General features: G+C 71.6%; 52 protein-coding genes and 1 tRNA gene (1 of these 53 cut by a window edge). 18 read left to right on the plus strand and 35 right to left on the minus strand.

Features of this window, described 5'->3' with window-relative positions; genetic code table 11:
- Window positions 1-177: 177 nt before the first annotated feature.
- Both VQ03_RS31120 and VQ03_RS21655 read right to left on the minus strand, forming a co-directional pair.
- The gene (locus tag VQ03_RS31120) at window positions 178-2913 is read right to left on the minus strand and encodes a S8 family serine peptidase (protein WP_053078690.1); all 2736 of its coding nucleotides are present in this window, start codon (window positions 2911-2913) and stop codon (window positions 178-180) included.
- Window positions 2914-3227: 314 nt separating this feature from the next.
- Entirely contained in the window at window positions 3228-4919 is a 1692-nt protein-coding gene (locus VQ03_RS21655; RefSeq protein ID WP_048452983.1) for a methyl-accepting chemotaxis protein, read from the minus strand.
- A 512-nt stretch (window positions 4920-5431) separates the two neighbouring features.
- Between VQ03_RS21655 and VQ03_RS21660 the strand changes: the two genes are divergently transcribed.
- On the plus strand, window positions 5432-6364 hold the full coding sequence (locus tag VQ03_RS21660; RefSeq protein WP_048452984.1) for an AEC family transporter: 933 nt from the start codon (window positions 5432-5434) through the stop codon (window positions 6362-6364).
- 49 nt (window positions 6365-6413) lie between these two features.
- Here the strand turns inward: VQ03_RS21660 and rpoH are convergent, their stop codons facing one another.
- Both rpoH and VQ03_RS21670 read right to left on the minus strand, forming a co-directional pair.
- Window positions 6414-7304: an RNA polymerase sigma factor RpoH gene (rpoH, locus tag VQ03_RS21665; RefSeq protein ID WP_048447606.1), complete on the minus strand. Its 891-nt coding sequence runs from the start codon at window positions 7302-7304 to the stop codon at window positions 6414-6416.
- Window positions 7305-7564: 260 nt separating this feature from the next.
- Window positions 7565-8554: an RluA family pseudouridine synthase gene (locus VQ03_RS21670; protein ID WP_048452985.1), complete on the minus strand. Its 990-nt coding sequence runs from the start codon at window positions 8552-8554 to the stop codon at window positions 7565-7567.
- 102 nt (window positions 8555-8656) lie between these two features.
- Here VQ03_RS21670 and VQ03_RS21675 point away from each other — a divergent pair.
- A tRNA-Glu gene (locus VQ03_RS21675) sits at window positions 8657-8732 on the plus strand.
- A gap of 187 nt (window positions 8733-8919) precedes the next feature.
- On the opposite strand, the gene VQ03_RS33885 is transcribed toward VQ03_RS21675, so the two are convergent.
- The 3 genes from VQ03_RS33885 to VQ03_RS21685 all read right to left on the minus strand — a co-directional run bounded on the left by VQ03_RS33885 (window position 8920) and on the right by VQ03_RS21685 (window position 10961).
- A complete protein-coding gene (locus VQ03_RS33885; protein ID WP_167376117.1) occupies window positions 8920-9036 on the minus strand; it encodes a DUF418 domain-containing protein in 117 nt (38 codons plus the stop codon).
- A gap of 207 nt (window positions 9037-9243) precedes the next feature.
- Entirely contained in the window at window positions 9244-9918 is a 675-nt protein-coding gene (otnC, locus tag VQ03_RS21680; protein ID WP_048452986.1) for a 3-oxo-tetronate 4-phosphate decarboxylase, read from the minus strand.
- A complete protein-coding gene (locus tag VQ03_RS21685; protein ID WP_048452987.1) occupies window positions 9915-10961 on the minus strand; it encodes a LacI family DNA-binding transcriptional regulator in 1047 nt (348 codons plus the stop codon). Before VQ03_RS21685 ends, otnC begins: the two co-directional genes overlap by 4 nt.
- Window positions 10962-11094: 133 nt before the next feature.
- On the opposite strand from VQ03_RS21685, the gene ltnD reads away from it, so the two are divergent.
- The 3 genes from ltnD (at window position 11095) to otnK (ending at window position 14270) form a co-directional block, all read left to right on the plus strand.
- Entirely contained in the window at window positions 11095-12066 is a 972-nt protein-coding gene (ltnD, locus tag VQ03_RS21690; RefSeq protein WP_157064197.1) for an L-threonate dehydrogenase, read from the plus strand.
- Window positions 12067-12222: 156 nt separating this feature from the next.
- On the plus strand, window positions 12223-13005 hold the full coding sequence (gene otnI, locus VQ03_RS21695) for a 2-oxo-tetronate isomerase (protein ID WP_048452989.1): 783 nt from the start codon (window positions 12223-12225) through the stop codon (window positions 13003-13005).
- Window positions 13002-14270 (plus strand): 3-oxo-tetronate kinase, encoded by a 1269-nt coding sequence (gene otnK / locus VQ03_RS21700; protein ID WP_048452990.1) that lies wholly within the window; start codon window positions 13002-13004, stop codon window positions 14268-14270. Before otnI ends, otnK begins: the two co-directional genes overlap by 4 nt.
- A 33-nt stretch (window positions 14271-14303) precedes the next feature.
- On the opposite strand, the gene VQ03_RS21705 is transcribed toward otnK, so the two are convergent.
- Window positions 14304-14504, minus strand: a complete 201-nt coding sequence (locus VQ03_RS21705; RefSeq protein ID WP_157064198.1) for a hypothetical protein — start codon at window positions 14502-14504, stop codon at window positions 14304-14306.
- Window positions 14501-16768 carry a ComEC/Rec2 family competence protein gene (locus tag VQ03_RS21710; protein WP_048453032.1) on the minus strand — a complete coding sequence of 756 codons (2268 nt, stop codon included), beginning with the start codon at window positions 16766-16768 and terminating at the stop codon, window positions 14501-14503. The genes VQ03_RS21705 and VQ03_RS21710 overlap by 4 nt, the downstream gene beginning before the upstream one ends.
- Window positions 16769-16964: 196 nt before the next feature.
- Here VQ03_RS21710 and gltX point away from each other — a divergent pair, with 196 nt between their 5' ends.
- Both gltX and gltA read left to right on the plus strand, forming a co-directional pair.
- A complete protein-coding gene (gltX, locus tag VQ03_RS21715; protein ID WP_048452992.1) occupies window positions 16965-18386 on the plus strand; it encodes a glutamate--tRNA ligase in 1422 nt (473 codons plus the stop codon).
- Between the two features lie 237 nt (window positions 18387-18623).
- Window positions 18624-19916, plus strand: coding sequence for a citrate synthase (gene gltA, locus VQ03_RS21720; RefSeq protein WP_048452993.1), 1293 nt, complete (start codon window positions 18624-18626; stop codon window positions 19914-19916).
- A 151-nt stretch (window positions 19917-20067) separates the two neighbouring features.
- On the opposite strand, the gene denD is transcribed toward gltA, so the two are convergent.
- From denD to VQ03_RS21745, 5 genes are all read right to left on the minus strand, one after another.
- Window positions 20068-21051 (minus strand): D-erythronate dehydrogenase, encoded by a 984-nt coding sequence (gene denD, locus VQ03_RS21725; RefSeq protein WP_048452994.1) that lies wholly within the window; start codon window positions 21049-21051, stop codon window positions 20068-20070.
- Window positions 21052-21064: 13 nt separating this feature from the next.
- Window positions 21065-21811 carry an SDR family oxidoreductase gene (locus VQ03_RS21730; RefSeq protein ID WP_048453033.1) on the minus strand — a complete coding sequence of 249 codons (747 nt, stop codon included), beginning with the start codon at window positions 21809-21811 and terminating at the stop codon, window positions 21065-21067.
- A 92-nt stretch (window positions 21812-21903) separates the two neighbouring features.
- Window positions 21904-23067 (minus strand): GNAT family N-acetyltransferase, encoded by a 1164-nt coding sequence (locus VQ03_RS21735; protein WP_048452995.1) that lies wholly within the window; start codon window positions 23065-23067, stop codon window positions 21904-21906.
- Window positions 23064-23915, minus strand: coding sequence for an isocitrate lyase/PEP mutase family protein (locus tag VQ03_RS21740; RefSeq protein ID WP_048452996.1), 852 nt, complete (start codon window positions 23913-23915; stop codon window positions 23064-23066). Before VQ03_RS21740 ends, VQ03_RS21735 begins: the two co-directional genes overlap by 4 nt.
- 257 nt (window positions 23916-24172) lie before the next feature.
- Window positions 24173-25984 carry an IlvD/Edd family dehydratase gene (locus tag VQ03_RS21745; RefSeq protein ID WP_048452997.1) on the minus strand — a complete coding sequence of 604 codons (1812 nt, stop codon included), beginning with the start codon at window positions 25982-25984 and terminating at the stop codon, window positions 24173-24175.
- A gap of 223 nt (window positions 25985-26207) precedes the next feature.
- On the opposite strand from VQ03_RS21745, the gene VQ03_RS21750 reads away from it, so the two are divergent.
- Complete coding sequence (locus VQ03_RS21750) at window positions 26208-26420, plus strand: hypothetical protein (protein ID WP_048452998.1); 213 nt, start codon at window positions 26208-26210, stop codon at window positions 26418-26420.
- A 105-nt stretch (window positions 26421-26525) separates the two neighbouring features.
- Window positions 26526-27704, plus strand: a complete 1179-nt coding sequence (locus VQ03_RS21755; RefSeq protein ID WP_048452999.1) for a pyridoxal phosphate-dependent aminotransferase — start codon at window positions 26526-26528, stop codon at window positions 27702-27704.
- Between the two features lie 89 nt (window positions 27705-27793).
- On the opposite strand, the gene VQ03_RS21760 is transcribed toward VQ03_RS21755, so the two are convergent.
- Together VQ03_RS21760 and VQ03_RS21765 are read right to left on the minus strand one after the other, a co-directional pair.
- Window positions 27794-29134, minus strand: a complete 1341-nt coding sequence (locus tag VQ03_RS21760; RefSeq protein ID WP_342586474.1) for a sensor histidine kinase — start codon at window positions 29132-29134, stop codon at window positions 27794-27796.
- Complete coding sequence (locus VQ03_RS21765; protein WP_048453001.1) at window positions 29131-29799, minus strand: response regulator; 669 nt, start codon at window positions 29797-29799, stop codon at window positions 29131-29133. The genes VQ03_RS21760 and VQ03_RS21765 overlap by 4 nt, the downstream gene beginning before the upstream one ends.
- Window positions 29800-29946: 147 nt before the next feature.
- Between VQ03_RS21765 and VQ03_RS21770 the strand changes: the two genes are divergently transcribed.
- Window positions 29947-30690 (plus strand): DNA-binding protein, encoded by a 744-nt coding sequence (locus tag VQ03_RS21770; protein WP_245292162.1) that lies wholly within the window; start codon window positions 29947-29949, stop codon window positions 30688-30690.
- A 58-nt stretch (window positions 30691-30748) separates the two neighbouring features.
- Here VQ03_RS21770 and VQ03_RS21775 read toward each other — a convergent pair whose 3' ends face one another.
- Complete coding sequence (locus VQ03_RS21775; protein WP_048453002.1) at window positions 30749-31546, minus strand: DUF3750 domain-containing protein; 798 nt, start codon at window positions 31544-31546, stop codon at window positions 30749-30751.
- A gap of 131 nt (window positions 31547-31677) precedes the next feature.
- Between VQ03_RS21775 and VQ03_RS21780 the strand changes: the two genes are divergently transcribed.
- Genes VQ03_RS21780 through VQ03_RS21790 form a run of 3 tightly spaced genes read left to right on the plus strand, consistent with a single transcriptional unit; the run spans window position 31678 to window position 33572 of the window.
- Entirely contained in the window at window positions 31678-32214 is a 537-nt protein-coding gene (locus tag VQ03_RS21780) for a tellurite resistance TerB family protein (RefSeq protein WP_048453003.1), read from the plus strand.
- A gap of 12 nt (window positions 32215-32226) precedes the next feature.
- Window positions 32227-33084, plus strand: a complete 858-nt coding sequence (locus tag VQ03_RS21785; protein ID WP_048453004.1) for a DUF1206 domain-containing protein — start codon at window positions 32227-32229, stop codon at window positions 33082-33084.
- 17 nt (window positions 33085-33101) lie between these two features.
- Window positions 33102-33572 (plus strand): DUF3237 domain-containing protein, encoded by a 471-nt coding sequence (locus tag VQ03_RS21790; RefSeq protein ID WP_048453005.1) that lies wholly within the window; start codon window positions 33102-33104, stop codon window positions 33570-33572.
- A 66-nt stretch (window positions 33573-33638) separates the two neighbouring features.
- On the opposite strand, the gene VQ03_RS21795 is transcribed toward VQ03_RS21790, so the two are convergent.
- The 14 genes from VQ03_RS21795 to VQ03_RS34725 form a co-directional block, all read right to left on the minus strand.
- A complete protein-coding gene (locus VQ03_RS21795) occupies window positions 33639-34385 on the minus strand; it encodes a YebC/PmpR family DNA-binding transcriptional regulator (protein WP_048453006.1) in 747 nt (248 codons plus the stop codon).
- Between the two features lie 204 nt (window positions 34386-34589).
- Window positions 34590-35459, minus strand: coding sequence for a phosphonate ABC transporter, permease protein PhnE (phnE, locus tag VQ03_RS21800; protein WP_048453007.1), 870 nt, complete (start codon window positions 35457-35459; stop codon window positions 34590-34592).
- Entirely contained in the window at window positions 35456-36340 is an 885-nt protein-coding gene (gene phnE, locus VQ03_RS21805; RefSeq protein WP_048453008.1) for a phosphonate ABC transporter, permease protein PhnE, read from the minus strand. The genes phnE (VQ03_RS21800) and phnE (VQ03_RS21805) overlap by 4 nt, the downstream gene beginning before the upstream one ends.
- Window positions 36341-36459: 119 nt before the next feature.
- Entirely contained in the window at window positions 36460-37386 is a 927-nt protein-coding gene (phnD, locus tag VQ03_RS21810) for a phosphonate ABC transporter substrate-binding protein (protein ID WP_048453009.1), read from the minus strand.
- Between the two features lie 29 nt (window positions 37387-37415).
- Entirely contained in the window at window positions 37416-38237 is an 822-nt protein-coding gene (gene phnC, locus VQ03_RS21815; RefSeq protein WP_048453010.1) for a phosphonate ABC transporter ATP-binding protein, read from the minus strand.
- Window positions 38238-38312: 75 nt separating this feature from the next.
- Window positions 38313-38930 (minus strand): LbetaH domain-containing protein, encoded by a 618-nt coding sequence (locus VQ03_RS21820; protein ID WP_048453011.1) that lies wholly within the window; start codon window positions 38928-38930, stop codon window positions 38313-38315.
- A gap of 4 nt (window positions 38931-38934) precedes the next feature.
- Window positions 38935-39612, minus strand: coding sequence for a DUF1045 domain-containing protein (locus VQ03_RS21825; RefSeq protein WP_048453012.1), 678 nt, complete (start codon window positions 39610-39612; stop codon window positions 38935-38937).
- Between the two features lie 305 nt (window positions 39613-39917).
- A complete protein-coding gene (locus tag VQ03_RS21830; protein ID WP_048453013.1) occupies window positions 39918-41429 on the minus strand; it encodes a fumarate hydratase in 1512 nt (503 codons plus the stop codon).
- A gap of 230 nt (window positions 41430-41659) precedes the next feature.
- Window positions 41660-42799 carry a CaiB/BaiF CoA transferase family protein gene (locus VQ03_RS21835; RefSeq protein ID WP_245292163.1) on the minus strand — a complete coding sequence of 380 codons (1140 nt, stop codon included), beginning with the start codon at window positions 42797-42799 and terminating at the stop codon, window positions 41660-41662.
- Between the two features lie 20 nt (window positions 42800-42819).
- Complete coding sequence (locus tag VQ03_RS21840) at window positions 42820-44256, minus strand: aldehyde dehydrogenase family protein (RefSeq protein WP_048453015.1); 1437 nt, start codon at window positions 44254-44256, stop codon at window positions 42820-42822.
- Between the two features lie 138 nt (window positions 44257-44394).
- Window positions 44395-44706 (minus strand): hypothetical protein, encoded by a 312-nt coding sequence (locus VQ03_RS21845; RefSeq protein ID WP_048453016.1) that lies wholly within the window; start codon window positions 44704-44706, stop codon window positions 44395-44397.
- Window positions 44707-44846: 140 nt separating this feature from the next.
- The gene (locus VQ03_RS21850; RefSeq protein ID WP_048453017.1) at window positions 44847-45131 is read right to left on the minus strand and encodes a hypothetical protein; all 285 of its coding nucleotides are present in this window, start codon (window positions 45129-45131) and stop codon (window positions 44847-44849) included.
- A 78-nt stretch (window positions 45132-45209) separates the two neighbouring features.
- On the minus strand, window positions 45210-46349 hold the full coding sequence (argE, locus tag VQ03_RS21855; protein ID WP_048453035.1) for an acetylornithine deacetylase: 1140 nt from the start codon (window positions 46347-46349) through the stop codon (window positions 45210-45212).
- A 198-nt stretch (window positions 46350-46547) separates the two neighbouring features.
- Window positions 46548-46991 (minus strand): hypothetical protein, encoded by a 444-nt coding sequence (locus VQ03_RS34725; protein ID WP_245292164.1) that lies wholly within the window; start codon window positions 46989-46991, stop codon window positions 46548-46550.
- Here VQ03_RS34725 and VQ03_RS21865 point away from each other — a divergent pair.
- Window positions 46990-48369 (plus strand): aminotransferase class III-fold pyridoxal phosphate-dependent enzyme, encoded by a 1380-nt coding sequence (locus tag VQ03_RS21865; protein WP_048453018.1) that lies wholly within the window; start codon window positions 46990-46992, stop codon window positions 48367-48369. The two genes, VQ03_RS34725 and VQ03_RS21865, sit on opposite strands and share 2 nt — an antisense overlap.
- A gap of 14 nt (window positions 48370-48383) precedes the next feature.
- Window positions 48384-49469 carry a tartrate dehydrogenase gene (locus VQ03_RS21870; RefSeq protein ID WP_048453019.1) on the plus strand — a complete coding sequence of 362 codons (1086 nt, stop codon included), beginning with the start codon at window positions 48384-48386 and terminating at the stop codon, window positions 49467-49469.
- Window positions 49470-49608: 139 nt separating this feature from the next.
- Here VQ03_RS21870 and VQ03_RS21875 read toward each other — a convergent pair whose 3' ends face one another.
- Window positions 49609-49824 carry a hypothetical protein gene (locus VQ03_RS21875; RefSeq protein ID WP_048453020.1) on the minus strand — a complete coding sequence of 72 codons (216 nt, stop codon included), beginning with the start codon at window positions 49822-49824 and terminating at the stop codon, window positions 49609-49611.
- Window positions 49825-50020: 196 nt separating this feature from the next.
- Between VQ03_RS21875 and VQ03_RS21880 the strand changes: the two genes are divergently transcribed.
- Complete coding sequence (locus tag VQ03_RS21880; RefSeq protein ID WP_053078692.1) at window positions 50021-51175, plus strand: DUF305 domain-containing protein; 1155 nt, start codon at window positions 50021-50023, stop codon at window positions 51173-51175.
- A gap of 21 nt (window positions 51176-51196) precedes the next feature.
- Here VQ03_RS21880 and VQ03_RS21885 read toward each other — a convergent pair whose 3' ends face one another.
- On the minus strand, window positions 51197-51964 hold the full coding sequence (locus VQ03_RS21885; protein ID WP_048453022.1) for an SDR family oxidoreductase: 768 nt from the start codon (window positions 51962-51964) through the stop codon (window positions 51197-51199).
- Between the two features lie 162 nt (window positions 51965-52126).
- On the opposite strand from VQ03_RS21885, the gene VQ03_RS21890 reads away from it, so the two are divergent.
- Window positions 52127-53167 carry an L-idonate 5-dehydrogenase gene (locus VQ03_RS21890; protein WP_048453023.1) on the plus strand — a complete coding sequence of 347 codons (1041 nt, stop codon included), beginning with the start codon at window positions 52127-52129 and terminating at the stop codon, window positions 53165-53167.
- 142 nt (window positions 53168-53309) lie between these two features.
- On the opposite strand, the gene VQ03_RS21895 is transcribed toward VQ03_RS21890, so the two are convergent.
- Window positions 53310-53705, minus strand: a complete 396-nt coding sequence (locus tag VQ03_RS21895; protein ID WP_048453024.1) for a rhodanese-like domain-containing protein — start codon at window positions 53703-53705, stop codon at window positions 53310-53312.
- Between the two features lie 73 nt (window positions 53706-53778).
- On the opposite strand from VQ03_RS21895, the gene ftrA reads away from it, so the two are divergent.
- On the plus strand, window positions 53779-54810 hold the full coding sequence (gene ftrA, locus VQ03_RS21905; RefSeq protein WP_048453037.1) for a transcriptional regulator FtrA: 1032 nt from the start codon (window positions 53779-53781) through the stop codon (window positions 54808-54810).
- A 4-nt stretch (window positions 54811-54814) separates the two neighbouring features.
- On the opposite strand, the gene VQ03_RS21910 is transcribed toward ftrA, so the two are convergent.
- A protein-coding gene (locus VQ03_RS21910; RefSeq protein WP_048453026.1) for a hybrid sensor histidine kinase/response regulator crosses the window boundary here: on the minus strand, window positions 54815-55915 show its end. The gene runs 1389 nt beyond the window's last position; the window shows 1101 of its 2490 coding nt (coding positions 1390-2490); its start codon lies beyond the right edge, outside the window — the gene reads right to left on this strand; its stop codon occupies window positions 54815-54817.

The raw sequence follows: 55915 nt of genomic DNA on the forward strand, positions 1-55915 counted from the left end.
TGCTCGGGCCTGCCCGAGATCGAGGTTGATGCTCGGGCCTGCCCGAAATCGAATCGATGCGTCGGCATCCCGGGCCGGTGGTCTCGTCCGGAGACCGCGCCGTGAGCGGCTCCGCGCGGCCATCCGGTGCTTGCCCGCGGCCCCGCCGGACATGGGCGGGGCCGCGGGGTCGCCGCGTCACGCGAAGGTGAAGTTCGCCGCCGAGAGGCTGCCGGCCTGCACGTTCTGCAGCGTGATGAGGTCACCCGCGCCGTAGGCGATCGTCAGGTTCGTGCCGTCCTGCCGGCTCGCCGCGAGCACCCCGCCGAAATCCACGAAGGCGCCGCCGTTGAACGCGATCACGTCCGCCTCGGTGCCGCCGGCCACGAAGTCGGTGATCTGGTCGAGCCCGTCGCCGGCGCCGAAGGCGAAGACGTCGCTGCCCGCCCCGCCGGTGAGAACGTCGTCGCCGGCATTGCCGAACAGAAGGTCGGCGCCCGTATCGCCCGTCAGCGTGTCGCGTCCCGCGCCGCCCGACAGGTCATCGGCATCGGCCCCGCCCGACAGGGTGTCGTCGCCCTCGCCGCCGAAGATCTGGTCGTTGCCGGCATCGCCCGTCACGTAGTCGTTGCCGTCGCCTCCCCAGATGGTGTCGTTGCCGTCCTCGCCATAGACGCCGTCGTTGCCGGCCTCGCCGAACAGCAGGTCGTCACCCACCTCGCCGTGCACCTCGTCGTTGCCCGCCCCGCCCCGGGCCGTATCGTTGCCCGAGCCTGTACCGATGAAGTCGTTGCCCTGTTGGCCGGAGACCGAGTCGGCGCCCTCGCTGCCGAACAGCGTGTCGTCGCCGGTGCCGCCATAGACGAGGTCGTCGCCGCTGCTGCCGTCGACCAGGTCGTCGCCGTCGTCGCCGAACAGCAGGTCGTTGCCCGCCCCGCCCCGCACGGTGTCGCGGCCCCAGCCGCCCGAGCCGAAGTCGTTGCCGTCGCCGCCGGTCACGAGGTCGTCGCCATCCTGCCCGAGGACGAGGTCGTCGCCCCGTCCGCCCGACAGGCTGTCGGCGCCGCCGCCGCCCGCGAGCGTGTCGTTGCCGCGCCCGGCCGTCATCGTCTCGGCGTCGACGGTGCCGGTCAGGCTGTCATTGCCGTCGCCGGTGGCGAGCCTGGCGAGCCGGGTGGTCTCATCGATGCGCGTGGCGATGCCCGCGATGGTGGCCTCGTGCCGGGCAAGGTCGATGACCGTGTCGCCGGTGACGGCGGCAGCGTTCAGACCGTGCGGGCCGGGCGCGGCGGCGATCACGGCGCGCGCGGCGTCGCTCCCGGCGAGGTGGCCGTAATCATCCGTGTAGATGAAGGTCTGGCCGGCATCCGCGGTGTCGCCCATCAGGGTGAGCGACGCTTTCAGGAGCAAGGCGCTCGTCTCGCTCCCGTTGGTGACATCGAGCCTCCAGGTGCCGGCATCCGCCATGACGCCCCAGTTCTGCACCGTATCGAAGGAGTAGGACAGCTTGGACGGCAGGCGGGCCTGGGTGGCATACGAGGCCGGATCCAGCAGCTTCGTCACCGTCCGTCCGTCCGGACCCGTGAGGGTCAATCCGACGCCCGCGATGTCGGAGGCGGGAACGGTACCGTCAGCGGAGGGGAGCATCTGCATCTCGACCGTGACGACCGTGTGCTGGACGCGCATGGGATTCAGGAAGGACGCGGTCAGGCTGAGGCTGCCCTGGGATCCGACGGCGGTGCCGTTGTCCGAGGGGCCCTTCCACAGGATGGTCGTCTGCTTGAGATTGTCGTACGTGCTCTGCTTGGTCCAGCTCTCGGCGAGCCGCACCGCTGCCCTCGCGTCGATGAGGCCGAAGCCGAGATCGTCGTTGAACCGGTGGCCGCCGCCGTTCCAGTCGGTTGCGCCGTTGGTGTTCCAGGTCGCCACCCCGTCGGGAGTGCGGGCGCTGTAGGCCAGGATCTCCTGGACGTCCCGGTAGCCGAGGAGGGGATTGGCCTCCAGCATCAGCGCGACGACGCCGGTGGCGATCGGTGTCGCCGCCGAGGTGCCGTTGAAGCCGGAGCCGACCGCGTCGGTGTAGTCGCCGTCTGGGGCCGTGTTGTAGCCGGCGGTCCCGAGCAGGTCAGTGGTGACGATGCTGTTGATGTTGTTGGCGGTGGGCGGCACGCCGTCGGAGCTGACGCCGCTCCCGGGCGAGGCGACCAGCACGTTGGGACCCGGCGTCGAGTACGAGGTGACGGTCCCATCCGCGTTCGCCGCCGCCACGGTGATGACGTAGGGCGAATTGGTCTGTGGGGCAAACACCGTGTTGTCGCCCTCCTCCCGCGCGTTCCCGGCGGCGAACAGGTTGACGATGCCCAGCCCGGCGCGCCCCTGCTGCGCGAGCTTCAAATGCGCCGGTGAATGATAGATCTGGGCGGAGGTATACGCCATCGGGTCGTTACGAGAACTGCCGTCTCCCCAGCTGTTATTGACGACGGAAACGCCGTCCATCAGCATATACTGCACCGCTTCCATATACGGATCTGGAGAGAACGGGCGTAGGCTTCCCTCATCGATGCCTGAGTAGCCGATCCCCTTGCTGCCGAAGGCGACTCCGACGACGCCCTGCCCGTTTTGCGCCGCCAGGATGAGGCCCATGCTCGCAGTGCCGTGGACCTCCTTGATGGTCCCGCGCTCGCTCTCGAGCGTGTTGTAGAACTTGTCCGCCAGCGCGTTGGGTGCGAGATCAGGATGGTCGAGTTCGAAACCACCGTCGAGGACGCCGACCACGACGCCCTTGCCGGTATAGTCCTTCCAGACCTCGGTGACGTTGATATCGTTGCGGTACGCACCGTTCGCCTGGGGCAGGCCCATGATGTCCTGCCCGGTATTGAGCAGATGCCATTGCGAGCCGAACAACGGATCGTTGGGAACGTAGCCAGCGGTCATGGATCCTGCACTCGTCAAGGCGGACGGCCTCTTCGGAGCGAAGCGTAGCCGTAGTCTTGCCGTAGCAGGCCTATTCAGAAGATACAAGAGATCCTATACAACAGGGAACAAATGCGAATATATTCGCAACTTGAACAATATTAGCACTGGCGGCGATCGATCAGCATCGGCCATATTCATTAAATAATGATTAACCATGTATCACGATGCAATCCGGGACAAGGCTCGCGGCCGGGCGCCCACCGCCAGCGAACCGGGGCTCCACCATGCGGGCCGGCGGGACGAGCCCCGGACACCATCGTCCGGACCTCGTCTCACGCTGCCCGGACGGTCGCCAGAAAGCGGGCGACCTCGGCCGAGAGATGCTCGGATTGTCGCGACAATTCGGAGGCCGAGGCCAGCACCTGGTGCGCGGCCGCGCCCGTATCCTCGGAGGCGCGCGCCACGCCCGCGATGTTGCCGGTCACCTCGGAGGTGCCGCCCGCCGCCTGCGCCACGTTGCGGACGATCTCCTGGGTCGCCGCGCCCTGCTGATCCACCGCCGAGGCGATGGCGGCCGCGACGCCGTTGATCTCCTGAATCCGCCCGGTGATGCCCCCGATGGCGCCGACGGCCTGGCTGGTCACGGCCTGGACCTGGCCGATGCGCTGGCCGATCTCCTCGGTGGCCTTCGCCGTCTGGGATGCCAGTTCCTTCACCTCTGCCGCCACCACGGCAAAGCCGCGCCCCGCCGCACCGGCCCGGGCCGCCTCGATCGTGGCGTTCAGCGCCAGCAGATTGGTTTGGCCGGCGATGGTCGAGATCATCCCGACCATGGCGCCGATCTGCTCGGCGGCCTGGGCGAGCTCCTGCACCAGCTGCGAGGTCTGGCCGGCCTCGGCCGTGGCAGCCTGGGCGAGGCCCGCCGAGCCGGCGACCTGCCGGCCGATTTCCTGCACGGCGGATCCCAGCTCCTCGGTCGCCGCCGCCACCGTGCCGACATTGGCGGCGGCTTCCTCGGCCGCCGCCGCGACCGCCGTCGATTGCGCCGCGGTCTCGGCCGCCGTCGCGGTCAGCTGCTGGGCCGTCGCCTGAAGCTCGGTGGCCGAGGATGACACGATGCCGACGATGCCGCCCACCGCACGCTCGAACCCGTCGGCCAGCTCCATCATCGTGCGCTTGCGCTCGCTCGCGGCGGCCTCGGCGGCGATGCGCCGGACCTCCTCCTCCTCGGCGGCCTTCTGCGCCACCATGGTCCGGATACCCTCGACGGCGCGGCCGACCGTGCCGATCTCGTCGCCGCGCCGGGCCTCCTCGATCTCCGCCACGGTCTCGCCGTGCGCCATGCGCCGCAGGACCGCGACCAGGCTGCCGAGTGGGCGCGTGATGCCCAGGACCGCGATCACGACCGCCGCGAAAAGGCCGGCCAGCATGCCCGCGGCGCTGAAGGCGATCAGGCCGTGGCGGGTGGCATTGGTCTGGTCGGTCAGGGCGTCCGAGTTCGCCTCCATGTAGCCGCGGATGTCGTCGGCGAGCCGGGCGCCCTCGGCGACCATGGCCTGGAAGGTCGGGTCGATGTCCCGATGCACGAGATCGATGGCTTCGGCGTTGCGGTTGGCGGCACCGAGGCGGCGCACCTCGGAGACGTTCCGGACGAAGCGGTCGAGGCGGCCGGCCTGCTCGTCGATCCGGCTCGCGAAGGAAGGGGCCTCGGCGCGCAGGTCGGAGAGCATCTTGGCAACGTGCGGCAGGGCCGTCTCGAAGCCCGCATTGGCGGCCTGCATCTGATCGCGCTCGGTCTCGGCGATGATCCGGTAGACCCAGTAATTGAGTTCGAAGACCAGGCGGTTCGCGCGCCGGGCGGTCGCGACGGCGCGAGCCTCACGATTGATGAAGAGGCTGTATGCATCGTCGATCACGGTCATCCGCCCCTGGGCGTACCAGACGCATCCCCCGACGATCACGCCGATCAAGGCGATGATGGCCGAGATCTTGGGCAAGATCTTGATGTTGGACAAGCGCAGCATGTGACACCCCCCGATCACTCATGATTTGAATTAGCGTGGTAAATATTCGCTGAATCCGCAGGGGAAGGGTGATGCTCGCGGGCCTTGCATCGTCACGCAGCAGGGCTTCGATCGCGCGTCCAGTGCGCATCCGGGCACTCACAGTGCAGCGCTTCGGCACGCCATGTCCCATGACGGCAAGCGGTTCTCGACCATCCCGTGGATCGCCCGGTTCGGACTGTTCCTGCGGCTTGGGGTCCTGCGTGCGGCACGAAGATCGACTATAGGACTAAAATCTTATCTTGCGGACGTTCGTTCGCGGACCGGGCAACGGACCTTCGCCGCCTTTCGCCATATCCGGAAACGCCGGCCGTGGCGGACGGGGGGCGATGCACGCGTGGCCGTCCGCGCCCAGGTCGGCTGGGATGGCGCCGTCCGGCGCGATAAGCTGAGCCGTCATCCGAAGACCCCGATCCGGGTCTCACCGATCGGCCCTCTCGCCTCGAAGGCAGCCTCGTGTTGATCGCCTCCCCATGACCGGCGCCGTCCTGCTGGCGCTCCTGCCGGTCGTCCTCCTCACCGCCCTCGGCCTCACCCTGCGCCGCCGCCGCTTCCTCGCCGAGAGCTTCTGGCCGCAGGCCGAGCGGCTCGGATACTTCGTGCTGCTGCCGAGCCTGTTCTTCCACAGCCTCGCCACCGCGCGGGTCGAGGGGGTGCCGGTGGGGGCGCTCGCCCTGACGCTGATCCTCTCGACCGTGATCGTGGCCGGCCTCGTCGTCGGCTTACGGCCGCTGATCCGGGTCGACGGCCCGGCCTTCACCTCGGTGTTCCAGGGCAGCGTGCGGTTCAACAACTATGTCGGGGTCACGCTCGCGGCCGGCCTGTTCGGCACGCAAGGCATCGCGCTGGCGGCGATCTGCAACGCGGCGATCGTGCCGACGGTCAACATCCTGTGCGTGCTGGTCTTCGCCCGCCACGGCGCGGCGCGGCTGTCGCCGCGGGGCGTCGCCAGGCAACTCGTCACCAACCCGCTGATCGTGTCGTCACTCGGTGGGATGGCGTTCCAGCTCCTCGGCTGGGGCATTCCCGTGGGGCTGGAGCCGGCGATGCGCACGCTCGGCGCCGCCTCGCTGCCGATCGGCCTGCTCTGCGTCGGGGCCGCGCTCGACTTCACGGGGGCGCGGGCCTGGGTGGGGCCGGTCATGTCGGCCTCACTGATGAAGTTCCTGGCGATGCCGGCGGCCACCCTGGCCGTTGCCCTGAGCCTCGGGCTGCACGGGCCGGCCCTGACCACGGCCCTGCTGTTCCAGGTGCTGCCCACCGCCTCCTCGGCCTACATCCTGGCGCGCCAGCTCGGCGGCGATGCGCCGCTGATGGCCGGGATCACGGCGGTGCAGACCGTGCTCGCGCTCGTGGCGATGCCGCTGGTGCTGATCGGCCTGTCGGTCTTCGTACTGATGGGGTGAGACCGGTCCTTCCGGACCGGTGCCGATCCTCCGGATCGGGGGCCGGCCGTCAGGCCGGCACCCCCGCCCGCGGCGCCTCGCGGGTGGCGAGGTTGCGCTTGACCGCGTCCTGGACCTTCTCGAAGGCCCGCACCTCGATCTGCCGCACCCGCTCGCGGGAGACGCCGAACTCGCTGGAGAGGTCCTCCAGGGTGATCGGGTCGTCGGCGAGGCGGCGGGCCTCGAAGATCCGGCGCTCCCGCGGGTTGAGCACGCCGAGCGCGTCCTTGAGGGCGGCGAGGCGGTTCTGCCCCTCCTCCTCGCGGGCGAGCACGGTCTCCTGGGTCGGGCTGTCGTCGACGAGCCAGTCCTGCCACTCGCCCTCGCCCTCCTCGCGCAACGGCGCGTTGAGCGACGCGTCGCCGCCGAGGCGGCGGTTCATGTCGATCACGTCCTGCTCGGGCACGCCGAGGCGGGTGGCGATCTGCTTGACCTGGTCGGGGCGCAGGTCGCCCTCGTCGAGGGCGGAGATGCGGCCCTTGGCCTTGCGCAGGTTGAAGAACAGCTTCTTCTGGTTCGCGGTGGTGCCCATCTTCACGAGCGACCACGAGCGCAGGATGTATTCTTGAATCGCCGCCTTGATCCACCACATCGCATAGGTGGCGAGGCGGAAGCCCTTGTCGGGATCGAAGCGCTTGACGGCCTGCATCAGGCCGACATTGCCCTCGGAGACCACCTCGCCGATCGGCAGGCCGTAGCCGCGATAGCCCATGGCGATCTTGGCCACGAGCCGCAGGTGGGAGGTCACGAGCTTGTGGGCGGCGTCACGATCGCCATGTTCGCGCCAGCTCTTGGCGAGCATGTATTCCTCCGTCGGCTCCAGCATCGGAAACCGGCGGATCTCGTCGAGGTAGCGCGACAGGCCCCCTTCGTTGGCGAGCACGGGAAGTGCAGCAGCCATTCCAACCTCCTGAAAGCTCCCCGCGAAGACATGGGCGAGCGCGAACGACCTCCCGTTGGCCGGTCGTTCGATCTGCCACACTAGCAGAGAGCGGCCCGGCCCGGTAGCGACGGGTGTCGCCACCAACGCGTGAGGCGCCGTTTTGTGCTGCCGTGGCGGTTCGCCGCGTGCGGTGCCGCACTGCCCTAGAGTGAGCGCAAGCCCGCTCCCTCGTCAATGAGACGTGCGACACGGGCGTTCTCATCCCGAACCGTGTCCGTTCAGGGCGTCAGCGCCGCGATCAGCCGGGCCATGTCGGGCGGCGGCGGGCTCTCGAAGCGCATCGATTCGCCGGTGCGGGGATGGCGGAAGCCGAGCAGGGCCGCGTGCAGGGCCTGGCGGCCGAGATCGGCAAGGGCTTGGCGCGCGTCGGGTTCGAGGCGGTTGGCCTTGGTGCGGAACGCCGCGCCGTAGACCGCGTCCCCGAGCAACGGGTGTCCCTTGTGGGCGAGGTGGACGCGAATCTGATGGGTGCGCCCGGTCTCCAGCCGGCAGCGCACCAGCCCCACCGGCTCCTGCGTCCCGAGCATGGCTTCGATGCGGTAATGGGTGATCGCGTGGCGGCCGCGGCCCTCCCGCACCACCGCGATCTTCTCCCGGTTGCGCTCCGAGCGGGCCAGCGCCGCGTCGATCGTGCCGGTGGCGGGTTCGGGGAAGCCCCAGACCAGAGCCAGATAGGCCCGCTCCAGGGGCCCGGTGCGGCCGTGATCGGCGAATTGCGCCGAGAGGTCCTGGTGGGCGAGGTCGGTCTTGGCCACCACCATCAGGCCGGTCGTGTCCTTGTCGAGGCGGTGGACGATGCCGGGCCGCGCGACGCCGCCGATGCCCGACAGGCTCGCGCCGCAATGGGCGAGCAGCGCGTTGACGAGCGTGCCGCTGTCGTTGCCCGCGCCCGGATGGACGACGAGCCCGGCCGGCTTGTCGATCACGATCAGGTCGTCGTCCTCGTAGACCACCGCGAGGTCGCGGGCCTCCGGCTCCGGCTCGGCCGGGCGCGGCGGCGGCACCGTCACGGCGACGCGCCGGCCGGGCGCGACCTTGGCGGAGGGATCGCCGATGGCGGCATCCTCCAGGGTCACCTGCCCCTCGCGGATCAGCGCCTGAAGGCGGCTGCGCGACAGGTCCGGCCACAGCCGCGCCAGGGCCCGGTCCAGGCGCTCGCTCCCCTCCCCCGGCGGGATCACTCCCTCCCGCAGCTCGGCCTCGCTCAATCCGTCTCTCCCGCGGCATCATCCGAAAACGCAGCCGGGATACGATTTCGGGCTTGTGCCCGTCCAGGCCCCTGGCTATACAGCCGCCATCCCGCCGGGCCAGCTCCCATCGTCTAGCGGTCTAGGACGTCGCCCTCTCACGGCGAAAACAGGGGTTCGAGTCCCCTTGGGAGCGCCACCGGCCGGAGATCTTTTCGGATTTCGTTTTGTGTCCATGGTGTGCTTCGGGCACGCGGCGCATCGCTCCGTTTAACCTTCTCCCTTTCTGACGACCGGCATCGCATCAGGCGCCCGGCCCCGGCTTGCGCCCGCAGGTGAGCGCACCGCCACAGCCCTTCGAGCCGACGGAAACGGTGCCGCAGCCGTCACCAGCGCGCGACGACCTGCGCGCCGCAGATCGCCAGGACGAGGCCCAAGCCCCTCGCGAGGTCGAGCCGGCCGAACAGCCCGAACCCGTAACCGTAGAAGACCAGGCCGAGCACGAGAGACTCGCACGATCCGGCAAGCGGGCGGTCCTCGACCAGGCGGCCCAGCGACGACGATGGACTATCCAACCCGCGACCTCATCCCGAGGTCGTGGTGTGGACGGATAGTTCGCCACAATTCTTCATCGTGAGATCACGCGCAAGCACGATCTCGACATGAGACGGGACATCGAAGCGATCAACTTCTTCGATGCATCCACTGCATCAATGCCCGTGCTCCGGCAGCGTCAACCCGAAATGGCTCACCAGATCCTGCACCTGCGCCGGGGTCAGGTGGCGCGGGTTGAGGTTGCGCAGCAGCAGGTAGAGCTTGGCGGTCTCCTCCAGCTCCTCGGTGGCGAAGACCGCCGCTTCCAGAGTGTCGCCGGCCACCACCGGGCCGTGATTGGCGAGCAGCACCGAGGAATAGTGCCCGGCGAGCCCCCGGATCGCGTCCGCCACCGCCGGGTCGCCGGGGCGGAAATACGGCACCAGGGCCACCGCGCCGGCCCGCATCAGGCTGTAGGGGGTGAGCGGCGGCAGCACCGCGCGGGGGTCGATCTCCGGCAGCATCGAGACCGCGACGGCGTGGGTGGAGTGGAGATGCACGATCGCCCGGGCCGAGGCCCGGCTGTCGTAGAGGGCGCCGTGGAGCGGGATCTCCTTGGTCGGCTTGTCGCCCGACAGGAGCCGCCCGTCGCGGTCGAGGCGGGAGATCCGGGCCGGGTCGAGGAAGCCGAGGGACGCGTTGGTCGGCGTCACCAGCCAGCCGCCGTCGTCGAGACGCAGCGAGATGTTGCCGGACGAGCCGGGGGTCAGGCCGCGCTCGAACAGCGAGCGCCCGAAGCGGCAGATCGCCTCGCGCAAGGCGGATTCGCTTGATCCCGATACATCCGTCACGCCGTCGCTCCCTCGATCAACTCGAAGCCGAGATCCACCACCGCCGCCGGCCCTCCGGCGCAGAGGAGCCGGGCCGCCGTGGCGCCGGCCTCGACCCGCGGGGTGCGGATGGTGGCGAGCGGCTGCGGCATCAGCCGGCCGACATCGAGGCCGTTATAGCCGAACAGGGCCAGCCGCTCCGGCACCGCGAGGCCGTGGGCGAGGCAATGGAAGTAGCCGCCGAGCGCCATGTCGTCGTTCGAGAAATAGGCCGCGTCGAGGTCCGGCACGCGGGCGAGGAGAGATTCCAGCCCGTGCCGTCCGGCCTCGACCGAGGAGGGGCTCGCGACCCGTTCCTCGCCGACGAGCGCCAGCCCGGCCTCGCCCAAGGCATCGCGAAAACCCGCATAGCGCTTGGCGGCGCGCCTGTCCTTGGTCAGGTCGTGGCCGATATAGCCGATGCGGCGGTAGCCGCGGCCGGCGAGGTGGCGGGCGCTCGCCTCGCCGGCGGCGCGGTTGGAATAGCCGACCACGATGTCGAGCCCCGGCCCGTCGGTGTCGAGAAGCTCGGCCACCCGCACGCCGCTGGCGAGGAGCCGGCGCCGCGTGCCCGGATTGTGCTCGAGCCCGGTGACGATCAGCCCGGCCGGACGCCAGCTCAACAGCGAGCCGACCACCGCCTCCTCGCGGTCCTGGTCGTAATCGGTGACGGCGATGACCGACTGGAAGCCCTCCTGCTCCAGGGCCGCGGTCGCCCCGCGCAACAGGTCCGGGAAGACGATGTTGGTGAGCGAGGGGATGACGATGCCGATCAGCCGCGAGCCGGTGGAGGCCAGCGTTCCGGCGATGCGGTTCGGCACGTAGCCGAGGCGCGCCACCGCCGCCTCGACCCGGGCCCGGGTCTTCTCCGAGAACGAGCCGTGGCTGCGCAGGACCCGCGACACCGTGCTCTCGCCGACCCGCGCCTCGCGGGCGACGTCCGCCAGGGTGATCGGGCGCCGCCCGGCGCCGTCCCGCACGCCCTCCTCGTCGGCCGCGAAGACCTCGTTGATCCCCTCGTCCATCGGCCCTCCCCCTCTTCCCGGCACCTTGTCACGGACGCTCGGGAGCGCCACGATGTCATGGTTCCCCGGCCGGCTCAACGGATCCATGATCCGGATTGGCAGCGCTGCCAAATCGATGCTAAGGCTTGGGACGATGGCGCGGCGCCAGATCGCGCAAGGTTCGGGTCGTTCGCGGCCCGCAGGGAGGAAGCGCATGAGCGACACACCCGCCCGCGTCGCGGTGATCGGCCTCGGTTCGATGGGCTACGGCATGGCGCAGGCCCTGCGCCGGGCCGGCCTCGACGTCGCCGGCAGCGACGTCGCCCCCGACAACGTGGCGCGCTTCGCCGCCGAGGGCGGACGCGGCGCCCGTCACCCGGCGGAGGCCGCGGCGGACGCGGGCATCGTGGTCTGCGTGGTCGTCAACGCGGCCCAGACCGAGGCGGTCCTGTTCGGGCCCGACGGCGTCGCCGCGGCGATGCCGGAAGGCGCGGTGTTCGTCTCCTGCGCCACCATGGACCCGGAGATCGCCCGCCGCCTCGCCGCGAAGCTCGAGGCCACGGGCCGCCACTACCTCGATGCGCCGATCAGCGGCGGCGCCCAGCGGGCCGCGCAAGGCGAGCTGACGATCCTGGCCTCGGGCAGCCGCGAAGCCTTCGCGCGGGCCAAGCCCGCCCTCGATGCCATGGCGGCCAAGCTCTACGAGCTCGGCGACGCCGCCGGCCAGGGCGCGGCCTTCAAGATGATCAACCAGTTGCTCGCCGGCGTGCATATCGCGGCGGCGAGCGAGGCGATGGCCTTCGCCGCCCGCCAGGGCCTCGACCTGCGGCGCGTCTACGAGGTCATCACCGCCTCGGCCGGCAATTCCTGGATGTTCGAGAACCGGATGCCGCACGTGCTGGACGGCGATTACGCGCCGCGCAGCGCCGTCGACATCTTCGTCAAGGATCTCGGCATCGTGCAGGACATGGCGCGGACCCAGAAATTCCCGGTGCCGGTGGCGGCCGCCGCGCTCCAGATGTTCCTGATGGCATCGGGTGCCGGCATGGGCCGGGACGACGACGCCTCGGTGGCGCGGATCTACGCGCAGGTGACGGGGACGGCGTTGCCGGGCGGGGCGGGCTGAAACTTCGTTCAATCCACCGAACCGATACCCTCCTGGTCGTTCCGGGCTCCGCTTCGCGGCCCCGGAACGACGCGGAGGATACGCAACGTGGGCGCCTGGCCGACATGCCGCCGACAGGCCAGGGCACCGGCGCCCCGCGCCGATGGGAGGATCTTCATGCCGCGCTTCGCCGCGAACCTGACCCTGATGTTCACCGAGGTCCCGTTCCTCGATCGCTTCGCCGAGGCCGCTGCGGCCGGGTTCGAGGCGGTGGAGTTCCTGTTCCCCTACGACCACCCGCCCGAGGCGGTGGCTGAGCGCTTGAGGGCGCACGGCCTGACCCAGGCCTTGTTCAACCTGCCCCCGGGCGACTGGGCGTCGGGCGAGCGCGGCCTCGCGGCGCTCCCTGAGCGGTTCGAGGAGCTGAAGGCCGGCGTCGAGACGGCGCTGGCTTACGCCCGCGCCACCGGCGTGAAGCGCCTGCACCTGATGGCCGGCATGGCCGACCGGAACGATGCCAAGGCGCAGGATTCCTACCGCCGCGCCGTCGCCTGGACGGCGGAGCGCTTGGAGAAAGAGGGCCTCGACCTCGTCCTCGAGCCGATCAACGCCCGCAACATGCCGGGCTACTTCCTCAACGATTTCGGTTACGCCGCTGACCTGATCCGCGATCTGGCCCTGCCGAACCTGAAGCTCCAGTTCGACCTCTATCACTGCCAGATCCTGCACGGCGACGTGACCATGCGGCTGCGCGCCCTGATGCCGATCATCGGCCACGTCCAGACGGCGAGCGTGCCGGAGCGGCACGAGCCCGGCAGCGGCGAGATGAACGACGCCTTCCTGTTCGCCGAGCTCGACCGGCTCGGCTATGACGGCTTCATCGGCTGCGAGTACAACCCGCGGGCCGGCACGCGCGACGGGCTCGGCTGGTTCGCCCCCTACAAGGGAGCACGGACATGACCCTGGCGCTGGGCTGCATCGCCGACGACTACACCGGCGCCTCCGACCTCGCCAACACCCTGACCAAGGCGGGCCTGCGCACCGTCCAGACCATCGGGGTGCCGGCGGGCGATCTCGCGCTCCCCGAGGTCGACGCCGTGGTGGTCTCGCTCAAGAGCCGCTCGATCCCGGCCGGGGAGGCGGTGGCGCGCTCGCGCGAGGCCGCCTCCTGGCTCGACGCCCGCGGCGCCGGCCACCTGCTGTTCAAGGTCTGCTCGACCTTCGATTCGACGGATGCCGGCAATATCGGCCCGGTCACCGATGCGCTGCGGGAGGATGCGGGCGAGGCGATCGCGCTGGTCACCCCGGCCTTCCCGGAGACGGCGCGCACCGTCTATCTCGGCCACCTCTTCGTCGGCGCGATGCCGCTCGCCGAGAGCCCGCTGAAGGACCATCCCCTCAACCCGATGCGGGATTCGAACCTCGTGCGGGTGCTGGCGCGCCAGAGCCGAGCGGAGGTCGGACTGATAGACCTCGCCACGGTGGCGCAAGGGGCGGAAGCGGTGAGCGCGCGTCTCGACGCGCTGGTCCGCGAGGGCAAGGGCGCCGCCATCGCCGATGCGGTGCTCGACCGCGACCTCGCGGTCCTGGGCGCGGCGGCCCTCACCCGAAAGGTCTCGACCGGCGCCTCGGGCCTCGGCCTCGGCCTCGCCCGCGCCCTGGTGGCGTCCGGCCGGGTCGCCCCCGCCGCCGCGGACACCGATCTCGGAGGCCCGATCGGCGGCCCGGCGGCCTGCCTCGCCGGGAGCTGCTCGCAGGCGACGCTCGGGCAGATCGCCCGGGCCGAGGCGGCGATGCCGGTGCGCCGCCTCGACCCCGCGCGGCTGCTCGCCGGCGAGGACGAGGCCGGCGCGGCCCTCGCCTGGGCGGCGGAGCGGATCGGCGACGGCCCGGTTCTGATCGCCAGCAGCGCCGGGCCGGAGGACGTGGCCGCGGTCCAGGCCCGCTACGGCCGCGACGCCGCCGGCCACGCCATCGAGGACGCGATGGCGCGGATCGCCGAGGGGCTGGTCGCCCGCGGGGTGCGCCGGCTGGTGGTGGCCGGCGGCGAGACCTCCGGCGCCGTGGTCGACCGCCTCGGGCTGCCGGCCTTCCGCGTCGGCCCCGAGATCGCCGCCGGCGTGCCGGTCCTGCGCACCACCGACCGGGACATGTGGCTGGCGCTCAAGTCCGGCAATTTCGGCGGGCCGGACTTCTTCGCCGACGCGCTGCGGTTGATGCCGTAGCGACGATCGACCTGGCCGGGCGGCGCCGTCCGGTCAGGTCGCGCCCGCCCCGGTCGCCGCCTCGGCGTCACGGGTGGTGAGGCCCTGTGCGTCGAGCGTCCTGACGATCCGCGCGGCCAGGAGGGCACGGGCCTGTTCGAGGTCCGGATGCGGACGCTTCAAGTCGCGATCGACGTTGCCGCTCCCGTGAACGAACTCGCAATCGGCGTCGCTCGACCCAATCATGCTCTTCAAGGCTCGGCCTGCCCCTCCGCCTCCTCCCCTTCCGGCGGCACGGCCGGCGCCGCCGGCCCGGGCGCCACGTTCGGTGCAGGCGCGGCCGGCTTCGGCGTCACGGGCGCCGTCGCGACCGGCGCCGGCCGCCACGGCCGTCCCTCGCCCGGCCGCTTGGCCGTCTCGATCACCGGGCCCTCGGCGGTGAACCGCAGGGTCGTCGAGCCGTGCGCCGCCAGGAATTTCCGGTCGAGGACGTGTCGCGCGGCGCAACCGGGCGGCGCCTCCAGGCGGGAGACCACCACGGTCGCCCGGGCGCAATCCTCGGAGAAGGCGCGCTTGTCGCGCACCAGGGCCACGCTGACGCCCTGCGGACCGTGGCCGACGCAGCCGAGCTTGTCGCAGCGGGCGCCCGCGCCCAGCCCGGAATCGTCGCGGGAGCGGCCGTCGCCGTCGGCCTTCAGCCATTGCTCCAGCACGAAGGCGGGGGGCTTGCCCAGCACCACGAGGCGCCCGTCGGACCCGCGCAGGGCCGCCCCGCCGCCCTCGCGGTCGACGTAGAGGTCGGGGCGTTCCGGGCTCGCCGCGAGGGCGAGGCCGACGAGGCCCGGGGCGAGGCCGAGCCAGCGCAAGCCCGACACCGGCAGCACCAGGAGCAGCAGGGCGACCGTCATCAGGCCGAGGGCGCCGGAGCCGAAGGCCGGCAGGACCATGGTCGCGCGGTCGAAGCCCTCGATCCAGGACGAGATGTCGAGCATGCCGCGCACGGCCAGCCCCATCGTCCACCAGACCGGCCGGTCGAGGGCGAAGGGAGTGGCCAGGATGCCGAGCACCGCCGCCGGCATGACCACGAGCGAGACGAGCGGCAGGGTGAGCGCGTTGCCGACGAGCCCGAAGGGCTGCACCGTCTGGAAATGGTAGGTGGCGAAGGGCGCGGTGGCGATCTGCGCCACGAGGGTGGTGGCGAGCGTGCCGATCACCGAGGCGAGGAGCCAGGCGAGCGCGCGGGTGACCGGCCCGCCACCCTCCGGGTTCCACAGGCGCCCCTCGATCAGCCGGGCGCAGGCGACGAGGCCGGCCACCGCCCCGAACGACATCTGGAAGCTCGGGCCCAAAAGACCTTCCGGCTCGCGGGCGAGCGAGATCAGCGCCGCGAGCGCCAGGTTGCGCAGGCTCAAGGCCGGCCGGTCGACCAGGATCGCCCCGAGCATCACCAGGGTCATCACCAGCGAGCGCTCGGCGGCGAGGTCCCAGCCCGAGAAGGCGCAGTAGCCGGTGACCCCGACCATCGCGAGGGCGGCGGCGATCTTCTTGATCGGCCAAGCCAGCGCCAGTCCGGGCACCAGGGCGAGGAGCGCCCGGGCGAGCCAGAACACCACCCCGGCGGCCAGCACCATGTGCAATCCGGATATGGAGACGACGTGATAAATTCCGGCCGCCCGCAGGGCGTCGTTGGTGTCCTGGTCGATGAGGCCGCGCTTGCCGGTGACGAGGGCCGCCGCCACCGCGCCGGCCTGACCGCCATTCGACGCGGCGATGCGGCGGGTGAGCGCGTTGCGGGCCTCGTCCAGGCCGGCGGCGAGGCGCAAGGCGAGGGGCGCCGGCTCGGGCGGCGGCTTGACCGTGGCCTGGCCGAGGAGCGAGCCGACGGCGCCGATGCCGCGGAAATAGGCGTCTCGGGCGAAATCGTAGCCGCCCGGCCGGGCCGGCTCCGGCGGGGGCAGCAGCCGCGCCTTGGCCTCGATGTAGTCGCCGGGCTTGAGGCCGTCGGCGCGGCGATAGGAGACCCGCACCCGGGACGGGCGCTCGGCCTCCGGCATCTCGCCCAGCCGCGTGACCCGCACCACCAGCCGCGCGCCCTCCTCGCGCTCCTCCAGCGCCTCGACGAAGCCGTGGAGCGGCGCGATCACCGTGCGGGCGAGCACCGGCGCGGCGACGCCGGCCGTGCGGAGGGCGGCGGCGCCGAAGCCGAGGAACACGAAGGCTGCCGCGAGCAGCAGGGCCGGCGCCACCGCCCGGGCCCGGAGGGCGAAGGCCGACCCGGCCAGCGCGAGGCCGGAGCCGAAGGGGGCGGCGAGGACGACCGGGCCGTCAGCGACGGTGAGGAACAGGAGCGCGCCGGACCCGAAGGCCACCGCCAGCCAGGGAAACAGCCGGCGCTGCGCCGCCTCCGCGGCGAGCCCGGCGGAGAACCACCCGCCGAGGGCGGGCAGCAGCAGCACGGGCGCCGGCAGCGCGCCGGCGGCGCGCGCCACGATCCCCGTTCCTGCGCCCGGCCCCGCCATCATCCGCCCTGCGTCGCGCCTGCGCGCAACCGCCGCCGCCCCGGCTCCGGGCGCGAGCGACCGGTCCGGAAGACGGTTTCTTAACGGCTCGTCTTGCGCATGCTACAGGACCCGGCGCCGGCGGGTCGACTCGCACGACCCTGCCCTAACGGCTCCGGCCACACCGTTTTTCGCTCTCACCCGGTTCTCGTCGCGCATGTCCTCCGTCGTCACCCGCTTTGCCCCGTCGCCCACGGGCTTCCTCCACATCGGCGGGGGCCGCACGGCTTTGTTCAACTGGCTCTATGCCCGCCGCCACGGCGGGCGGATGCTCCTGCGCATCGAGGACACCGACCGCGAGCGGTCGACGCAAGCCGCCATCGACGCGATCCTCGACGGGCTGAACTGGCTCGGCCTCGAATGGGACGGCGACGTGGTCTACCAGTTCGCCCGCGCCGCCCGGCACCGGGAGGTGGCGGAGGGGCTGCTCGCCGCCGGCCGGGCCTATCACTGCTACGCCACCCCCGAGGAGCTGACCGAGATGCGCGAGGCCGCCCGGCGCGAGGGCCGGCCGATCCGCTACGACGGCCGCTGGCGCGACCGCGACCCGGCGGAGGCGCCCGCCGGCGTCAAGCCGGTGATCCGCCTGCGGGCCCCCACCGATGGCGAGACCGTGGTCGAGGACGCGGTGCAGGGCCGGGTGGTGTGGCAGAACAAGGATCTCGACGACCTCGTCCTGCTGCGCTCGGACGGCACGCCGACCTACATGCTGGCGGTGGTGGTGGACGACCACGACATGGGCGTGACCCACGTCATCCGCGGCGACGACCACCTGACCAACGCGGCGCGGCAGACCCAGATCTACCAGGCGCTCGGCTGGGACGTGCCGAACATGTCGCACATCCCGCTGATCCACGGGCCGGACGGGGCGAAGCTCTCGAAGCGCCACGGCGCCCTCGGCGTCGATGCCTATCGCGACCTCGGCTACCTGCCGGAGGCCTTGCGCAACTACCTCGTGCGCCTCGGCTGGAGCCACGGCGACCAGGAGATCTTCTCCACGCAGGAGATGATCGCGGCCTTCGACCTCGCCCAGGTCGGGCGCTCGCCGGCCCGGTTCGACTTCGCCAAGCTCGAGAACCTGAACGGGCACTACATCCGCTCCTCCACCGACGAGGCGCTGGTGGAGGCGATCGAGGCGATCCTGCCGACGCAAGGGGCGCGCTGGGGCCTCTCCGCCCCCCTCGCCCCGGAGACCCGCCAGAAATTCATCGCCGCCATGCCGGGGCTGAAGGAGCGGGCCAAGACCCTGATCGAGCTCGTCGACAGCGCCTATTATCTCTACGCCCCGCGCCCCCTCGCCCTCGACGATAAGGCCGTCGGCCTCCTCGGCAATGGCGGGCGCGAGCGGCTGGCCGGCGCCCTCCCCCATCTCGAGGCACTCGACGAGTGGAGTGCCGCCTCGACCGAGGGCGCGGTGCGTCACTTCGCCGAGACCGCCGGGGTCAAGCTCGGGCAGGTCGCCCAGCCCCTGCGGGCCGCGCTCACCGGCCGGACGACGTCGCCGCCGCTCTTCGACGTGATGGCGGTGCTCGGCCGCGACGAGAGCCTGGGGCGCCTGCGCGAGCAGGTTGCGGCCTGAGGCCCCGCCTCCGAACTGCCCCCCGCGCGAATCCGGCCGCGCGGAGGGATCTGATCGGCCATGAACAGAATCTGAATTCTGTCATCCGGGCGGGGAGCCGTGGTTGATGCCGGTGCGTCGATCCGCTAACCCGGTCGGCGAGTGAGCACCCGCAGCAAAGTCGCCGCCCTGCACCGGGGGCCGCGGTCGGACCGGCGCCGACGCTCAGTCACGTTGATGGAAAGGGTCCGCAACCCCATGAGCCTCCCCACCAGCACCCTCACGGTGAACGGCCGCGCGGTCGAGATGCCCACCAAGGCCGGTACGATCGGCCCGAGCGTCATCGATATCAGCAAGCTCTACGCGCAGACCGGCCAGTTCACCTACGACCCGGGCTTCACCTCGACGGCGTCCTGCGAGTCCAAGATCACCTATATCGACGGCGACGAGGGCGTGCTCCTGTACCGGGGCTACCCGATCGAGCAGCTGGCCGAGCACGGCGACTTCCTCGAGACCTGCTACCTGCTGCTGTACGGCGAGCTGCCGACCGCGGCCCAGAAGGCCGACTTCGATTACCGCGTCACGCGCCACACCATGGTGCATGACCAGATGAACCGGTTCTTCCAGGGCTTCCGCCGCGACGCCCACCCGATGGCCGTCATGGTCGCCTCGGTCGGCGCCCTCTCGGCCTTCTACCACGACTCGACCGACATCACGGACGAGAAGCAGCGCATGGTCGCCTCCATGCGCATGATCGCCAAGATGCCGACGCTTGCGGCCATGGCGTACAAGTACACGATCGGCCAGCCGTTCATCTATCCGAAGAACGACCTCGACTACACCTCGAACTTCCTGCGGATGTGTTTCGCGGTGCCGTGCGAGGAGTACCAGCCGAACCCCGTGCTGTCGCGGGCGCTCGACCGGATCTTCATCCTGCACGCCGACCACGAGCAGAACGCCTCGACCTCGACGGTACGGCTCGCCGGCTCCTCGGGCGCCAACCCCTTCGCCTGCATCGCCGCCGGCATCGCCTGCCTGTGGGGCCCCGCCCATGGCGGCGCCAACGAGGCGGCGCTGAAGATGCTGGCCGAGATCGGCACGCCGGAGCGCGTCGGCGAGTACGTCGCCAAGGCCAAGGACAAGAACGACCCCTTCCGCCTGATGGGCTTCGGTCACCGGGTCTACAAGAACTACGACCCGCGCGCCCGCATCATGCAGAAGACCACCCACGAGGTGCTGAGCGAGCTCGGCATCAAGGACGATCCGCTGCTCGACGTCGCGATGGAGCTGGAGCAGATCGCCCTCAAGGACGAGTACTTCATCGAGAAGAAGCTGTACCCGAACATCGATTTCTACTCGGGCATCACGCTGAAGGCGATGGGCTTCCCGACCTCGATGTTCACGGTGCTGTTCGCGCTCGCCCGCACTGTCGGCTGGATCAGCCAGTGGGCCGAGATGATCGAGGACCCGTCGCAGAAGATCGGCCGTCCGCGCCAGCTCTATACCGGCTCGCCGAAGCGGGATTACGTGACGGTGGCTCAGCGCGGCTGAGCTTTCGCCACGGTGAATTGAGAACGGGCGGCACGCGAGTGCCGCCCGCTTCTGTTTGTGCCGCACATGTCGGGAGGTTTAGCGCGGGAATCCTCCTCTCCCCGCGGACGGGGAGAGGAGATGGCCCGCGCTTGACTCGACTTCCCGGCCCTTACGCCGGCACCTTCCCGCCCAGCTCGTCCTCGATATGCGCCCGCACGATCGCGTCGAAGTCGGGCTCGGCCCGGAAGCCCAGCTCCAGCGCCCGCCGCGTGTCGAAGGTGCGGGGCCAGCCGGCGACGATGCGCTCGATGGTGGGATCGGGCTCGCGGCGGATGCGGGCGACGGCGGAATCTCCCGCCGCGCGGCGCAGTGCCTCGATCTGCTCCGCGACCGTGGCGCCGACGCCCGGCATGGTCAGGTTGCGGCGGTCGCCGAGGCGCTTGGTGTCGATCGTCGCGGCGTGGATCAGGAAGCCGACCGCCGAGCGCGGCGAGGCGTGCCAGTGGCGGACCTGGTCGGAGACCGGGAGAATGGCCTCCTGGCCGGCCAGCGGCTCGCGGATGATGCCGGAGAAGAAGCCGGAGGCCGCCTTGTTGGGCTTGCCCGGCCGCACGCAGATGGTCGGCAGGCGGATGCCGACGCCGTCGAAGATGCCGCGACGGCTATAGTCGGAGAGCAGCAGCTCGCCGATCGCCTTCTGGGTGCCGTAGCTGGTGAGCGGCGCCGTGAGGTACTCGTCGGGGATGGGCTCCGGCATCGGCGCGCCGAACACCGCCACCGACGAGGTGAAGACGAAGCGGGGCTTGTAGCCCTCGCCGATCGCCCGCACCGCGTCGTAGAGGCGCCGCGTGCCGTCGAGGTTGATGCGGTAGCCCTTGTCGAAATCGGCCTCGGCCTCGCCCGACACGATGGCGGCGAGGTGGAAGATCACGTCCGGGCGGCCGGCGACCAGGCGCTCGGCCTCGCCGGGATCGGAGAAGTCGGAGGCCGAGAGCGAGACCGGGATCTTGGTGCCGGCCGGCGCCTCGGGCGGCACCACGTCGTGCAGGGTCAGGCGCGAGATGGTCTCGCCGCCCAGGCTGCCGTCCTTGACCAGCCGGTCGAGGAGCTTGCGCCCGACCATGCCGGCGGCACCGAGGATGAGGATATGCATCGAACCGTCTCCCTCAGAGCGTGAAGCCGCCATCGGCGACGTGGGTCTGGCCGGTGGTGAAGCGGGACTCGTCCGAGGCGAGGTAGACGGCGAGAGACGCCATCTCCTCCGGCGTGCCGAGCCGGCCCATCGGCTGGCGATCGATGAAGGCCTGGCGGGCGGCCTCGACCGAGGTCTTGTTCATCGAGGCGAGCGCCGCGATGCGCTCGTCGAGGGAGGGCGACTGGATCGTGCCGGGGCAGATCGCATTCGCCCGTACGCCGCTGCGGATGAAGTCCCGCGCCACCGCCTTGGTGAGGCCGACGACCGCGGCCTTCGAGGCGCCGTAGACGTAGCGGTTGGGCGCCGTGGCATCCGCCCCCACCGCCGAGGCGATGTTGACGATCGAGCCGTTGCCGCGCTCCAGCATGCCGGGCAGGAAGGCCCGGATGGTGCGGTGCATCGAGCGCACGTTGAGGTCGAAGGCCAGCTCCCACTCGGCGTCGGTGCAATCGAGGATGGTGCCGTGATGCACGAAGCCCGCGGCATTCACCAGCACGTCGACCGGCCCGGCGCCCTGGGCGAAGGCCGCCACCGCCGCGTCCGAGCGCACGTCGAGGGAGGCGGCTTGCGCGCCTTCGAGCCCTTCGAGCTTGCCCGCGTCGAGATCGGTCGCCAGCACCTCGGCGCCCTCGGCCAGGAACGCCGCCGCGATGGCGCGTCCGATCCCTTGGCCCGCCGCCGTCACGACCGCACGCTTGCCCGTCAGCCGTCCCGCCATCATGTCCTCCCGTTTCGCCGCGCCCCGCTCACCGGCGGGGCTTGTCCGTGACTTCGTACCGCCTCAGGCGAGGCGCATGGATGCGCTCGCCGTCAGGCCAGGATCTTTCGCATATGGACCAGGCGCCGGTCCGGCAGATCCTCGACCCGCTCGGTGGCGTAGCCCCGCCGCGCGTACCAGTCGATGTTCCGCACGAGCTTGTCCCCGGTGTAGAGCCGGAGATCTGACAGGTCGAGGTCCCTCGCCCGGCGCTCGGCCGCCGCCAGGAGGGCGTTGCCGAGGCCGCCGCCCTGCCGGGCCGGATCGACCGACACGCTCCAGATCATCAGGTGATCGGGAGTCGGGTCGAGCACCAGGGCACCGGCGGGCGCGCCGTCATGGTCGGCCAGCCATACCTCGTAGCGCGCCAGCACCTCGGCGGCGGGGGTGAGGAGCGGGACCGGCTCGACGCCGAGCAGCGGGCGGTTCGGCGCGTAGGCGGCTTCCTGCAAGGTCGCGAGGGCGGCCTCGTCGGCGGTGGTCGCCCGCCGCAGGGTGGTGCCGGGGATCGCCGCGGTCGTCAGCGCGCCGAGGCGCGCGATCTGGCCGCGCTCCGAGGAATTGGCCGGGTCGAGCCAGCGATCGAAGCCCTGCCGGATCTGCGGCCACTCGCCGTCGAGCATCGAGAACCAGGCCGTGTCGCGGTTGCGGCCCTTCACGATCATCGCCTGGCGAAACAGCCCCTCGTAGGAGAAGCCGAGGCGCTGCGCCGCTTTGCGCGAGGGCGCGTTGAGGGCGTTGCACTTCCACTCGTAGCGACGATAGCCGAGATCGAAGACGTAACCGGCGAGCAGCCGCATCGCCTCGGTGGCACCGGGCGTGCGCTGGAGAGCGGGGGTGTAGAGGATGTTGCCGACCTCGATCACCCGGTTCGCCCGGTCGATCCGCATCAGGGAGGCGTGGCCGACCGCCTTGCGGCTCCCGGCATCGAGGATGGCGTAGAACAGCGGATCGGCGGAGGCCGCGCAGGCCGCCAGATAGGCCTGGAAGCTCGCGCGATCGTCGAACGGGCCGGCGGCCATGTACTGCCACAGGGCCTCCCTGCCGGGACCGATCGCGCCGTCGGCGAGGTCCGCCCCGTGGGCCTCGGCCTCGAGGGGCACGATCGAGACGTGGCGCCCGTCGAGGCGCACGCGCTCCGGCCCCGGTGCCGGGCCGGTCACCGCGACGGGACGGCCGATCGGCAGGCCGGTGACGGGATCGCGATCGGGGCTCATGCGGGATTCCGCTCCTTCAGGTCCTTGCGGAAGAAGGTGTTGATCTCGGAGAAACTCACCGAGCCGTCGAAGCCGCCGAAGCTGCCCTCGTCGTGGATGCGCCGCGCCGCCCGGATGAAGCCGGTCCAGGCCGCCCGGGCCAGCGACGAGCCGACGCTGATGCGCCGCACGCCGAGCGCCTCCAGGTCGGCGACCTTGAGGCCCGGATTGGTGCTCATCAGGATGTTGACCGGCACCGGCGCCAGGGCGTCCACCAGGGTGCGGATCTCCTCGCGTCGTTTCGGGCCCGGCGCGTAGACCACGTCGGCCCCCGCCTCGGCATAGGCCTGGAGCCGGCGGATCGCCTCGGGCAGGGGCTCGGGATGGCCGGCGAGGTAGCATTCGGCCCGGCCGGTCAGCACCACGCCGCCGCCCGCCGCGTCGATCGCCGCCCGGGCGGCGCGGATGCGCGCGGCGCCCTCCGCGATGTCGTAGAGCGGCCGGCTCGCATCGCCGCTGGCGTCCTCGATCGACAGTCCGGCGACGCCCGTCGCCACGCAGGCCGCGACGTTGCGGGCGACGCCCTCGGGATCGTGGGCGTAGCCGGATTCGAAATCGGCGTTCACCGGCAGGTCGGTGGCGGCCACGATCTCGGCGATGTGGGCGAGCATCGCGTCGAGCGGCACCGCCCAGTCGGTGTCCGGCAGCGCGCGGGTGAAGGCGAAGCCCGAGCTGGTGGTGGCGAGCGCCGGAAAGCCCATCGCCGCGAGGTAGCGCGCGGTGCCGATGTCCCAGGGATTCGGCATCACGAAGCAGCCGCCCTCGTGGAGCTGCCGGAAGGCGGCACGGCGTGCGGCGATGTCGGTCATCGGGGCTCTGCTCCCTTGTGTCCGGATCCTTCCTCACACGCCGCGAGCGCGGCTGTAAATCGGCCGGGCGGACGAAATCAGTCCTGCCGGCCGGACAGCCGTCCACGCCGCTCGGAGGAGGCGAAGGATCCCCTCTCCCACACGGGAGAGGGGATCCTTCGCCTTACCCTGCACCGATGCATCGTCCAACAGACCTCTCCCCACCCGCGGGGAGAGGTAATGTGCATCCTCCGACGCGACCCAGGGGCGAGGCCCTGTCAGTGGTTGTCCCGCGGCACCCCATGCGTCTGGGCGATGCGCTGGAAGCCCTCGGAGCCCTTGAGGATCATGCCCTCGGAGAGCTGGGCGACCATCGCGCGCTGGATCGCCTGCCAGGGGGTCTGGCTCGCCGGGTAGGGGTAGCCGCCCCGGGCGGTCAGGTCCTCGCGGCGCCGCTGGATCTCCTCCTCGGGGAGCAGGATGTCGGCGGTGCGCTTGTTGAGGTCGATGCGGATGCGGTCGCCGTTCTGGAGCAGGGCGAGGCCGCCGCCGGCCGCCGCCTCCGGCGAGGCGTTGAGGATCGAGGGCGTGCCCGAGGTGCCGGACTGGCGCCCGTCGCCGATGCAGGGCAGCGAGAGCACGCCGCGGCGGATCAGCTCGCCCGGGGGCTGCATGTTCACCACCTCGGCCGCGCCCGGATAACCGATCGGCCCGGCGCCGCGCATGATCAGGATCGTGTGCTCGTCGATCTCCAGCGCCGGATCGTCGATGCGGTGGTGGTAATCCTCCGGCCCGTCGAACACCACGACACGGCCCTCGAAGGCATAAGGATCGTTCGGGTTGGCGAGGTAGCGGTCGTAGAACTCGCGGCTGATCACGCTGGTCTTCATGATCGCCGAATCGAACAGCGAACCCTTGAGGTTGAGGAAGCCGGCGCGCTCGCGCATCGGCTCGCCGTAGGGCTTGATGACGTCCCGGTCCCAGGTATGGGCACCGGCGCAATTCTCCGCCACGGTCCTGCCGTTGCAGGTCAGCGCGTCGGCGTGGAGCTTGCCGGCCTCGAGCAGCTCCGACATCACCGCCGGCAGGCCGCCGGCGCGATAGTACTCCTCGCCGAGATACTGGCCGGCGGGCTGCATGTTGACCAGCAGCGGGATGTCGTAGCCGACGCGCTCCCAGTCGTCGCAGGTGAGCGGCACGCCGATCAGCTTGGCGATGGCGTTGATGTGGATCGGCGCATTGGTCGAGCCGCCGATGGCGGTGTTGGCGACGATGGCGTTCTCGAAGGCCTCGCGGGTCAGGATGTCGGAGGGCTTCAGGTCCTCCCACACCATCTCGACGATGCGCTGGCCGGTGGCATAGGCCGCCTGGCCGCGCTCGCGGTAGGGCGCCGGGATCGCCGCCGAACCCGGCAGCGCCATGCCGAGCGCTTCCGCCAGCGCGTTCATGGTCGAGGCGGTGCCCATCGTGTTGCAATGCCCGGTCGAGGGCGCCGAGGAGGCCACGATGTCGAGGAATTGCTGGTAGTCGATGTCGCCGGCGGCGTGGCGCTCGCGGGCCTTCCACACCACGGTGCCCGAGCCGGTGCGCTCGCCGCGGCTCCAGCCGTTCAGCATCGGGCCGACATTGAGCGAGATCGTCGGGATGTTCACGGTCGCGGCCGCCATCAGGCAGGCCGGCATGGTCTTGTCGCAGCCGGTGAGCAGCACGACCCCGTCGAGGGGATAGCCGTACAGCACCTCGACGAGGGACAGGTAGGCGAGGTTGCGGTCGAGGGAGGCGGTCGGCCGCTTGCCGGTCTCCTGGATCGGGTGGCACGGGAACTCGAAGGCCACGCCGCCCGCCGCCGTGATGCCCTCGCGCACCCGCTTGGCGAGTTCGAGGTGGTGGCGGTTGCACGGGGACAGGTCCGAGCCGGTCTGGGCGATGCCGATCAGCGGCTTGCCGCCGCGCAGCTCCTGCACGGTCAGGCCGAAATTGAGGTAGCGCTCGAGATAGAGCGCGGTCATGCCCGGGTTGTCCGGGTTGTCGAACCAGAGGCGCGAACGCAGGCGGCTGGCGTCGATGCGGGGGCGCGGCGTCTGGGCCATGGCGGGGTCGTCCTTCCCGAGGTCGTTCTTGTTGAGAACCGTTCGCGGGAAGCTATGGACCCGGCCGGTGCAGGAAGGCAACACCGCGCGGCGCATGCTGAGGCCCCGGCCGATGCGACCCTGAGGGGCCCAAAGTTTATCGCTGCGGCGCTGTCGCAACGCGGGCCAGCGGTGCTATGAGGCCGGCTGAACCACACCGTTCGACAAATCCGGGGAGCCGCCGATGAGCCAAGAGAAGCCGTCCAATCCGCTCGTGCCGATCGCCATCGTGGTGGCGATTCCGGTCATCGTCTGCCTGATCATCATGCTCACCGACCAGGGCATCGAGCGCTCGCTGCTCTGGGCGGCGGTCAAGACCGGCATCATCCTGATCGTCATCGGCGGCGCGATCTCGTTCGGCGTCAGCCGGCTCGCCGAGCGCAACACGTCGCGCTGAGCGCACGGATACCCGTCCCGGCGGCACCCTGAAGGCCGCGGGATCCGAGCGACGGCGGGGCTGTCCGCGCCCCGCCTCGACTTTCCGAGGAAACGAGAGACCGCCATGCCCGTCGTCGTCCCCGCCTTCTCGCGCATCGGGGAGGAGAACGCCTTCGCGGTGCTCGCCCGCGCCACGGCCCTGGCCCAGGCCGGCCGCGACGTCATCAACCTCGGCATCGGCCAGCCCGACATGCCGACCCCGTCCCACGTGGTCGAGGCGGCGGTGAAGGCCCTGCATGACGGCCACCACGGCTACACCCCGGCGACCGGCATCCTCCCCTTGCGCGAGGCGGTGTCCCGCGACCTCGACCGGCGCCTCGGCGTCCAGGTCTCGCCCGACAGCGTGATGATCGTGCCGGGCGGCAAGGTCACCATGTTCATGGCGATCCTGATGTTCGGCGAGCCGGGCGCCGAGATCCTGTACCCGGATCCGGGCTTCCCGATCTATCGCTCGATGATCGAGTTCACCGGCGCGACGCCGGTGCCGGTGCCGATCCGCGAGGCGAACGGCTTCGCCTTCTCGGCGGAGGAGACGCTGGGGCTCATCACCCCGCGCACCCGCCTGCTGATCCTGAATTCCCCCGCCAACCCGACCGGCGGCGTGACCCCGAAGGCCGAGATCGACAAACTGGTCGCCGGCCTCGCGGCGCATCCCGACGTGACGATCATGTCGGACGAGATCTACGGCACGATGACCTATGACGGCGAGCGCCACCACACGCTGCTCGCCTATCCGGAGATCCGCGACCGGCTGATCTACCTCGACGGCGCCTCCAAGACCTACGCGATGACCGGCTGGCGCCTCGGCTGGTCGGTCTGGCCGGCGCCGCTCTACGACGCCGCCCGCAAGCTCGCGGTGAACTCGTTCTCCTGCGTCAACGCCGCGACGCAATGGGCCGGCATCAGCGCCCTCGACGGGCCGCAGGATTGCGTCGCCGCGATGATGGCCGAGTTCGACCGCCGCCGCCTCCTGGTGGTCGAGGGCCTGAACCGGCTGCCGGGCGTCTCCTGCATCACCCCGAAGGGGGCGTTCTACGCCTTCCCGAACATCGCCGGCACCGGTTGGAAGGCCAAGGCGCTCGCCTCGGCGCTGCTGGAGGAGGCCGGCGTCGCGACGATCGGCGGGCCGGATTTCGGCGTGCACGGCGAGGGCTACCTGCGCCTGTCCTACGCCAACTCGGCGGAGAACATCTCCCGCGCGCTGGAGCGGATCGGGCGTTTCCTGGAAGCGAACCGGCGCTGACGCGCGGGCGACCCGTCGGGTCTCGCCGACGGAGCTTGCATCCCCGCCCAGGGCGGCGAGCCGGATCGCGGCTCCCTCCCGCGTGAGCCTCAAGCCGGCAGCCGCAGCCGCGCCCGCAGGCCGCCCATCGCCGACCGGTCGAGCTCCAGGCCGCCGCCATAGAGCTCGGCCAGTTCCGTCGTGATGGCGAGGCCGAAGCCGTGGCCCGGCACGGTCTCGTCGAGGCGCCGGCCGCGCCGCGCCACCGCCGCGAGCGCCTCCGGCCCGAGGCCCGGCCCGTCATCCTCGATCGCGACCACCACCTCGTTCCCGACGGCGCGGCCTGCGACCCGCACCTCCTGCCTGCACCACGTGCAGGCATTGTCGACCAGGTTGCCCAGCATCTCGTCGAGGTCCTGCGGGTCGCAGGCCGCGGCGAGGCTCGGAGGGATGTCGTGAGTCACCCGCACGCCCTTCTCGGCGTGGAGCCTCTCCAGGGCACCCGCGAGGTCGGCCACCGGCCCGGCGAGGGCGGTGCGGGTCCGGGTCGCGCCGGTCAGGGCGGCGCTGCGGGCCCGGCGCAGATGGTGGCGCAGGCCGCGGTCGAGGCTCGCGACGAGCTGCGACAGGCGCCCGTCCGGGTCGCGGCCCGGCTCCGACAGGGCGAGCGACAGCGTGGCGAGCGGCGTCTTCAGCCCGTGGGCGAGGTTCGCCACATGGGTGCGGGCCTGGGCGAGCTGGGCGGCGTTCTGGTCGAGGAGGGCGTTGATCTCGGCGGCGAGGGGGCGGACCTCGGCGGGCTGGGGATCGGGCACCCGCTCGCGCGCTCCCGCCCGCACGGCCTCCAGTTCCTGCCGCAGCCGGTCGAGGGGGCGCAGGCCCAGGCGCACCTGCGCCACCGCCCCGGCGGCGAGGCAGAGGCCCAGCACCCCGAGGCTCGCGGCGAGCGCCAGCCCGGCCTCGCGCAGGGGGCCGTAGAGGGCGGCCCGCGGCGCGCTCGCGGCGATGACGGTGCCGTCCGGCAGGGGGAGGACGCGCAGGATCAGCGCCTCGCCCCGCGGGCCGGTCCCCTCCGCCGGGCGGGGGCGATCCTCGTCCCCGACCGGCGGCGCCGGTAGCGCGAGGTCGCGCGTCCCGAGCGACGCGGAGCGCAGGACGGCGTCGCCCCGCCGTACCTGCCAGGCCCAGCCCGCGCCGGGCCGGTCGAAGGGCGGGGCGTCGAGGTCGCGGGAGAGCCGCAAGGACGGCCCCGGCTCCAGCCCCGAGACCAGCGCGACGATCTGCGCATCGAGCCGGGAATCGATCTGGCCGCGCACGAAGCGGGCGAGGATCAGCCCGATGGCGAGGCCCGCCACCACCAGGGCGGCCACGATCAGCGCCAGCGCCCCGAGGAGCAGACGCCGGCGCAGGGAGCCGATCCGGCTCGGTCCCATCTGCCTCGGGCCGGTCACGGCGCCTCCCCGGCGGTGAGGCGATAGCCGTGGCCGCGCACGGTCTCGATCCGCGCCGGCGCGATCTTACGGCGCAGCCGCGTGATGATGACCTCGACCGAGTTCGAATCAACCTCCGCGTCGCCCTCGTAGACCCGCTCCAGCAGCTCGCCGCGCGGTACCACCCCGTCGCGGCGCAGGATCAGGCAGGACAGGACCCGCCATTCGAGCCCGGTGAGCTTGAGCGGCAATCCGTCCCGCGAGAAGGCGCCGAGGCCGGGATCGAAGGCGACCGGCCCGCAGGTGAGGATCGTGGCGCCGTGCGCCGCCGCGCGCCGCACCAGGGCGCGCAGGCGGATCACCAGCTCCTCGACCCGGAACGGCTTGACCAGGTAGTCGTCGGCCCCGGCCTTGAAGCCCGCCACCTTGTCGCTCCAGGCGTCACGCGCCGTGAGGATCAGCACCGGCAGGGTCCGGCCGGCGGCGCGCCAGCCCTGCAGCACCGCGATCCCGTCGCGCTTCGGGAGGCCGAGATCGAGCACGGCGGCGTCGTAGGTCTCGGTGTCGCCGAGATGCGCGCCGTCCTCGCCGTTGCGGGCATGGTCCACGGCGCAGTTCTCGGCGCGCAGGACCCGCAGGATCTCGGCCGCGAGGGCCGCGTCGTCCTCGACGAGCAGAAGCTTCATGCGGCGCAGACCACGTGTCGACAATGGACTTTCGCCGTAGGCCCGGCGGTTTAACCGAACCTGAACGGTCGGGTTCAGGCCCGGTTCCCGGCGCCTGCCGTAGAGAAGCGCCGACCCGAGAGGGCTCAACACACAGGGACCACACCGATGACCGACCACACCACCATCGAGGGCCAAGCGACCGAGATGCAAGCGACTGAGATGCAGGCGAACGAGATGCGAGCGAACGAGGCGAAGGCGAACGAGGCGAAGACCGCCGGGACGGATCCGGTCGGGAGCCCGAAGGCCGCCCCGCATCCGCGGCCCCGCCGCGGCCTCCTCGTCGGCGCCGTCGCGGTGCCGCTGGCGCTCGGCGCCGTCGGGCTCTCCCTCGCCCAGCCCGCCCAGACGCCGCTCACCCCCCTGGCCCCGGTCGCGGTGAGCGCGCTCGCGCCCTCCGGCGCCATCGCCGCCAAGGGCGAGGTCGCCGAGATCTTCGGCAACAAGTTCGTCCTCCAGGACGGCACCGGCCGCGCGCTGATCGAGACCGGCCGGGCCGGGGAAGGCGGCACCCTCGTCACCAAGGGCGAGAGCGTGACGGTGCAGGGCCGGTTCGAGAACGGCGTCCTGCATGCCAGCGCCCTGACCCGGGCCGACGGCCGCGTCGAGGCCTTGCGCCCGATCGGCCCGCCCCCCGGCGGCCTCGACTGGGCCAAGGACAAGGTCGGGCTCGGGCCGAGCGTCGACGTGCAGGCCCTCACCGGTGCGGTGACGGCGGCCGGCTACACGGATGTCCGCGTCGCCGGCCGCGGCCCGCGCCACCTCGACGTGGCGGCGAAGGGCCAGGACGGGAAGGAGCGGATGCTGCATGTCGGCTTCGACGGGCAGATCCGCGAGAAGCGGGTGTTCTGAGGCGCCGCGACGGGTCCGGACCATCGGGGCGATCCGGGGGTCCGAGACGCCCCCGTGCTCAGCTCCTCGCCGCCGGGGCGATCAGCGTCTCGGTCGCGCCGGCCGGATCCATGCCGATGCGGCCCCAGCCCGGCAGCTTCAAGGCCGGGCGGCGCAGGTCGAGCCCCGCCACCGCGCCGAGGATGTTCACCTCGAGTCCCTCGACCCAGCCGAGGGTGAGGCCGAGATAGCCCCGGGCCGAGAGCTGCACCCCGGTGCGGCTCGGCGTCCAGGCGAGCAGGCGCTCCGAGAAATCCTTGCCGAGGGCCGTCGGCGGGAGCGCCACGGCGAGCTCCGGCACCGCCCGCAGCACGTGAGCCACGAAGGTGTTGGAGTTCGGCCCCGGCCAGGCGCTGTAGGTGCCGGCCTTCCGGTGCGGATAGAGCGCGACCGCCTCGCGGATGCGCGGCACGGCCCGGGCCGCCGCCTCGCCGTCGAGGGCGAGCACCACCTGAGGCGGGTTGCCGAACCAGCGCGCATCGGCCGCGTAGGCATCGGTGCGCACCGGCAGGCCCCAGCCGACCACGTCGTAACGAGTGTAGCGCGGCGCGCCCGCCTCCTTGACCACGATCCAGGTGTGATGGGCGAAGATGCCCCGCCAGCGCCCGACCCGGGCGGCATAGATCCGCACCTTCGCCTCCGGCGCCGCAGCGGCGGCGGGCAGGAGCCGGGCGCTCGACCAGTCGGCGGTGGACCAGTCGGGGGCGAGGTCGTCGCGGCTCCACCACCACAGGGCATGGGCGGCGAGCGGCAGCAGGAACAGGAGGACGAGGGCGAGCACGAGGGTGCGCGCCAGCCAGGCCAGGGCGAGAAGCATGACCGGAGAGATGGCGCTCCGAGCGTGGCGGCGCAACCGGCGGGTCGATCGTCGCGTCCTTCCGCGAACCGGAGCCGGGCAAGACCGTTGTCGGCAAAGATGTGGACCGATGACGGACGAGGGAGGGCGCGATGGCCGAGGTGAAACGGGTGCTGGATGCCCTGGTGCGCAGCCGCCGCGGCGGGCTCGCGGCTTCCGCCGCCCTGGGCGGGCTGGCGCTGATCGCCGGGCTGGCCCTGCGGGCGACGCAGCAGGAAGCGCCCGCCGCCGGCAAGCCCGCCGTCGCGCCGTCCGCGACGCCCTTCGATGCCGGCGCGCTCAGCGACGACGAGGCGACGCTCTGCCTGCGCATCATGGTGGCGGCCTCCGCCGCCGACGGGGTGATCGATGCCCGCGAGCGCGAGCGGCTGGACGCGGCGGTCGCCGAATCCGGCCTCGACCTCGCGGGCCGGCAATGGCTCGCCCGCGAGCTGGAGGACCCGGCGACGATCGACGAGATCGCCGACCGGGTGCAGCATCCGGAGGCGGGCGCCCGGGTCTACGCCGCGGCCCGCCTCGCCATCGATCCCGACACGATGCAGGAGCGGACCTTCCTGCGCCAGCTGGCGGAAGCCCTCGACCTCGACGCGGACGCGGTCGAACGGGTCGAATCCGGCCTCGCGGCCTGACCGGAGGCACCCATGCGCCGAGGATCAGGGGATTTCCACGGCCGGCAAGCCCTCGAACTGCTCGCCCGCCTCGGCTACGGCGCCCGCGGGGTCACCTACTGCCTCGTCGGCGGCCTCGCGGTGCTGGCGGCGATCGGCGTCGGCGGCCAGACCGGAGGCAGCCGCAGCGCCCTCCTGATCCTGCTGGAGCGGCCCTTCGGCTGGATCCTGCTCGGCCTCGTGGCGTTCGGCCTCGCCGCCTTCGCGCTGTGGCGGGTGGTCGAGGCCGTCACCGATGCCGACCATTACGGCCGCTCGGCCAAGGGGCTGGCGACCCGGGCCGGCCACCTCGTCAGCGGCGTGACCTATGGCGGCCTCGGCGCCTCGATGATGATGGCGGCGCTCGGGCGCGGCACCGCCCGCAAGCCCGAGGACCAGGGGGCGCAGGACTGGACCGCCTGGCTCCTGCAGCAGCCCTTCGGCCAGTGGCTCGTCGGCGCGGTCGGGCTGGTGGTGATCGGCGCCGGCCTCGCCTTCGCGCTGAAGGCCTGGAAAGGCGACGTGTGCAAGCGCCTGTCCGTGCCCCACGATGCCCGCGACTGGGTGCGGCATGTCGGCCGCTTCGGCTACGCCGCGCGGGCCCTCACCTTCGGGCTGATCGGCGGCTTCCTGATCTCCGCGGCGATCGCGAGCCGGTCGAGCGACGTGAAGGGTCTCGGCGGCGCGCTCCAGGCGCTGCGCGCCGAACCCTATGGCTGGGTGCTGCTCGGCCTCACCGCCGCCGGGCTCGCCGCCTTCGGGGTGTTCGGCCTCGTCCAGGCCCGCTACCGCCACATCGACCCGCCGGACCTCGACGCGGCGCGCCGGGCCGTGGAGGATGTCACGCGATAAAACTCGGAGGAGACGCCATGGACGCGCCGCTGCCGCTCGGCACCGAATTCCTGTTCCGCATGAGCCTCACCGTCGGCGCGCCGCAGGGACTCGGCACCTCCCGCGGCACCGACCTGCGGGTCGTGCCGGTCACCGGCGGCACCGTCGCGGGCCCGCGGCTCACCGGCGAGGTGCTGCCCGGCCCGGCCGGCGACTGGCTGCGGATCGAGCCGGACGGTACGACCCATCTCGACGTGCGCCTGACCTTCCGGGCGGGCAGCGGCGGGCTCGTCTACTGCCAGTATACCGGCCTGCGTGCCGGCCCGCCGGAGGTTCTCGCCCGGCTCGGCCGCGGCGAGGCCGTGGCACCGGAAGAGTATTACTTCCGCACCGCCCTGCGCTTCGAGACCGGGGCGCCGGACCTCGCCTGGCTCAACCGGATCATCGCCGTGGGCGTGGGGCAGAGACTGCCGGAGGGGCCGGTCTACGACGTGTACGGCGTGATGTGAGACGGCCGAGACGCCCCCATGCCGCCGCGCCCGCCCGGCCGTCCGCAACGGCCGGGCGTCCGGGTCTCACCCCTGCATCTTCGCCAGCATGGCGTCGGACACCGCGAAGTTGACGAAGACGTTCTGCACGTCGTCCTGGTCCTCGATGGTCTCGACCAAGCGGATCAGCTTCTCGGCCGTCTCGTCGTCGACGTCGACGGTGTTCTGGGCGCGCCAGATCAGGGCGGTGCGGCGCGGCTCGCCGAAGCGGGCCTCCAGGGTCTTGGCGACCTCGCCGAGAGACCCCTGCTCGCAGGTGACCTCGTGGCCGCTCTCGTCGGACTTCACGTCGTCGGCGCCGGCCTCGATGGCGGCTTCCAGCATCGTGTCGGCGTCGGCCACCTTGGCGTCGAAGGCGACGAGGCCGACATGGTCGAACATGAACGAGACGGCGCCGGTCTCGGCGAGGCTGCCGCCGGACTTGGTGAAGGCCGAGCGCACGTCGGAGGCGGTGCGGTTGCGGTTGTCGGTCTGCGCCTCGACGATCAGCGCGGCGCCGCCGGGGCCGTAGCCCTCGTAGCGGACCTCCTCGTAGTTCTCCGCGTCGCCCCCGGCCGCCTTCTTGATGGCGCGCTCGATGTTGTCCTTGGGCATGTTCTCGGCCCGGGCCGCCAGGATGGCGGCGCGCAGGCGCGGGTTCATCGAGGGGTCGGGCGTGCCGAGCTTGGCCGCCACGGTGATCTCCCGGGCGAGCTTGGAAAACACCTTCGAGCGGACCGCGTCGACGCGGCCCTTGCGGTGCATGATGTTCTTGAACTGTGAATGCCCGGCCATGGTGCTCCCCGGCGGATTGGTGAACCTGACGCGCGGAGAGCGCCCGGCGGGGCTCTCGACGCCGCAAGGTCCGCGTGAGACAGCCGGCTTATAGGCGCCCGCCCCCGGGGAAGACAATGAGGAAGACAATCGCGCCGCGCGAGGTTTTCGTCCGCCTTCGCGGCTGCGAAAACCCGGTGGAATCAGTCCCCTAACCGCGCGGGGTCAGTGGGCCGCAGCCCCGATGATCGCCCGGCGCAACCGGCCCGAGACGAGGTCAATCAGCGCCACGGTGACGAGGATCATCAGCACCAGGAAGGCGACCTGCTGCATCTCCAGCACCCGGATCAGCTCGGTGACGTACTGGCCGATGCCGCCGGCCCCGACGATGCCGATGATGGTGGCCGAGCGGGTGTTCGACTCGAAGAAGTAGAGCACCTGGCTCGCCAGGACCGGCAGCACCGCCGGCACCAGGCCGAACCGGACCCGGTGCAGCCGGCTGCCGCCCGACGCGGTCACGCCCTCCTGGGCCTTGCGGTCGGCGGTCTCGATCGCCTCGGAGAACAGCTTGCCGAGCGCGCCGAAATCCGAGCAGGCGATGGCGAGCGCGCCGGCAAACGGCCCGAGGCCCACGACGTTGATCCAGATCAGCGCCCAGATCAGCACGTCGACGGAGCGGATCACGTCGAAGCCGCGGCGCACGCCGAAGCGCAGGAAGGGGTTCGGCACCACGTTGCGGGCGGCCAGGAACGCCACCGGGAAGGCGAGGCAGGCCGCCGTGAGGGTGCCGAGGAACGCGAGCGCCAGGGTCTCGCCCAATGCCGTGAGGAACAGGCCGAAGCGTCCCTCGGCTGAGGGCGGCAGCATCATGCCGGCGAACTCGCCGAGGCGCCCGAGACCGTGGAGGATGCGCAGGAGCGAGAAATCGAGCCGGACCATCGCGAAGACCGCGAGGCCCACCACCCCCACGAGGATGCCGATCACCACGCCGCGGCGCGACCACGAGGGCCGGAAGACTTGGCGGTGGCGCCGGCGCAGTCCGTCGAGGTCGGCGAGCGCCGCCTGGCGCAAGGGAGAGGGCGGGCGGCGGCTCACGCGTGGGCCTCCCGGCCGAGGAGGTGGTGGCGCAGGCGCTCGGTGGCGAGGTCGATCGCCACCACGGTGAGGATGACGAGGAGCAGGATCGCGCTCACGTCCGAATAGTAGAAGTTGCGGATCGCGACCAGGAATTCCTGGCCGATGCCGCCGGCTCCGACGAAGCCCATCACGCCCGCGCCCCGCACGTTGATCTCGAAGCGCAAGAGCGCGTACGAGGCGAAGTTGGAGAGCACCTGCGGCACCACCGCGAAGCGCACGGTCTCGACGAAGCCCGCGCCGGTTCCGGCCAGGCCCTCGACCGGCTTCATGTCGATGTTCTCGACCACCTCGGAGAAGAGCTTGCCGAGCGCGCCCGCGGTGTGGATGGCGAGCGCCAGCACGCCCACCATCGGCCCGAGCCCGAAGGCGATCACGAAGATGAGCGCGAACACCACCTCCGGCACCGTGCGGCACACCTCCAGGAAGCGCCGGGCGCAGAAGCGCAGGGCTTGCGAGCGCACCAGGTTGGCCGAGGCGAGGAAGCAGAGGCCGAAGGCCGCGATGCCGCCGAACAGCGTGCCGAGATAGGCCATCAGCAGCGTCTCGGCGAGGAGCGCGAGCCATTTCGGCAGGCCCCAGTACCAGGCCGCCACGTCTGCCGGCAGGTTGTCCAGGGTGAGCGGCGGCAGGATCTGGGCGATGTAGGCGGTGAAGTTCTGGATGTTGTCGAGGAAGGTGAGCGGCCGCACCTCGGCCATCCAGCCGGCGAGCAGGTACAGCGCCACGATGGCGACGACGACCGCCAGATTGCGCCAGCGCGTCGACGCGACGGCGCCGGAATAGGCGGCGAGCAGCGTCCTCTCGCGCTCGGGCGGCAGTTTCTCGATGCGGACGGTCACGGGGTTTCAGGTCTCCAGTGCCGGACGGACGACCTCCCGTTCGAGAAGTCGCTCCGGCGAGACGGTCGAGCGCGGGTCTCCCCTCTCCCCACGGGCGGGGAGAGGAGATCACCCAAGCCTCACGACCGCTTGCGCTGCTCGTCGTTGTAGCGAAGCATCTCGATGATCGGCTGGTAGTCCTTCAGCGTCACCGGGGTGAGGCCGAGGTCCTTGCCGTCCGAGAGCTTGTCGAAGGCGGCCTTGTCCTTGGTCGGCAGGTCGATGAAGGCCTGGCGGATCGTCCGCTTCAGGTCGTCCGGCAGGCTGGCGAGGACCGCGAACGGGCCCTCGGGCAGGAACTCCGACTTGAAGACGACGCGGAAATCCGATTGCTGCATCTGCGAGCCGTCGGGCTTCTTCAGCATCCCCTTGGCCGCCATGCGGGTGACGGTGGTGTCGGTGTCGGAGTTGTAGAGGTTGGCGGCGGCGTCGGCGGTGCCCTGCACCAGCGCCAGCACGGCGTTCTCGTGGCTTCCGGCGTAGAAGGTCTTGCCGAAGAATTTCTCGACGTCGTGGCCGGCCTTCTGCAGGAAGAAGCGCGGGGCCTGGTTGCCGGAGGTCGAGTTCGGATCGACGAAGGCGAGGCTCTTGCCCTTCAGGTCCTCGATCTTCTGGTACGGGCTGTCGGCCCGGACATAGATCACGGAATAATAGCCCGAGGCGCCGGTCTCGTGCTTCTGGTTGACCAGCGGCTCGAGCTTCACCCCGGTCATCACCGCGCGGGCGAAGGAGGCCGGGCCGTAGAAGGCGAGCTGGATGTTGCCGGCGCGCTGGCCCTCGATCACCGCCGCGTAGTCGTTGGCGACCCGCAGCTTCACCGGCACGCCGATCTCCTTCGAGAGATAGGCGGTGAGCGGGGTCCAGCGGTCGACGGTGCCCGACGCGTTCTCGGCCGGGATGACGCCGAGCGTCAGCTCGGGATACTTGGCCTTCCAGTCCTGAGCGGCGACGGGGCCGGCGGCGAGCATCAGCGCGGCGGCGCCCACGAGGGTGCGACGGTTCAGCATCGATCAAGTCCTTCTCGGAACGGAAAAAGTCAGGCGCTCAGCGCCTCGGCGTGGCGGACCGGAGCCCGCACCGGCACCGGCGGAGGCTCGGCTTCGCCCCGGTCCATCACCTCGCCGGCCTCGAGCCCGTAGAGGGTGCGGGCGACGTCCTCGGTGAGGTCGAAGCCGCGGCCGTCGAACACCACCCGGCCGGCCGAGAGGCCGATCAGCCGGTCGCAATAGGCGCGGGCGAGGTCGAGGGAGTGCAGGTTGCACAGGACGGTGATGCCGTAGCGCTTGTTGGCGTCGGCGAGCGCGTCCATCACCAGCCGGGTGTTGCGCGGGTCGAGGGAGGCCACCGGCTCGTCGGCCAGGATGATCTCCGGCTCCTGCACCAGGGCCCGGGCGATGGCGACCCGCTGCTGCTGGCCGCCCGACAGCTGGTCGGCCCGGTTGGCGGCGAAGGATCCCATGTCGAAATTTTCGAGCGCGGCCAGCGCCAGCGCCTTGTCCTCCTCGCTCCACAGCTTGAGGAGCGAGCGGTGAACCGGCATCGGGTTGAGGCGGCCCATCAGCACGTTCGTCATCACGTCGAGCCGGCCGACGAGGTTGAACTGCTGGAAGATCATCGCGCAGCGGGCGCGCCAGGCGCGAAGGGCGCCGCCGCGCAGGGCCGTCACGTCGGTGCCGTCGAACAGGATGCGCCCGCCGGTCGGGTCGGCGAGGCGGTTGAGCATCCGCAGCAGGGTCGACTTGCCGGCGCCCGAGCGCCCGATCACGCCGACGAAGCTGCCGCGCTCGATGGACAGGCTGACGCCGTCCACGGCACGGCGCGCGCCGTATTGGCGTGTGAGATTCTCGACAACCAGCATCCGTTCGCCCGATTTCGCTGTTCGGGCGAACGTAAACGCTGGTTAAGCGACAACAGGATGACAGACTGTTAGTACTTAGCCGGCGTACTTATCAAGGAAGGCTTCGATCGGAAGCTCGCGGAAGTCCGGAAGGGCGGCGCGCAACCGGTCGTGCTCCCAGTCCCACCAGGCGAGTTGCATCAGACGCTCCGCGACAGTCGCGTCGAAGCGGCGGCGCACGGGGCGGGCCGGATTGCCGACCACGATGGCGTAGGGCGCGACGTCCCGGGTCACGATGGCTCCCGCCCCGATGACGGCGCCGGTGCCGACGCTGCGCCCCGGCAGCACCACGACCCCGTGGCCGATCCAGACGTCGTGGCCGATGGTGACCGGGCTCGCCCGGCGCCGGTCGAAGAAGGCCGGCTCGTTCGATTCTTCAGGCCAGTACGAGGCGGCGCGGTAGGTGAAGTGGCTCTGCGAGGCCCGCTCCATCGGATGGTTGCCCGGGTTGATCCGCACCATCGCGGCGATCGAGCAGAACTTGCCGATCGTGGTATAGATCACCTCGCCGTCGTTGCCGATATAGGAGTAGTCGTCGAGGGTCGTCTCGGTGAGCCGGGTGCGCGGCCCGATCTCGGTGTAGCGGCCGAGACGGCATTCCCTGACCGTGGCGGTCGGGTCGATGGCGGGCTCCAAGCCCAGTTGTCCGGTCATCGCGTCAGCCTCCGAACGTCGAGCGCTGCAGCACCCGGAACGGGCCTGAGCCGTCCTGGCGCAGCACCGACAGGGCGTCGAGCCTGAGGGGTGCCCCGGCGCCGTAGGCCTCGGCCAGTCGCTCGCGCCAGGAGGCGCGTGCCTCCTCCGGCAGGGCGTCGGTCAGGGTCATGTGGAAGCGGAATTCCTCGAAGACGTGCGGGTAGCCCCAGCGCGCCAGCAGCGCGCGACCGCGGGGGCTCAGGCGCTCCGGCTTGCGGCGCGCGGTCTCGGCCTCGGTGAGGGGTGCGCGGAACGGCTCGAAGGCGGCGACGCATTCGGCGGCGAACAGGCCGAGCTCCGGGGGCGGCGCCTGCGGGATCAGCGCCGTGAAGGCGCCGAGGGTCGCGACCCGCAAGGGGCCGACCGGCACCGGCGGGTGATCGGCGGCAAGGGCGGCGGCCGCTTCGAGCAGGTCGGCCCCGGTGGTGTCGGGGGCCAGCCGCATCGGCGCCTTCAGGGTGGCGTGGAAGCCGTAGAGCCGGGGGGAGCCGGTCACGCCCGCGAGGTCGGCCAGCCCGTCGGGACGGGGGATTTCCGTGCCGGTGTGGTTGTCATACCCGAGGACGGCGTTGCCGAACCGGGCGAGGTCCGAGCCGGGCTTCGGCGTGAAGTAGAGGGCGTAGCGCGTCGTGCCGGTCACGCTTTTCTCCTTGTGCCGCCCGATTCAGCACGCGGGCGTGACTGAACGGTGACGGTGGAGGACGGACGCGGCGACGCCGGGGATCAACCCTCCCCTCTCTGCGGGGAGGGTGGCGAGCGTCAGCGAGCGCAGCGGGACGAAGTCCCGCCGAGAGGGGCCGCGCGACGCTGGTCGACGCGGCGCCCGTCAGAATGGTCGCGGCTTCTCCGGAAGCGTGGTTCCCTGTCCCGCCCCGCTCCGTGGGGCCGCCTCCCCCGCAGAGGGGGAGGGAGAAATCCGCGCCTCGCCCGGGAACGACCTCACCTTTACGCAGGCGCCATCTCCCGCACCGGCCGGCGCCAGCGGGCCGGGCCGTCGCGGTGGACCGATGTGCCGGCGGCATCGACCGCCACCGTCACCGGCATGTCCTCGACGATGAATTCGTGGATCGCCTCCATGCCGAGATCGGCGAAGGCGAGCACGCGCGCCGACTTGATCGCCTTCGAGACGAGGTAGGCCGCACCTCCCACCGCGATCAGGTAGGCCGCCCCGTGGCGCGCGATCGTCTCGACGGCGGCGGGACCGCGCTCGGCCTTGCCGACCATGACGAGGAGGCCGGTCTGCGACAGGATCGGCTCCAGGAACTTGTCCATCCGGGTCGCCGTGGTGGGACCGGCCGGGCCCACCGCCTCGTCGCCGACCGCATCGACCGGGCCGACATAGTAGATCGCCCGGTCGCGCAGATCGACCGGCAGCGGTTCGCCCGCCGCCAGCATCCGGGTCAGGCGGAGATGCGCCGCGTCGCGCCCGGTGAGCAGGCGACCCGAAAGAAGAAGCGTCTCGCCGGCGCGCCAGGTCGCCACCTCCTCGCGGGTCAGGTGGTCGAGATCGACCCGCCGCCCGGCCGCCGTGGCGACGCTGATGTCCTGCGGCCACAGGTCGAGGGAGGGCGGGGTGAAGACCGCCGGGCCGCTGCCGTCGAGGGTGAAGTGGGCATGCCGGTCGGCGGCGCATTGCGGGATGAGGCCGACGGGGAGCGAGGCGGCGTGGACCGGGAAGGTCTTGAGCTTCACGTCGAGCACGGTGGTGAGCCCGCCGAGGCCCTGCGCGCCGATGCCGAGGGCGTTGACCCGCTCGAAGATCTCCAGGCGCAGCTCTTCTTCCTGGGACGACGGGCCGCGGGCGCGGATCTGCGGCAGGTCGATGGGATCGAGGAGCGAGAGCTTGGCCAGCGTCATCGCCTTCTCGGGCGAGCCGCCGACGCCGATGCCGAGCATGCCCGGCGGGCACCAGCCGGCGCCGAGCGTCTCGACGGTGCGCACTACCCAGTCGGCGACCGAGTCGCTCGGGTTGAGGGCGGCGAACTTCGCCTTGTTCTCCGAGCCGCCGCCCTTGGCCGCGACGTGGACCTCCACGGTCTCCCCCGCCACCATCTCGACATGCAGCATGGCCGGCGCGTTGTCGCCGGTGTTGCGGCGGCCGAAGAGCGGCTCGGACACCACCGAGGCGCGCAACGGATTGCGCTCCTCGCGCCAGGCGCGGCGGACGCCCTCGTCGACGATTTCCTGGAGCGAGCGGTTCGACACGATGCGGGCACCGAGCCCGACCTTCATGAACACTTGCGCGGTGCCGGTATCCTGGCAGATCGGCCGGCGGCCGAAGGCGGCCATGCGGGAATTGACCAGGATCTGCGCCATCGCGTCCCGCGCCGCCGGGCTCTCCTCGCGCCGCCAGGCCTCGGCGAGGTTCTGGATGTAGTCCGCCGGGTGATAGTACGAGATGAATTGCAGGGCGTCGGCGATGGAGGCGACCAGGTCTTCTTCGCGGATGGTGGCCATGGCGGTCCTCCCGTATTCCCTATGAAATGTGCAGCTTCCATGCCGCTTGAACAAGCACTGCGTCATCCCGGGGCCGCGCAGCGGAGCCCGGGATCCAGAGCCTGGGGTCATTCGGAAAGAAGCGGACAACATCCCGCTTGATCCTGAACCATCCGCGGTTCTGGATCCCGGGCTCCGCTGCGCAGTCCCGGGATGACCCCGAGATGGGGAAACGGGCTGGGTCCTGGCTCTTAGGCCGCGAATTCCCGCCGGATCGCCTCGCTGTGCTCGCCGATCCCCGGCACCCGGCCGAGCACCGGCGCCTGGCCGTTGCGCAAGGCCGGCGGCGCGACGATCGAGGCCGGGCCGGCCTGGGTCTCGACGGTGACCCGGCGCAGGGCCGGATGCGAGACGAGGTCGGCGAGCCCGTTGACGAAGCCGTAGGCCGTGCCGGCCGTGCGCAGCCGCGCCGCGGCCTCGTCGCGGCTCAGCTCCGAGAAGACCTGGGCCACCACGGCATCGACCTCGGGCCGGTTCGCCACCCGGGCGTTGTTGCTCTCGAAGCCGGGGCGCGACGGCAGGTCGGGCTGGCGCAGGAACTCGGTGCAGAAGCGGGCCCATTCGCGCTCGTTCTGGATCGAGATGAGCACCAGGGCCCCGTCCCGGGTCGGGAAGGCGCCGTAGGGGCAGATCGACGGATGGGCGAGGCCCACCCGCTGCGGCGCCCGGCCGGTGCCCTCGAAGTAGAGCAGCGGGACGTTCATCCAGTCGGCCATGCCGTCGAACAGGCTGACCTCGAGCCTGGCGCCCTCGCCGGTGATGCCCCGGGCGATCAGCGCCTCCAGCACCGCGGCGTGAGCCGCCATGCCGCAGGCGATGTCGCAGACCGACACCCCGACCCGGCCCGGGCCGGCCGGGTGGCCGGTGATCTCGGCGAGCCCGCTCTCGGCCTGGACCAGGAGGTCGTAGGCCTTCATGTCGGAGTAGGAATGGCCGGCGCCGTAGCCGGTCACGTCCACGGTGATGAGCCGGGGGTAGCGGGCCCGCAGCTCCTCCGAGCCGAACCCGGCCCGGGCGGCAGCGCCCGGCGCGAGGTTCTGGATGAACACGTCGGCCTTGGCGAGGACGGCGTGGAGGAGCTTGGCGTCGCCCGGGTCCTTGATGTCGGCGACCAGGCTCTCCTTGCCGCGGTTGAGCCAGACGAAGTAGCTCGCCAGGCCGTTCACCGAAGCGTCGTAGCCGCGGGCGAAATCGCCCTCCGGCCGCTCGATCTTGATGACGCGGGCACCCGCGTCGGCAAGGCGCGAGGAGCAGTAGGGGGCTGCCACCGCCTGCTCGAGCGCCACCACGGTCAGGCCGCCGAGCGGACGGACCCCACTCCCCGCTGCCAAACTCCCCGCCACCATGATCGTCAGACCCCGTGCTTGATCGCGATCATCTTCATGGCGCCGAAGCCGTAGAGCGCCTCGAAGCCCTTCTCGCGACCGTGGCCCGAGCCCTTCACGCCGCCGAAGGGCAGCTCGACGCCGCCGCCGGCGCCGTAATTGTTGACGAAGACCTGGCCCGACTTGATGCCCTTCGACAGCCGCAGGGCCTTGCCGAGATCCTGGGTCCAGATGCCGGCGGCGAGACCGTATTCGGTGCCGTTCGCGACCGCGAGGGCCTCGGCCTCGTCGCGCACCCGGATCGCCACCAGGACCGGGCCGAAGATCTCTTCCTGCGCGAGTCGGTGGTCCGGCGGCACGTCGCCGATCAGGGTCGGGCGGACATAGTAGCCGTCGCCCGGGACGTTGGTGCCGAGTTCCCCTTCGGCCAGGATGGTCAGGCCGTCGCGGCGGGCGAGGTCGATGTAGCTCTGCACCCGCTCGCACTGCTTGGCGTTGACCACGGGGCCGAGATCGAGATCCTGCTCGCCCGAGCCGACCCGCAGGTCCTTGAAGCGCTTCGCGAGGTCGGCGGTGAAGCTGTCGTAGATCTTGTCCTCGATCACCACCCGCGAGCCGGCCGAGCAGGTCTGGCCGGCATTCTGGGTGATCGCCTTGACGATGACGGTGCCGGCCTCCGACAGGTCGGCATCGGCGAAGACGACCTGGGGCGACTTGCCGCCGAGTTCGAGTGTCACCGGAATGGTGTTCTTGGCCGCGGCCGTCTGGATCAGCACGCCGACCTCGCGCGAGCCGGTGAAGCTGATGTGGTGGATACCCTTGTGCGAGGCCAGAGCCGCGCCCGCCTCCTCGCCGAGGCCGGTCACCACGTTGAGGCTGCCGGCCGGGAAGCCGGCTTCCGCCGCGAGCTTGGCGAGGTGGAGAGCCGAGAGCGAGGTGTCCTCGGCGGGCTTGAGCACCACGGCGTTGCCCATGGCGAGCGCCGGGGCGACCGAGCGGCCGGTCATCTGGAGCGGGTAGTTCCACGGCACGATCACGCCGACGACGCCGTGCGGCTCGTAGACGGTCATCACCGTGAAGCCGTTCTGGAACGGGATCGTGTCGCCATGCACCTTGTCGGCGGCGCCGCCATAATACTCGAAGTAGCGGGCGCAGACCTGGGCGTCGTTGCGGGCCAGCGTCAGCGGCTTGCCGACATCCTCGCTCTCCATCTGCGCCAGGATCTCGGCGTCGCGGCGGATCAGCTCGGCGAGCTTCAGCATCAGCCGGCCGCGGGAGGCGGCGTCGAGCCGGCCCCACTCGCCGTCCATGGCGGCGTGGCCGGCCTTGACGGCGGCATCGATCTCGGCCGCGCCGCCGCGGGCGATGCGGGCCATCTCCTGGCCGTGCGACGGGTTGATGACCGGCAGGGTCGCCTCGCTGCCGGTCCAGGTGCCGCCGATGAAGTGCTGGTGGGCGTTCATGCTTCAACCTCCCGTGGCGGCCGGCAGCCGTGACGGGGCAGCCGGCCTGCTGTTGAGCGCGGTGTTACCGCGCCGGGAGGGATGATTCCAATACGATCGACCGGCGGGCGCGATAGAATCGGGATATGGCGCCTTCCGTCACCGCTGCCGGTTGGCCGCGATGGTCTGCCGGGCGATCTCGGCGGCCAGCGGAATGGCCTCGATCGGCGCCTCGTCCAGGAAGGCGCGGGCGACGAGGGCGAGATCGATCCAGGCATCGGGGGCCTGCGCCTTGCGCCGGTCGCGCCCGGCCTTCCCGGCCGGTGCACCCTGACCGGTGGTCTCCGCGGATGGCGCCGCGCCCCGCGCGGCCTTGGCGATCCAGGCCAGTTGCTCGCCCCGAACGGCCCGCCGCGGCGCGACGATCCGGGTGAGCACCGCACCCTGCCGCGCCTTGCCGGAGGCCTGCACCCGCGCGAGAAAACCTCGGCAGCAGAAGGGCTGATCCGGAATGCTCCGGGGATCCTTGCCTTCAAACTGCCGAGGCCGCGGTCGGTTGCCGACGCGGAGCCGGGGCGCAGCGCACGCCGCCTTCCGCTTCGGCGGCCGTCCTACCGGCTGGCGCCGCTGTTGCTGCTGCCCTGCGGCACCGCCCGCTCCGGCTGGCCGGCATTGCCGCCGGCGGCCGAGTTGCCGGTGACGGTCGAGGCGCCGGTCGATCCGGGCGCCATCACGCCGCCGCCGCTGCCAGTATTGTTCGGCATCGGCGCGACGGTGCCGGTGGTGGCCGGCCCCGTCCTCATGGTGCCGGGCGCGGTCGAGGGGGCGGCGGTCTGGGCCGAGGCCGCGCCGGCGACGAGAAGGCCGGCGGCGAGTCCGGCGAGAATCGAACGCATGCTGCTCTCCTGTCGGATCCCGAGTTCGTTAGATCCTGGACCCGACAACGCGCGCGAACTGGTCCGGTTCGACTGTGTTCAACTGTGATGCGCGATGACGCGGCGCAGCATCGCGCAGCATTCGTCGAGGTCGTCGCGCCCGATCGACTCGTCGGGCCGGTGCGCCTCGGCGATGCGGCCCGGCCCGCAGATGATCGACGGGATGCCGGCGGCCTGGAACAAGCCGGCCTCGGTGCCGTAGCTCACCGCCCCGAGGGCGGGCCGGCCGGACCAGGTTTCGGCGAGGCCGCGCAGGAGTGCGTCGTCGGCAAGGTCCAGGGCCGGATACAGCGAGAGAACCTCGCTCTCGACCGCGACGGCGCGCCCCGCCGCCCGGAGCGGCGCCACGAGATCGGCGACGCCGGCCTGGAGCGTGTCGTGGATCGTCATCGGGTCGGTGCCCGGCACCGCGCGGGCCTCCCATTCGACCCGGCAGGTCTCCGGCACGACGTTGACCCCGGTGCCGCCGGCGATGACCCCGACCTGGAGGGTCGAGGAGGCCGGCTCGAACAGCGGATGGAACGGCCCGGCTTCGGCAAAGCCCTGGTGCAGGCGCCGCACCAGCCCGACGATGTCGGCTGCGAGGTGCACGGCGTTGTCGGCGAGGTCGGGCCGCGAGGAATGGCCGGCCCGGCCGCGCACCGTGAGGCGCCCCGCCACCTTGCCCTTGTGGCGCAGGACCGGCCGCATCTCCGAGGGCTCGCCGACGATGCAGCCCGTGGGCGGCGCACAGAGCTCGGGCAGCCGCGCGATCATGTGGCGTACGCCGACGCAACCGACCTCCTCGTCGTAGGAGAGGGCGAGGTGGATCGGCCGGCGCAGCGGCGCCCGGACCATCTCGGGAACCAGGGCGAGCAGACAGGCGACGAAGCCCTTCATGTCGACCGCGCCCCGCCCGACCAGGCGGTCCCCGACCCGGCGCAAGGTGAAGGGGTCGCCGCTCCAGCCCTCGCCGGCCGGCACCACGTCGAGATGGCCCGAGAGGACGAGGCCCGGCACGTCGCGCGGGCCGATCGTGGCGAACAGGTTGGCGCGGTCGCCCTCCGGCCCCGGCAGCACGGCGGCCTCGACGCCGTGGCGGGCGAGGATGTCGCGCACCAGGTCCACGATCGCGCCGTTGGGCGTGCGGCAGACCGAGGGGATCGCGACGAGGTCGGACAGGAGGGCGGCGGCGGTCATCGGGGTCTCGCGCTGGCTTTCGCGCAGCATAAGCCTGCGATGCCCGTGCGCTCCGGCGAAAGCCGGGCCCATTGCGGCAGAACCTGCGGCAGGACGTGCGCCGCGCGGCAGGAAGCCGTGGCCGACTTGGTCAAGTCGAGCACGGCTGCCGAGAACCGTGCCTCGTCGCGAAGACGGCCCGGGGTCGTGGACCGACGATCATGATCCGAGGATCTTGCATGATCCGAGGATCTTGACGACCGTCACGACAGCCCCGACCACGGCAGCGCCGGCTGTGAAAGCCGCGAAGATGGCGGCGTACGGTGCGATCGTGGCGTCGCGCGCCAGCTTGCGGGCCTCGGCGGACAGCTTCAGCCCCTCCTCGACGGATTTCCGCGTCTCGGCGTTCATCCGTTCGATGCGCGCCAACGGCCCTTGGAAATCGGTGGATGTCGGAGCGGCCGAGCGTCGATCGCCGTCATCTTGCACACCGCAGGCGCCTGCCCGGAGCCGGCGAGAGCCCGGCATCCTCGACCATCGATTCTGCCGCATCGCCCCCTCGAAACGCGCGGCCTGCGCGGTGCCGCCGGCCAATCTCGGCGGAAAATCCCAGGCCGCATCGCGCATCTTCGGGGTCACGCCGCCCCGGAGACCTTGAGCCATGCGCGCCAATTCCCTGATCGAGCTCGACCGCGACCACCTCATCCACCCGGTGATCTCGTGGAAGGGCCACGAGGCGCGCGGCGCCACGGTGCTGCAATCGGCGAAGGGCGCCACCCTCACGGATGCCGAGGGCCACACCCTGCTCGACGGGTTCTCGGGCCTGTGGTGCGTCAATGTCGGATACGGCCACGAGTCGATCGTCGAGGTCGCGGCCGAGCAGATGCGGCGCCTGCCCTATGCCACCGGCTACTTCCACTTCTCGAGCGAGCCGGCGATCCGGCTCGCCGCCCGCCTCGCCGAGCTGGCGCCCGGCGACCTGAACCACGTCTACTTCACGCTGGGCGGTTCGGACGCGGTCGATTCGGCGGTCCGCTTCATCCGCTACTACTACAACGTCACCGGCCGGCCGGCGAAGAAGCACATGATCGCCCTGGAGCGGGGCTATCACGGCTCCTCGACCATCGGCGCCGGCCTGACAGCGATTCCCGCCTTCCACGACGGCTTCGACGCGCCGACCACCCTCCAGCACCACATCCCCTCGCCCTATCCCTACCGCAACCCGGCCGGCGACGACGACGCGGCGGTGATCGCCGCCTCGGTGGCGGCGCTGAAGGCCAAGGTCGAGGAGCTGGGGCCCGACAACGTCGCGGCCTTCTTCGCCGAGCCGATCCAGGGCTCGGGCGGCGTGATCGTGCCGCCGGACGGCTGGCTCAAGGCGATGCGCGAGGCTGCGCGCGACCTCGACATCCTGTTCGTCGCCGACGAGGTCATCACCGGCTTCGGCCGCACCGGCCCGCTCTTCGGCGTCGAGCATGACGGCGTGGTGCCGGACCTGATGACCACCGCCAAGGGCCTGACCTCGGGCTACAGCCCGATGGGCGCCGTCCTGATGTCCGACCGGATCTACCGCGCCATCGCGGATCACGCCCCGGCGGGCAAGCCGATCGGCCACGGCTTCACCTACTCGGCCCACCCGGTCAGCGCCGCGGTCGGCCTGGAAGTCCTACGGCTCTACACCGAGGGCGGCATCCTGGAGAACGGCCGCCGGGCCGGCGAACGCTTCGGCGCGGGCCTCGAGCGCCTCGCCGACCATCCCCTCGTCGGCGACGTGCGGGTGCGGGGCCTGCTGGCCGGCGTCGAGCTGGTCACGAACAAGGCGAAGCGTACGAAGCCGTCGCCGGACCTCGGCATCTCCGGCCACCTCGCCCGGTTCGGCTACAAGAACGGCGTGATCTTCCGCGCCTTCGCCGACGACATCGTCGGCTTCGCGCCGCCGCTCTGCTGCACCGACGAGGACATCGACACCCTGCTCGCCCGCTTCGAGCAGACGCTGAACGACGTCCTCGACGTCGCCGACGTGCGCGCCGCGCTGGCGTGAGAAGGTTTCCGGACATGCGCGACACAGCCAAGACCTACCGCATCGCCGTCATTCCCGGCGACGGCATCGGCAAGGAAGTGGTGCCGGAGGGCGTCCGCATCCTCGAATCCGCCGCCGAGAAATTCGGCTTTCGCCTCGACCTGCAGCACCACGCCTTCGGCTCCTGCGACTACTACGCCGAGCACGGCACGATGCTGCCGGCGAACTGGAAGGAGCTGCTGACCCCGGCCGACGCGATCTTCTTCGGCGCCGTCGGCTGGCCGGCCACCGTGCCGGACCACGTCTCGCTCTGGGGCTCGCTCCTGCAATTCCGGCGCGAGTTCGACCAATACGTCAACCTGCGCCCGGTTCGGCTGATGCCGGGCGTCCCCTGCCCCCTCGCCGGCCGCGAGCCCGGCGACATCGACTTCTACGTCGTGCGCGAGAACACCGAGGGCGAGTACTCGTCGGTCGGCGGCACGATGTATCCGGGTACCGAGCGGGAGATCGTGATCCAGGAGACGGTGATGAGCCGTCACGGCGTCGACCGGATCCTGAAATTCGCCTTCGACCTCGCCCAGTCCCGGCCGAAGAAGCACCTGACCTCGGCCACCAAGTCCAACGGCATCGCCATCACGATGCCGTACTGGGACCAGCGGGTCGAGGCGATGGGCGAGCGCTACCCCGAGGTGCGGCGCGACAAGTACCACATCGACATCCTGACCGCGCATTTCGTGCTGAACCCGGACCGGTTCGACGTGGTGGTCGGCTCGAACCTGTTCGGCGACATCCTGTCGGATCTCGGCCCCGCCTGCACCGGCACGATCGGCATCGCGCCCTCGGCCAACATCAACCCGGAGGGGCGCTTCCCCTCGCTGTTCGAGCCCGTCCACGGCTCGGCGCCGGACATCGCGGGTCAGGGCATCGCCAACCCGGTCGGCCAGATCTGGACCGCCGCGATGATGCTGGAGCATCTCGGCGAGGTGGAGGCGGCCAACGCCATCGTGGCGGCGATCGAGACGGCACTCCGCGAGCCCGCCTCCCGCACCCGCGACCTCAAGGGAACGGCGACGACCCGGGAGGCAGCGGACGCGGTGCTGCGGGCCTTCGCGGCGGCGTGACCGTCGGGCCGGCCGCGTTGCGGCCGGTCGAGGAGCGAGGCCTTTGCAAGGCGCGGGTGCAAGGCGTGGGACGGCCCGCACCTTGCACCCGCGCCTTGCCTGCGTCGGCGCCATGCTCCGGACGGGGCCGGGCGGACGCTCAGCTCGGCCGCGGCTCCGGCGCCTGGCGGTGCCGCAGCACCGGGGCGACGGCGTCCTGATCGTCCTCCGCCTGCGCGACGCGCGCGGCCCGGGGCAGGTCGACCGGGGGAAACAGATCCTGCAACCCGCGCGAGACGCCGGTGAGGACCGGGGCGAAGGGCCCGGGGAGCGAGGAGGGGACGGCGTCGGTCTTGACGAAGCGGGAGCTGGACATGTCGCAGTGCAAACCTTGGGGCCAGCTACAACGCGCCGCACCATGGTTTGGTTCACGGCCCGCGGGCCGATGATCCGCGGATCCGAGTGACGAGGCGAAGGGGCAACATAGGCTGTCGTGGCGCCAAGCTCCCATCCCCTATGGAGGGTAGCAGGATCCCGCACGGAAGCGCCTCGTCACGATGCCCCTCCGCACGATGCCCATCCGGCCCCCCGGACCCGGCTCCGCCTGGCGCGCCGCCGCCCTGCTCGGGCTCATCAGCAGCACCTTCTCGACCCTGGTGAGCCAGCTCACCGCCGCCCGCATCGGCCGGGATGCGACGGTGGACTGGATGGTGGTGGCGGCGATCCCGCTGCGCGACGCCGCGCTCTCGCCCGAGCCGACCTGGCCGGTCGTCGCAGCCGGCATCCTGTTCCACCAATGGGCGGATGTCTCCTGGGCGCTGGTGTTCTTCGGGCTCCTCGGCCGTTGGACGGCGGGATTGTCGCCCGCGACCCTGCTGGTCCTGTGCGGGCCCTGGGCACTCCTGACCTCGTTTCTCGAATGGGTCATGCTGGTGCCGCTGCTGCCGTTCCGCCAGCCGATCTTCACCCTCGCGCAGCCCTACTGGATCGGCTTCCTGGTCCACCTGGCCTCGGCCTCGATCTACCCGCTGTTCCCATCTCTGCGCGATTGGATCGAGGAACGCCGGCCCTCGCCGCACCGGGACTTCGCGGCCGTGTGGGCCGGCCTCGCGGCGGCGGGGGCCTCGGGTCTCGGCGTCCTGGCGGTCCTCGGCTGGCTCGGCTGGGAGGTGCCGCATCTCGGCGACGAGGCCGCCCACGACCAGAGCACCCTGCGGCGGATGATCGAGCACCACGCGCAGGGCGCGCAGCTCGCGGCCCTGGCGGTGGAGCGGGCCGAGGACCCGCATCTGCGCGCCCTCGCCGCGCTGATGGTCGCGGCGCAGAACGGCGAGATCGCCGTGATGGTGCAGTGGTGGGACAGCTGGTTCCCGGCCCTCTCGTCCCTCTGCACGCCGCAGGAGCGGGAGGCGATGCCCGGGATGGCGCGTCCCGACGAGGTCGAGGCCCTGCGCCGCAGCGGGGGGCGCGACTTCGACCCGCTCTTCGTCACCCTGATGAGCCGCCACCATGCGGGCGCGGTGCGGATGGCCGACGAGGCCCTCGCCCGGGCCGGCGACCCGCGGGTGCGCCTCCTCTCCCACGCCATCCGCCACCAGCAGCGCGGCGAGATCGACCTGATGCACGGGTCCCGCGACCTCGCGGCGGTCGCGGCGGCGGCCCGCAACCTGATGCTGCCCTTCGGCCGGGTGCCGGCGGACCGGGCGCCGAGCCGCGCGCAGCCCTGACGACGAGGAGGCGGGCGCCCCTCACAGCGTCGCCAGCACGCCCCCATCCACGTAGATGATCTGCCCGTTGACGAAGTCGGACGCCGACGAGGCCAGGAAGATCGCCGCCCCCTGCAGCTCCTCCACCCGGCCCCAGCGCCCGGCCGGGGTGCGGGTCTTCAGCCAGGCGTCGAATTCGGGATTCTCGATCAGCGCCTGGTTCAGGGGCGTGGCGAAGTAGCCCGGGCCGATGCCGTTCACCTGGAGGCCGTGGCGGGCCCAGTCGGTGCACATGCCCTTGGTCAGGTTCTTCACCGCGCCTTTCGAGGCGGTGTAGGGGGCGATAGAGTAGCGCGCCGCCTCGCTCTGCAGGCTGGCGATGTTGATGATCTTGCCGCGCTTGCGCGCGATCATGTGCCGGGCCACCGCCTGGCCGACATAGAACACGCTGTCGAGGTTGATCCGCATCAGCTCGTGCCAGGTCTCGACGGGGTAGTCTTCGAGCGGCGCGCGGCGCTGGATGCCGGCATTGTTGACGAGGATATCGAGGGGGCCGATCCCGGCCTCGATCCGGTCGATGCCCGCCTTGACCGCCCCCGCGTCGGAGACGTCGAAGGCGGCGGCCTCCGTGGCGATGCCCTCGCTCCGCAGCTGCGCCACCGCGCCGTCGAGCTTGGCCGCGTCGCGCCCGTTCAGCACGATCGCCGCCCCGGCGCGGCCGAGGCCGAGCGCCAGCGACAAGCCGATGCCCTGGCTGGAACCGGTCACCAGGGCACGGCGGCCCGACAGATCGAACAAGGCGGTCGACACCGGCGCTTCCTCTCCTTCGGCGCTCCGGTGGCGGCCTGTGAAGATGGCTCCCGCGGTTGCGCTCCTGCCGCGAAGGAACCATGGTGCCGGGACCAAAGCAAGCGGCATCCCGGCGCCGGCCCATGGGCCACCCGGGAGCCGATACCGGAGGAGACGACGTCCATGACGCTGGCTGCGCGCATCCACGCCGCCAAGGACCTGCGGGTCGAGGCGATCACCTTGCGCGAGCCGGAGGCGGACGAGGTCGTGGTGGCTTTGGGCGCCGGCGGCATCTGCGGCTCGGACCTGTCCTATTACGGCAAGGGCCGGGTCGGCGATTTCTCGCTCCGCGAGCCGATGGTGCTCGGCCACGAGGTCGCCGGCACGGTGACCCGGGTCGGGGCGGCGGTCGCGAGCGTGAAGCCCGGCGACCGGGTCGCGGTCGATCCGAGCCGGCCGTGCCTGTCGTGCGACTACTGTCGCGCCGGCCGCTCGAACCTCTGCCGCAACATGCGCTTCTTCGGCTCGGCGGCGATCTTTCCGCATGTCCAGGGCGGGTTCAGCGAGCTCTTCCTCGCCCGGGCCGACCAATGCGTGGTGGTGCCGGACTCGATGCCGATGCGGGTCGCGGCCTGCGGCGAGCCGCTGGCGGTGGCGTTGCACGGTGTCAGGCGGGCGGGCGAGCTTCTGGGCCGCCACGTCCTCATCGCGGGGGCCGGGCCGATCGGCCTCCTGTGCCTGATGGCGGCGACGCTCGCCGGCGCGCGCCGGATCGTCTGCACGGATCTGTCCGATGCGCCGCTGGCCATCGCCCGGGAGATCGGCGCCGCGGAGACCATCAACGTCGCCGCCGAGCCGGAGCGGCTGGCGGCCTACGAGGCCGACAAGGGCACCTTCGACGTGGCGCTGGAGGCCACCGGCGCCCCCGCGGCCCTCGCTTCGCTGTTCCGGGTGGTGCGGCCCGGCGGCCGGGTGGTGCAGCTCGGCATGATGCCGCCGGGCGACGTGCCGGTGCCGGCCAACCTCCTGATGGCCCGCGAGATCGACTTCGTCGGCGCGTTCCGCTTCCACGAGGAATACCGCACCGCCATCGCCCTCCTCGCCGCCGGCCGGATCGACGTCGGGCCGATCCTGTCGGCCGAGATGCCGATGTCCCGGGCCGACGAGGCCTTCGCGCTGGCTGCCGACCGCAGCCGGGCCATCAAGGTCCACCTCGCCTTCTGAGCAGATTTCGCAAAAGTGGCCGCCGGTCTTGTGACATCTCCGGCAACGAGACGAGCCGTGACATGGCATACCGGCGGTCCCGGGCGGAGGCCAGAGAGGTCACGGCGGCCGGTCCCTGGCCGGGTCAGGCGGCCCCGCAGGCTCACCCCTCGGCAAGCGCGAACCCCTCGTCCTCCCATCCGGTGATCCCCCCGATCATCAGCTTTACGGGCAGGCCGAGTTCGGCGAGGTGCAGGGCGGCCTTGTCGGCGCCGTTGCAATGCGGGCCGGCGCAATAGACCACGAACAGCGTGCCGGCCGGCCACTCGGCCATGCGCCGGGGCGTCATCTTGCCCCGCGGCAGGTTGATGGCGCCGGGGACGTGGCCCCGGGCGTAGGCCTGCGGCCCGCGTACGTCGAGGAGCACGAAGCCGGGCGCTGCCGTTTCCGAGGCGGCGCGCACATCGGCGCAGTCGGTCTCGAAGGCCAGGCGGCGGGCGTAATGCGCCGCGACCTCGGCGGCGGGCGCAGGCGGGATGGCGGTGACGGGGTTCGACATCGAGGGAGGCTTCGCTTTCGTCTGGGGACCACCTTATCCTGCGGCCTCCACCGCCGGCCCGAGACCGGGCTGCCTGCCTTTCTGCGTCGAGATCGTGCCAAACGAGAGCGTGCCCGAGCCTTGCGCCTTCCCGAGCACCCCATCCGGCCCGCGTGTGGCGGTGCTGGCCTATGACGGGCTGTGCACCTTCGAGTTCGGCGTCGCCTACGAGGTGTTCGGGCTGCCGCGGCCCGAGGCGGGCTCGCACTGGTACCGCTACGCGGTCTGTGCGGCGGAGCCCGGCCCGTTGCGCGCCGCGGGCGGCCTGACGGTCGCGGTCGAGGGCGGGCTCGCAGTCCTGGACGAGGCCGACCTCGTCGTCGTGCCGGGCTGGCGCGCGATCGACGCGCCGGTCCCGCCGGACCTCGTCCGCGCACTCACGGCGGCCCACGCCCGCGGTGCCCGGCTGATGTCGCTGTGCTCGGGGCTCACGGTGCTGGCGGCGACCGGGCTCTTGGACGGGCGCCGGGCCACGACCCATTGGCGCTACGCCGAGGCCATCGCGGCCCGCCACCCCGCCATCGCTCTCGATCCGGGCGTGCTCTACGTCGACGAGGGCCGTATCCTGACCGCCGCCGGCAGCGCCGCCGGAATCGACCTGTGCCTCCACGTCGTGCGCGGCGATTTCGGGCCTGACCTCGCCAACCGCGTCGCGCGCCGCCTCGTCGTGCCGCCGCACCGGGAGGGCGGCCAGGCCCAGTTCATCGAGGCGCCGGTCCTGCGCGAGCGCGAGGCGGCCCGCCTCGGGCCGGTGATCGACGCGATGCGGGCGCGCCTCCACGAGGACCGGCCGCTCGCCGCGATGGCACGCCTCGCCGGCATGAGCCTGCGCACCTTCCAGCGCCGCTTCCTCGCGGCGACCGGCCTGCCGCCGGGCGAGTGGATCATCGCCGAGCGGCTGCGCCTCGCCCGGGAGATGCTGGAACGGCCGGAGCGGGTGTCCCTCGCCGACATCGCCGCGGCGAGCGGCTTTCGCAATCCGGCCGGCCTGCGCCACCATTTCCGCAGCCGCCTCGGCACCAGCCCGGCCGCCTACCGGCGGAGCTTCGCCGGGCGGCGTTCCTGATGTTTCAGCCCGCCGGCGCCCGTGCCCGCCTTTGCCCGATCGCGCTCGCCAGCATCCGCGAGAGCTGCTCGGCCGAGTACGGCTTGTGCAGCAGCGGGACGCCGTGGGAGCCCTCCTGCGCCAGCACGTGGCTGTAGCCGGACGTGAGCAGCACCGGCAGGCCGGGATGGCGCCGGCGTAGGAGCTTTGCGAGCTCGATGCCGCCCATGCCGGGCATCACCACGTCGGAGAAGACCGCATCGTAGCCGGCATCCCGCGCCAGCACGTCGAGGGCCGCCTCGGCATTGGTCACCCAGGTGGTGACGTAGCCGAGGTCGTCGAGGATCTGCGCGGCGAAGCGGCCGACGCCGACATTGTCCTCGACGAGGAGCACCCGCTGGCCGGCGCGGGCCGGCGCCAGGCCCTCGTCCGGGGGCGCCGGCCGGGCCGGAGCGGCGGGCGCCGCCACCTCGGGCAGGTAGAGGACGAAGGTGGAGCCCTCCCCCGGCCGGCTCGTCACGTCGACGTCGCCGCCCGACTGCTTCGCGAAGCCGAAGACCTGGCTGAGCCCCAGGCCCGTGCCCTTGCCGACCTCCTTGGTGGTGAAGAACGGCTCGAAGATTTTGTCGATCACCGCCGGGCTCATGCCGGTGCCGGTATCGGTGAGAGAGATCGCCGCGAAGGGGCCCTTGGCGGCGGCATGGCCGCGGATCTCGGGCTTCTCCGCCCCGCAGGCGACGCACAGGGTCAGCGTCCCCTCCCCGTCCATCGCGTCGCGGGCATTGACCGCCATGTTGATCAAGGCCGTCTCGAACTGGCTCAGGTCGGCGCGCACGAAGCACGGCCGGTCGGGGCTTTTCGTCACCACTCGGATGCGCGCACCCGTGACCGTATCCAGCATGTCGGCCACGCCCTGGAGGCGGGCGACGACGTCGAAGACCTCGGGCGCGAGCGCCTGGCGGCGGGCGAAGGCGAGGAGCTGGCCGGTGAGCTTGGCGGCGCGATCGACCGTGTCGGAGACCGCATCGAGGTAGCGGCGCTTGCGCGCCTCCGGCAGTTCCGGCCGGCGCAGGAAGTCCACCGACGAGCGGATGATCGTGAGAAGGTTGTTGAAGTCGTGCGCCAC

The sequence above is a fragment of the Methylobacterium tarhaniae genome (assembly GCF_001043955.1).
GTDB lineage: Bacteria > Pseudomonadota > Alphaproteobacteria > Rhizobiales > Beijerinckiaceae > Methylobacterium > Methylobacterium tarhaniae.

Excerpts from the sequence above, each read along its gene's own strand:
- phnC (WP_048453010.1), bottom strand. The coding sequence starts at position 38,237 with ATGCTGGTTGTCGAGAATCTCACACGCCAATACGGCGCGCGCCGTGCC.
- VQ03_RS21890 (WP_048453023.1), top strand. The coding sequence starts at position 52,127 with ATGACGCTGGCTGCGCGCATCCACGCCGCCAAGGACCTGCGGGTCGAG.
- VQ03_RS21865 (WP_048453018.1), top strand. The coding sequence starts at position 46,990 with ATGCGCGCCAATTCCCTGATCGAGCTCGACCGCGACCACCTCATCCAC.
- VQ03_RS21765 (WP_048453001.1), bottom strand. The coding sequence starts at position 29,799 with ATGAAGCTTCTGCTCGTCGAGGACGACGCGGCCCTCGCGGCCGAGATC.
- VQ03_RS21735 (WP_048452995.1), bottom strand. The coding sequence starts at position 23,067 with ATGAGCCCCGATCGCGATCCCGTCACCGGCCTGCCGATCGGCCGTCCC.
- VQ03_RS21655 (WP_048452983.1), bottom strand. The coding sequence starts at position 4,919 with ATGCTGCGCTTGTCCAACATCAAGATCTTGCCCAAGATCTCGGCCATC.
- phnD (WP_048453009.1), bottom strand. The coding sequence starts at position 37,386 with ATGCTGAACCGTCGCACCCTCGTGGGCGCCGCCGCGCTGATGCTCGCC.
- VQ03_RS21895 (WP_048453024.1), bottom strand. The coding sequence starts at position 53,705 with ATGTCGAACCCCGTCACCGCCATCCCGCCTGCGCCCGCCGCCGAGGTC.
- otnK (WP_048452990.1), top strand. The coding sequence starts at position 13,002 with ATGACCCTGGCGCTGGGCTGCATCGCCGACGACTACACCGGCGCCTCC.
- VQ03_RS21830 (WP_048453013.1), bottom strand. The coding sequence starts at position 41,429 with ATGGCCACCATCCGCGAAGAAGACCTGGTCGCCTCCATCGCCGACGCC.
- VQ03_RS21850 (WP_048453017.1), bottom strand. The coding sequence starts at position 45,131 with ATGCGTTCGATTCTCGCCGGACTCGCCGCCGGCCTTCTCGTCGCCGGC.
- rpoH (WP_048447606.1), bottom strand. The coding sequence starts at position 7,304 with ATGGCTGCTGCACTTCCCGTGCTCGCCAACGAAGGGGGCCTGTCGCGC.
- VQ03_RS21770 (WP_245292162.1), top strand. The coding sequence starts at position 29,947 with ATGACCGACCACACCACCATCGAGGGCCAAGCGACCGAGATGCAAGCG.
- VQ03_RS21660 (WP_048452984.1), top strand. The coding sequence starts at position 5,432 with ATGACCGGCGCCGTCCTGCTGGCGCTCCTGCCGGTCGTCCTCCTCACC.
- gltA (WP_048452993.1), top strand. The coding sequence starts at position 18,624 with ATGAGCCTCCCCACCAGCACCCTCACGGTGAACGGCCGCGCGGTCGAG.
- VQ03_RS21875 (WP_048453020.1), bottom strand. The coding sequence starts at position 49,824 with ATGTCCAGCTCCCGCTTCGTCAAGACCGACGCCGTCCCCTCCTCGCTC.
- VQ03_RS21750 (WP_048452998.1), top strand. The coding sequence starts at position 26,208 with ATGAGCCAAGAGAAGCCGTCCAATCCGCTCGTGCCGATCGCCATCGTG.
- VQ03_RS21820 (WP_048453011.1), bottom strand. The coding sequence starts at position 38,930 with ATGACCGGACAACTGGGCTTGGAGCCCGCCATCGACCCGACCGCCACG.
- VQ03_RS21775 (WP_048453002.1), bottom strand. The coding sequence starts at position 31,546 with ATGCTTCTCGCCCTGGCCTGGCTGGCGCGCACCCTCGTGCTCGCCCTC.
- VQ03_RS21870 (WP_048453019.1), top strand. The coding sequence starts at position 48,384 with ATGCGCGACACAGCCAAGACCTACCGCATCGCCGTCATTCCCGGCGAC.
- VQ03_RS21790 (WP_048453005.1), top strand. The coding sequence starts at position 33,102 with ATGGACGCGCCGCTGCCGCTCGGCACCGAATTCCTGTTCCGCATGAGC.
- VQ03_RS21740 (WP_048452996.1), bottom strand. The coding sequence starts at position 23,915 with ATGACCGACATCGCCGCACGCCGTGCCGCCTTCCGGCAGCTCCACGAG.
- VQ03_RS21785 (WP_048453004.1), top strand. The coding sequence starts at position 32,227 with ATGCGCCGAGGATCAGGGGATTTCCACGGCCGGCAAGCCCTCGAACTG.
- VQ03_RS21795 (WP_048453006.1), bottom strand. The coding sequence starts at position 34,385 with ATGGCCGGGCATTCACAGTTCAAGAACATCATGCACCGCAAGGGCCGC.
- VQ03_RS21685 (WP_048452987.1), bottom strand. The coding sequence starts at position 10,961 with ATGGACGAGGGGATCAACGAGGTCTTCGCGGCCGACGAGGAGGGCGTG.
- ltnD (WP_157064197.1), top strand. The coding sequence starts at position 11,095 with ATGGCGCGGCGCCAGATCGCGCAAGGTTCGGGTCGTTCGCGGCCCGCA.
- VQ03_RS34725 (WP_245292164.1), bottom strand. The coding sequence starts at position 46,991 with ATGGCTCAAGGTCTCCGGGGCGGCGTGACCCCGAAGATGCGCGATGCG.
- VQ03_RS21710 (WP_048453032.1), bottom strand. The coding sequence starts at position 16,768 with ATGGCGGGGCCGGGCGCAGGAACGGGGATCGTGGCGCGCGCCGCCGGC.
- otnI (WP_048452989.1), top strand. The coding sequence starts at position 12,223 with ATGCCGCGCTTCGCCGCGAACCTGACCCTGATGTTCACCGAGGTCCCG.
- VQ03_RS21780 (WP_048453003.1), top strand. The coding sequence starts at position 31,678 with ATGGCCGAGGTGAAACGGGTGCTGGATGCCCTGGTGCGCAGCCGCCGC.
- VQ03_RS21880 (WP_053078692.1), top strand. The coding sequence starts at position 50,021 with ATGCCCATCCGGCCCCCCGGACCCGGCTCCGCCTGGCGCGCCGCCGCC.
- VQ03_RS21730 (WP_048453033.1), bottom strand. The coding sequence starts at position 21,811 with ATGGCGGGACGGCTGACGGGCAAGCGTGCGGTCGTGACGGCGGCGGGC.
- VQ03_RS21745 (WP_048452997.1), bottom strand. The coding sequence starts at position 25,984 with ATGGCCCAGACGCCGCGCCCCCGCATCGACGCCAGCCGCCTGCGTTCG.
- argE (WP_048453035.1), bottom strand. The coding sequence starts at position 46,349 with ATGACCGCCGCCGCCCTCCTGTCCGACCTCGTCGCGATCCCCTCGGTC.
- VQ03_RS31120 (WP_053078690.1), bottom strand. The coding sequence starts at position 2,913 with ATGACCGCTGGCTACGTTCCCAACGATCCGTTGTTCGGCTCGCAATGG.
- VQ03_RS21840 (WP_048453015.1), bottom strand. The coding sequence starts at position 44,256 with ATGAACGCCCACCAGCACTTCATCGGCGGCACCTGGACCGGCAGCGAG.
- denD (WP_048452994.1), bottom strand. The coding sequence starts at position 21,051 with ATGCATATCCTCATCCTCGGTGCCGCCGGCATGGTCGGGCGCAAGCTC.
- gltX (WP_048452992.1), top strand. The coding sequence starts at position 16,965 with ATGTCCTCCGTCGTCACCCGCTTTGCCCCGTCGCCCACGGGCTTCCTC.
- VQ03_RS21755 (WP_048452999.1), top strand. The coding sequence starts at position 26,526 with ATGCCCGTCGTCGTCCCCGCCTTCTCGCGCATCGGGGAGGAGAACGCC.